Annotated in this window: 41 protein-coding genes, 3 rRNA genes and 1 pseudogene (2 of these 45 only partly in view); 24 read left to right on the top strand and 21 right to left on the bottom strand. The window is 68.9% G+C overall.

Annotated elements, in window-relative coordinates:
- Window positions 1-627, top strand: the final stretch of a protein-coding gene (ahcY, locus tag ACW4TU_RS17015) for an adenosylhomocysteinase (RefSeq protein ID WP_457428663.1). Its footprint begins 831 nt before the window's first position; 627 of the gene's 1,458 nt are visible here — the last part of the coding sequence; its start codon lies off the left edge, out of view; the stop codon is at window positions 625-627.
- Window positions 628-786: 159 nt separating this feature from the next.
- Entirely contained in the window at window positions 787-1,404 is a 618-nt protein-coding gene (locus tag ACW4TU_RS17010) for a hypothetical protein (RefSeq protein WP_457428662.1), read from the top strand.
- Here ACW4TU_RS17010 and ACW4TU_RS17005 read toward each other — a convergent pair.
- A complete protein-coding gene (locus tag ACW4TU_RS17005) occupies window positions 1,401-2,339 on the bottom strand; it encodes an RDD family protein (RefSeq protein ID WP_457428661.1) in 939 nt (312 codons plus the stop codon). The genes ACW4TU_RS17010 and ACW4TU_RS17005 overlap by 4 nt on opposite strands.
- A gap of 130 nt (window positions 2,340-2,469) precedes the next feature.
- Here ACW4TU_RS17005 and ACW4TU_RS17000 point away from each other — a divergent pair, with 130 nt between their 5' ends.
- From ACW4TU_RS17000 to rrf, 4 genes are all read left to right on the top strand, one after another.
- Window positions 2,470-3,477: a stage II sporulation protein M gene (locus ACW4TU_RS17000; RefSeq protein WP_457428660.1), complete on the top strand. Its 1,008-nt coding sequence runs from the start codon at window positions 2,470-2,472 to the stop codon at window positions 3,475-3,477.
- 581 nt (window positions 3,478-4,058) lie between these two features.
- Window positions 4,059-5,587 (top strand): 16S ribosomal RNA (locus tag ACW4TU_RS16995).
- 317 nt (window positions 5,588-5,904) lie between these two features.
- Window positions 5,905-9,028 (top strand): 23S ribosomal RNA (locus tag ACW4TU_RS16990).
- A gap of 98 nt (window positions 9,029-9,126) precedes the next feature.
- Window positions 9,127-9,243 (top strand): 5S ribosomal RNA (gene rrf / locus ACW4TU_RS16985).
- The 16S, 23S and 5S rRNA genes sit together here, the layout of an rRNA operon.
- Before the next feature lie 121 nt (window positions 9,244-9,364).
- Here the strand turns inward: rrf and ACW4TU_RS16980 are convergent.
- Genes ACW4TU_RS16980 through ACW4TU_RS16960 form a run of 5 tightly spaced genes read right to left on the bottom strand, consistent with a single transcriptional unit; the run spans window position 9,365 to window position 15,005 of the window.
- On the bottom strand, window positions 9,365-10,675 hold the full coding sequence (locus ACW4TU_RS16980) for a DUF58 domain-containing protein (protein WP_457428659.1): 1,311 nt from the start codon (window positions 10,673-10,675) through the stop codon (window positions 9,365-9,367).
- A complete protein-coding gene (locus ACW4TU_RS16975) occupies window positions 10,675-11,676 on the bottom strand; it encodes an AAA family ATPase (protein WP_457428658.1) in 1,002 nt (333 codons plus the stop codon). The genes ACW4TU_RS16980 and ACW4TU_RS16975 overlap by 1 nt, the downstream gene beginning before the upstream one ends.
- Window positions 11,673-12,878 (bottom strand): DUF4350 domain-containing protein, encoded by a 1,206-nt coding sequence (locus tag ACW4TU_RS16970; RefSeq protein ID WP_457428657.1) that lies wholly within the window; start codon window positions 12,876-12,878, stop codon window positions 11,673-11,675. Before ACW4TU_RS16970 ends, ACW4TU_RS16975 begins: the two co-directional genes overlap by 4 nt.
- Window positions 12,875-13,657 (bottom strand): DUF4129 domain-containing protein, encoded by a 783-nt coding sequence (locus tag ACW4TU_RS16965; protein WP_457428656.1) that lies wholly within the window; start codon window positions 13,655-13,657, stop codon window positions 12,875-12,877. Before ACW4TU_RS16965 ends, ACW4TU_RS16970 begins: the two co-directional genes overlap by 4 nt.
- A gap of 4 nt (window positions 13,658-13,661) precedes the next feature.
- Window positions 13,662-15,005, bottom strand: coding sequence for a DUF7847 domain-containing protein (locus tag ACW4TU_RS16960; protein WP_457428655.1), 1,344 nt, complete (start codon window positions 15,003-15,005; stop codon window positions 13,662-13,664).
- 137 nt (window positions 15,006-15,142) lie between these two features.
- On the opposite strand from ACW4TU_RS16960, the gene mtnA reads away from it, so the two are divergent.
- From mtnA to ACW4TU_RS16925, 7 genes are all read left to right on the top strand, one after another.
- Entirely contained in the window at window positions 15,143-16,288 is a 1,146-nt protein-coding gene (mtnA, locus tag ACW4TU_RS16955) for an S-methyl-5-thioribose-1-phosphate isomerase (protein WP_457428654.1), read from the top strand.
- Window positions 16,289-16,296: 8 nt separating this feature from the next.
- Window positions 16,297-16,986 (top strand): two-component system response regulator MtrA, encoded by a 690-nt coding sequence (gene mtrA, locus ACW4TU_RS16950; RefSeq protein WP_327697099.1) that lies wholly within the window; start codon window positions 16,297-16,299, stop codon window positions 16,984-16,986.
- Window position 16,987: 1 nt separating this feature from the next.
- Entirely contained in the window at window positions 16,988-19,060 is a 2,073-nt protein-coding gene (mtrB, locus tag ACW4TU_RS16945) for an MtrAB system histidine kinase MtrB (RefSeq protein ID WP_457428653.1), read from the top strand.
- On the top strand, window positions 19,050-20,954 hold the full coding sequence (locus ACW4TU_RS16940; protein WP_457428652.1) for an LpqB family beta-propeller domain-containing protein: 1,905 nt from the start codon (window positions 19,050-19,052) through the stop codon (window positions 20,952-20,954). The genes mtrB and ACW4TU_RS16940 overlap by 11 nt, the downstream gene beginning before the upstream one ends.
- Window positions 20,955-21,151: 197 nt before the next feature.
- Entirely contained in the window at window positions 21,152-22,051 is a 900-nt protein-coding gene (locus tag ACW4TU_RS16935; protein ID WP_457428651.1) for a ComF family protein, read from the top strand.
- Window positions 22,052-22,366: 315 nt separating this feature from the next.
- Complete coding sequence (hpf, locus tag ACW4TU_RS16930; RefSeq protein WP_457428650.1) at window positions 22,367-23,062, top strand: ribosome hibernation-promoting factor, HPF/YfiA family; 696 nt, start codon at window positions 22,367-22,369, stop codon at window positions 23,060-23,062.
- 206 nt (window positions 23,063-23,268) lie between these two features.
- Complete coding sequence (locus ACW4TU_RS16925; protein WP_457430165.1) at window positions 23,269-24,015, top strand: response regulator; 747 nt, start codon at window positions 23,269-23,271, stop codon at window positions 24,013-24,015.
- 52 nt (window positions 24,016-24,067) lie between these two features.
- Here ACW4TU_RS16925 and ACW4TU_RS16920 read toward each other — a convergent pair whose 3' ends face one another.
- On the bottom strand, window positions 24,068-25,306 hold the full coding sequence (locus tag ACW4TU_RS16920; protein WP_457428649.1) for a winged helix-turn-helix domain-containing protein: 1,239 nt from the start codon (window positions 25,304-25,306) through the stop codon (window positions 24,068-24,070).
- Between the two features lie 244 nt (window positions 25,307-25,550).
- The gene (locus ACW4TU_RS16915; RefSeq protein WP_457428648.1) at window positions 25,551-26,144 is read right to left on the bottom strand and encodes a GNAT family N-acetyltransferase; all 594 of its coding nucleotides are present in this window, start codon (window positions 26,142-26,144) and stop codon (window positions 25,551-25,553) included.
- Window positions 26,145-26,389: 245 nt separating this feature from the next.
- On the opposite strand from ACW4TU_RS16915, the gene secA reads away from it, so the two are divergent.
- Window positions 26,390-29,215 (top strand): preprotein translocase subunit SecA, encoded by a 2,826-nt coding sequence (gene secA / locus ACW4TU_RS16910; RefSeq protein ID WP_457428647.1) that lies wholly within the window; start codon window positions 26,390-26,392, stop codon window positions 29,213-29,215.
- A 133-nt stretch (window positions 29,216-29,348) separates the two neighbouring features.
- Here secA and ACW4TU_RS16905 read toward each other — a convergent pair whose 3' ends face one another.
- A complete protein-coding gene (locus ACW4TU_RS16905; RefSeq protein WP_457428646.1) occupies window positions 29,349-29,945 on the bottom strand; it encodes an Rv3235 family protein in 597 nt (198 codons plus the stop codon).
- A gap of 362 nt (window positions 29,946-30,307) precedes the next feature.
- On the opposite strand from ACW4TU_RS16905, the gene ACW4TU_RS16900 reads away from it, so the two are divergent.
- The 5 genes and pseudogenes from ACW4TU_RS16900 to ACW4TU_RS16880 all read left to right on the top strand — a co-directional run bounded on the left by ACW4TU_RS16900 (window position 30,308) and on the right by ACW4TU_RS16880 (window position 38,241).
- On the top strand, window positions 30,308-30,823 hold the full coding sequence (locus ACW4TU_RS16900; protein WP_457428645.1) for a DUF6912 family protein: 516 nt from the start codon (window positions 30,308-30,310) through the stop codon (window positions 30,821-30,823).
- 206 nt (window positions 30,824-31,029) lie between these two features.
- Window positions 31,030-31,695, top strand: a complete 666-nt coding sequence (locus ACW4TU_RS16895) for an HAD family hydrolase (RefSeq protein ID WP_457428644.1) — start codon at window positions 31,030-31,032, stop codon at window positions 31,693-31,695.
- A gap of 79 nt (window positions 31,696-31,774) precedes the next feature.
- Window positions 31,775-31,948, top strand: a pseudogene (locus ACW4TU_RS16890) (LuxR C-terminal-related transcriptional regulator); the annotation flags it as partial.
- A gap of 746 nt (window positions 31,949-32,694) precedes the next feature.
- Complete coding sequence (locus ACW4TU_RS16885; protein WP_457428643.1) at window positions 32,695-37,659, top strand: NAD-glutamate dehydrogenase; 4,965 nt, start codon at window positions 32,695-32,697, stop codon at window positions 37,657-37,659.
- Window positions 37,660-37,797: 138 nt separating this feature from the next.
- Window positions 37,798-38,241, top strand: a complete 444-nt coding sequence (locus tag ACW4TU_RS16880; protein ID WP_457428642.1) for a GtrA family protein — start codon at window positions 37,798-37,800, stop codon at window positions 38,239-38,241.
- 24 nt (window positions 38,242-38,265) lie between these two features.
- Here the strand turns inward: ACW4TU_RS16880 and ACW4TU_RS16875 are convergent, their stop codons facing one another.
- Together ACW4TU_RS16875 and ACW4TU_RS16870 are read right to left on the bottom strand one after the other, a co-directional pair.
- A complete protein-coding gene (locus ACW4TU_RS16875) occupies window positions 38,266-39,051 on the bottom strand; it encodes an ABC transporter ATP-binding protein (protein WP_457430164.1) in 786 nt (261 codons plus the stop codon).
- 61 nt (window positions 39,052-39,112) lie between these two features.
- Complete coding sequence (locus ACW4TU_RS16870; protein WP_457428641.1) at window positions 39,113-40,045, bottom strand: ABC transporter permease; 933 nt, start codon at window positions 40,043-40,045, stop codon at window positions 39,113-39,115.
- Between the two features lie 188 nt (window positions 40,046-40,233).
- Between ACW4TU_RS16870 and ACW4TU_RS16865 the strand changes: the two genes are divergently transcribed.
- Entirely contained in the window at window positions 40,234-40,881 is a 648-nt protein-coding gene (locus ACW4TU_RS16865; protein WP_457428640.1) for a TetR/AcrR family transcriptional regulator, read from the top strand.
- A gap of 82 nt (window positions 40,882-40,963) precedes the next feature.
- On the opposite strand, the gene ACW4TU_RS16860 is transcribed toward ACW4TU_RS16865, so the two are convergent.
- The gene (locus ACW4TU_RS16860; RefSeq protein ID WP_457428639.1) at window positions 40,964-41,152 is read right to left on the bottom strand and encodes a hypothetical protein; all 189 of its coding nucleotides are present in this window, start codon (window positions 41,150-41,152) and stop codon (window positions 40,964-40,966) included.
- Window positions 41,153-41,355: 203 nt separating this feature from the next.
- Between ACW4TU_RS16860 and ACW4TU_RS16855 the strand changes: the two genes are divergently transcribed.
- Window positions 41,356-42,507 (top strand): sensor histidine kinase, encoded by a 1,152-nt coding sequence (locus ACW4TU_RS16855; RefSeq protein WP_457428638.1) that lies wholly within the window; start codon window positions 41,356-41,358, stop codon window positions 42,505-42,507.
- A 52-nt stretch (window positions 42,508-42,559) separates the two neighbouring features.
- Complete coding sequence (locus tag ACW4TU_RS16850; protein ID WP_457430162.1) at window positions 42,560-43,222, top strand: response regulator; 663 nt, start codon at window positions 42,560-42,562, stop codon at window positions 43,220-43,222.
- On the opposite strand, the gene ACW4TU_RS16845 is transcribed toward ACW4TU_RS16850, so the two are convergent.
- The 3 genes from ACW4TU_RS16845 to ACW4TU_RS16835 form a co-directional block, all read right to left on the bottom strand.
- Entirely contained in the window at window positions 43,212-44,165 is a 954-nt protein-coding gene (locus ACW4TU_RS16845; RefSeq protein WP_457428637.1) for an ADP-ribosylglycohydrolase family protein, read from the bottom strand. The two genes, ACW4TU_RS16850 and ACW4TU_RS16845, sit on opposite strands and share 11 nt — an antisense overlap.
- 38 nt (window positions 44,166-44,203) lie before the next feature.
- Window positions 44,204-45,190 carry a UDP-glucose 4-epimerase GalE gene (gene galE / locus ACW4TU_RS16840; protein ID WP_457428636.1) on the bottom strand — a complete coding sequence of 329 codons (987 nt, stop codon included), beginning with the start codon at window positions 45,188-45,190 and terminating at the stop codon, window positions 44,204-44,206.
- A 74-nt stretch (window positions 45,191-45,264) separates the two neighbouring features.
- Window positions 45,265-46,530: a glycosyltransferase 87 family protein gene (locus ACW4TU_RS16835; RefSeq protein WP_457428635.1), complete on the bottom strand. Its 1,266-nt coding sequence runs from the start codon at window positions 46,528-46,530 to the stop codon at window positions 45,265-45,267.
- 90 nt (window positions 46,531-46,620) lie between these two features.
- Here ACW4TU_RS16835 and ACW4TU_RS16830 point away from each other — a divergent pair, with 90 nt between their 5' ends.
- Entirely contained in the window at window positions 46,621-48,249 is a 1,629-nt protein-coding gene (locus ACW4TU_RS16830; RefSeq protein ID WP_457428634.1) for a glycosyltransferase family 39 protein, read from the top strand.
- Here the strand turns inward: ACW4TU_RS16830 and ACW4TU_RS16825 are convergent.
- Entirely contained in the window at window positions 48,212-48,676 is a 465-nt protein-coding gene (locus ACW4TU_RS16825) for a MarR family winged helix-turn-helix transcriptional regulator (RefSeq protein WP_457428633.1), read from the bottom strand. The two genes, ACW4TU_RS16830 and ACW4TU_RS16825, sit on opposite strands and share 38 nt — an antisense overlap.
- 121 nt (window positions 48,677-48,797) lie before the next feature.
- Between ACW4TU_RS16825 and ACW4TU_RS16820 the strand changes: the two genes are divergently transcribed.
- Window positions 48,798-49,211, top strand: coding sequence for an organic hydroperoxide resistance protein (locus ACW4TU_RS16820; protein WP_457428632.1), 414 nt, complete (start codon window positions 48,798-48,800; stop codon window positions 49,209-49,211).
- Here ACW4TU_RS16820 and ACW4TU_RS16815 read toward each other — a convergent pair.
- From ACW4TU_RS16815 to ACW4TU_RS16795, 5 genes are all read right to left on the bottom strand, one after another.
- The gene (locus ACW4TU_RS16815) at window positions 49,201-51,480 is read right to left on the bottom strand and encodes a bifunctional glycosyltransferase/CDP-glycerol:glycerophosphate glycerophosphotransferase (protein ID WP_457428631.1); all 2,280 of its coding nucleotides are present in this window, start codon (window positions 51,478-51,480) and stop codon (window positions 49,201-49,203) included. The genes ACW4TU_RS16820 and ACW4TU_RS16815 overlap by 11 nt on opposite strands.
- A 165-nt stretch (window positions 51,481-51,645) precedes the next feature.
- Window positions 51,646-52,449 (bottom strand): carbohydrate ABC transporter permease, encoded by an 804-nt coding sequence (locus ACW4TU_RS16810; RefSeq protein WP_457430160.1) that lies wholly within the window; start codon window positions 52,447-52,449, stop codon window positions 51,646-51,648.
- 98 nt (window positions 52,450-52,547) lie between these two features.
- The gene (locus tag ACW4TU_RS16805; protein ID WP_457428630.1) at window positions 52,548-53,915 is read right to left on the bottom strand and encodes a carbohydrate ABC transporter permease; all 1,368 of its coding nucleotides are present in this window, start codon (window positions 53,913-53,915) and stop codon (window positions 52,548-52,550) included.
- Between the two features lie 10 nt (window positions 53,916-53,925).
- A complete protein-coding gene (locus ACW4TU_RS16800; RefSeq protein WP_457428629.1) occupies window positions 53,926-55,302 on the bottom strand; it encodes an ABC transporter substrate-binding protein in 1,377 nt (458 codons plus the stop codon).
- 337 nt (window positions 55,303-55,639) lie between these two features.
- Window positions 55,640-57,671: the 3' portion of an FHA domain-containing protein gene (locus ACW4TU_RS16795; RefSeq protein WP_457430159.1), read on the bottom strand. The gene runs 1,601 nt beyond the window's last position; 2,032 of the gene's 3,633 nt are visible here — the last part of the coding sequence; its start codon lies beyond the right edge, outside the window — the gene reads right to left on this strand; it ends in the stop codon at window positions 55,640-55,642.

The following is a 57,671-nucleotide window of genomic DNA, read 5'->3' as shown; positions in this document are numbered from 1 at the left end:
AAGGGCTGCGCGGAGTCCCTGCGCGGTCAGGGCGCCCGCGTGATCATCACCGAGATCGACCCGATCTGCGCGCTCCAGGCGGCGATGGACGGCTACCAGGTGGCGACCCTCGACGACGTCGTCGACAAGGCCGACATCTTCATCACCACGACCGGCAACAAGGACATCATCATGGCCGCCGACATGGCCAAGATGAAGCACCAGGCGATCGTCGGCAACATCGGCCACTTCGACAACGAGATCGACATGGCCGGCCTCGCGAAGATCCCGGGCATCGTCAAGGACGAGGTCAAGCCGCAGGTCCACACCTGGAAGTTCCCCGACGGCAAGGTGCTCATCGTGCTGTCGGAGGGCCGCCTGCTGAACCTGGGCAACGCCACCGGCCACCCGTCGTTCGTGATGTCCAACTCCTTCGCGGACCAGACCCTGGCCCAGATCGAGCTGTTCACCAAGCCCGACGAGTACCCGACCGACGTCTACGTGCTGCCCAAGCACCTCGACGAGAAGGTCGCCCGTCTCCACCTCGACGCGCTCGGCGTGAGGCTGACGACGCTCCGCCCCGAGCAGGCCGCGTACATCGGTGTCGAGGTCGAAGGCCCGTACAAGCCGGACCACTACCGCTACTGAGCCGGCACCCAGCCAGTGGTGAGCACGTCCGTGCACGGACGCGCTCACCACCAGCAGGTCCTCCGAGGCAGGCCCCCGCACCCCCGTGGCGGGGGCCTGCCCCTTTACCGAGGCTCGAAGGCCCAAGCGACAGCGACAGTCCGAAAACCCAGGACCCCCATGCCCCGCGGCCGATATTCGCTCCACGATCCGCACGATCACACCCCCCTCGCAGAAGAACACTTCCACTGCGCCCCCGGCCCTTCCGGCTGGCGTTACGTCTCCCAACTGACCACCCCCTCGGGCGACCACAGCGGCTCCGTCGACCTCACCCTCGACGACCTGGGCCGTCCTATCCGCCTCGAACTCCACGCGGCGAGCTGGCAGGTCCGAGGCGCCGCACTCGACGGCGTCACCTGGGTGCGCACCGACCCCACCGGCACTGACGCCACCGAAGGCAACGTCCGAGCCCACGCCTTCACCGGCACATCCCCCGCGTTCCTGGTCGCCACCGCCCGCCTCCTGCGCCTCACCCCCTCCGCCGCCGCAACCCGCGTACGCCTCGTCGCCCTCACGGACCCCGTCCTCGCCCCCCGCACCGTGGACCAGTCCTGGGCCTTGGTGAAAAGAGAAGCACACGCCACTGACAACGGCCCTCTGACAGTGGACGAATACCAGGTCACAGCCCTGGACACGGGCGAACAGCACGCCGTACACATCGCCGGAGACGTGGTCCTCGCCGCACCGGGCATCGAGCTGGAACACCTGGAGTCCCCGCCGTCGACGTTCGCCGATTAGGCGGGTGGCGCGAACCCACCGGAGGAGTGGAGACCACCGTCCCGGTCCTGCGGCGCGGCTTCGGCGACCGGGACGGGCACGGCGGCTTCGGCGACCGCAGGATAGGGAACCGCGGCAGGCGGTTGCGACGCCGGCGCCCCGAACGACTGAGGCACCCGGGCCACCCCGGGTCCGCTGGTCGCCGCCCCGCTCCCGAACGCCCGCCGAGCCTCCCGCACCTGCCGCTCCTGCACCACGGCCGCCAGATAGGCGGCCGGAGGAACATTCTGCGGCGCGGCAGTCCCCGTACGCGCCGCCACATCGGCGGCGAGCCGCTCGGCCATGGCCCAGCCCACCTGCGGATCCAGCTGTCCCATGCGCGTCAGATACTGACGTACGGCCAGCCACAACCAGTCGGGCACGCCCGACAGATCGAGTTCCGCGAACTGTCCGGACAACCAGGGCGGCGGCGGAGGAACGAACGCGGTCCGACCGACGGGCACCCGCTCCCGAACGACGAGCGTGCCCGCGACGACATCACCGATCCGCCGTCCCCGCGCCGAGACGAGCGAGGCGATACAGGCCACCACCCCGGCCGTCATCAGAATCTCGACCACGCCGACCGCACCCCGAACCAGCGCATGCCGGAAGCGGATCGGCCCGCCGTCGTCCCGCACCACCCGCAGACCGCACGCCATCTTGCCGAGCGAACGGCCATGGCTGAGCGTCTCAACCGCGATCGGCGCGCCCACCAGAACCAGAATGAACGCCGCGATGGAGAGAGCGACCTGCGCCGCCTCGTCCAGCGAGGCCGTCGATATGATCAGGACAATCGTGACGACGGTGTAGACCAACCCGACCACAACTAGGTCGAGCAACACGGCAAGCGCCCTACTGGGCAGTTTCGCGGGGCGCAGCTCCAGCGCCACCGCCTCGCCCGTAACCAGCTCACTCACGCCTGCCGTCCTTCCCCTGACCTGCCCCTGGAACCACCAGTCTGCCAAGCTGAAGGGGCATCGCGCCGCAGTACGACAAGCCGACACCCACGACGCGCAGTCGACGAACAGCCGAGGAGCAGGCAAAACGATGGACCTCGACGTCTTCGTCTCCGCCCACCGCGCCGAGTGGGACCGCCTGGACGCACTGCTGCGCCGCCGACGCCGCCTCACCGGCGCCGAGGTGGACGAACTCGTGGCCCTCTACCAACGCACCGCCACTCATCTCTCACTGATCCAGTCGAGCGCACCGGACCCGCAGCTGACCGGTCGGCTCAGCCAGCTCGTGGCACGCGCGCGTAGTGCCGTGACAGGAACACGCCGCGCCTCCTGGCGCGACGTCACGCGCTTCCTCACCCACGGTTTCCCCGCGGCGGTCTACCGAGCGCGCCGCTGGTGGGTCCCCACCGCGCTCATCTCCACGGCGGTGGCGGTCCTCCTGGGATGGTGGATAGGCACGCATCCCGAGGTGCAGTCCTCCATAGCGGCCCCCGACGAACTGCGCGCCCTCACCCGCCCCGGTGGTGAGTACGAGACCTACTACTCCAGCCACCCAGCCGCTTCCTTCGCCGCCCAGGTGTGGACGAACAACGCCCAGGCCGCCGCGATGTGCCTGGTCCTGGGAGTCTTCCTCTGCTTCCCGGTCATCTGGATCCTCTTCCAGAACATGCTCAACGTGGGCGTCGGCCTCGGCCTGATGTCCTCGGTAGGTCGGCTCGACACCTTCCTCGGCCTGATCCTGCCGCACGGCCTCCTGGAACTGACCGCCGTCTTCGTTGCTGCCGGTACGGGCCTGCGCCTCGGCTGGACAGTCATCGACCCGGGCCCGCGCACCCGCCGTACAGCACTGGCCGAGGAAGGACGAGCAGCCCTGGGAATGGCCATAGGCCTGGCCCTGGTCCTCTTCGTCTCGGGTGCGATAGAAGGCTTCGTCACCCCATCGGGCCTGCCCACCTGGGCGCGCATCACGATCGGGGTCGTTGCCGAACTGGCCTTCCTCGCCTACGTCTATGTCCTTGGCGGTCGCGCGGTCCGCGCCGGCGAGACGGGCGACCTCGAAGCGGCCGAGCGCAGCGCCGCCGTCCCCACGGCTGCCTGATGTGCGGGCACACCTGCCGGGCTGCTAGTCTCCTCTTCGCCCCACAAGAGCCGTTGACGCGGAGCTAGCGGGGAGGTAGGTTAGAGCAGTTGCCTGGAGCCGGACAGGCTCGGTGGCGACAGTGAAAATCTACTGGTCGCTCGAGAACTTGGATTCTTGAGGACCACATCCCGATGAATCTCAGGAATGAACAGCCGGTCAGTCCGGCTAAAAACTTCTGATAAAGTCGGAGTCGCCGGAAAGGGAAACGCGAAAGCGGAAACCTGGAAAGCGCCGAGGAAATCGGATACGGAAACGGTCTGGTAGAGTCGGAAACGCAAGACCGAAGGGAAACTGCCCGGAGGAAAGCCCGAGAGGGTGAGTACGAAGGAAGCGTCCGTTCCTTGAGAACTCAACAGCGTGCCAAAAATCAACGCCAAGTTTGTTGATACCCCGGCTCACAGGCGTCTGTCTGTGGGTTGAGGTTCCTTTGAAGTAGTAAACACAGCGAGGACGCTGTGAACGGTCGGGCTTATTCCGCCTGACTGTTCCGCTCTCGTGGTGTGGCCCGCAGTCTTTAATTAGACGCAGCCGGGTTGACATTCACGGAGAGTTTGATCCTGGCTCAGGACGAACGCTGGCGGCGTGCTTAACACATGCAAGTCGAACGATGAACCCGCTTCGGTGGGGGATTAGTGGCGAACGGGTGAGTAACACGTGGGCAATCTGCCCTTCACTCTGGGACAAGCCCTGGAAACGGGGTCTAATACCGGATAATACTCCTGCAGGCATCTGTGGGGGTTAAAAGCTCCGGCGGTGAAGGATGAGCCCGCGGCCTATCAGCTTGTTGGTGAGGTAGTGGCTCACCAAGGCGACGACGGGTAGCCGGCCTGAGAGGGCGACCGGCCACACTGGGACTGAGACACGGCCCAGACTCCTACGGGAGGCAGCAGTGGGGAATATTGCACAATGGGCGAAAGCCTGATGCAGCGACGCCGCGTGAGGGATGACGGCCTTCGGGTTGTAAACCTCTTTCAGCAGGGAAGAAGCGAAAGTGACGGTACCTGCAGAAGAAGCGCCGGCTAACTACGTGCCAGCAGCCGCGGTAATACGTAGGGCGCAAGCGTTGTCCGGAATTATTGGGCGTAAAGAGCTCGTAGGCGGTCTGTCGCGTCGGATGTGAAAGCCCGGGGCTTAACCCCGGGTCTGCATTCGATACGGGCAGACTAGAGTGTGGTAGGGGAGATCGGAATTCCTGGTGTAGCGGTGAAATGCGCAGATATCAGGAGGAACACCGGTGGCGAAGGCGGATCTCTGGGCCATTACTGACGCTGAGGAGCGAAAGCGTGGGGAGCGAACAGGATTAGATACCCTGGTAGTCCACGCCGTAAACGGTGGGAACTAGGTGTTGGCGACATTCCACGTCGTCGGTGCCGCAGCTAACGCATTAAGTTCCCCGCCTGGGGAGTACGGCCGCAAGGCTAAAACTCAAAGGAATTGACGGGGGCCCGCACAAGCAGCGGAGCATGTGGCTTAATTCGACGCAACGCGAAGAACCTTACCAAGGCTTGACATACGCCGGAAAGCATCAGAGATGGTGCCCCCCTTGTGGTCGGTGTACAGGTGGTGCATGGCTGTCGTCAGCTCGTGTCGTGAGATGTTGGGTTAAGTCCCGCAACGAGCGCAACCCTTGTTCTGTGTTGCCAGCATGCCCTTCGGGGTGATGGGGACTCACAGGAGACTGCCGGGGTCAACTCGGAGGAAGGTGGGGACGACGTCAAGTCATCATGCCCCTTATGTCTTGGGCTGCACACGTGCTACAATGGCCGGTACAATGAGCTGCGATGCCGTGAGGCGGAGCGAATCTCAAAAAGCCGGTCTCAGTTCGGATTGGGGTCTGCAACTCGACCCCATGAAGTCGGAGTTGCTAGTAATCGCAGATCAGCATTGCTGCGGTGAATACGTTCCCGGGCCTTGTACACACCGCCCGTCACGTCACGAAAGTCGGTAACACCCGAAGCCGGTGGCCCAACCCCTCACGGGGAGGGAGCTGTCGAAGGTGGGACTGGCGATTGGGACGAAGTCGTAACAAGGTAGCCGTACCGGAAGGTGCGGCTGGATCACCTCCTTTCTAAGGAGCATCTAGGCCGCCAGACATTGTCTGGTGGTCCAGGGCCATTACGTCGGCATCTGTCCGACGGTGGTTGCTCATGGGTGGAACGTTGATTATTCGGCATTCTTGACTGTCTTCTCCTTCCAGTACTGTCCTTCGGGGCGTGGAACGTTGAGGGAAGCGGTAAGGGTGCCGGGCACGCTGTTGGGTGTCTGAGGGTACGGCCGGCTTGTCTGGTCGCCTTCAGTGCCGGCCCCAGTGAACTCGCCCTTCGGGGTGGGGTGGTGGGTGGTTGGTCGTTGTTTGAGAACTGCACAGTGGACGCGAGCATCTGTGGCCAAGTTTTTAAGGGCGCACGGTGGATGCCTTGGCACCAGGAACCGATGAAGGACGTGGGAGGCCACGATAGTCCCCGGGGAGTCGTCAACCAGGCTTTGATCCGGGGGTTTCCGAATGGGGAAACCCGGCAGTCGTCATGGGCTGTCACCCACATCTGAACACATAGGGTGTGTGGAGGGAACGCGGGGAAGTGAAACATCTCAGTACCCGCAGGAAGAGAAAACAACCGTGATTCCGGGAGTAGTGGCGAGCGAAACCGGATGAGGCCAAACCGTATGCGTGTGAGACCCGGCAGGGGTTGCGTATACGGGGTTGTGGGATCTCTCTTTCATGGTCTGCCGGCCGTGAGACGAGTCAGAAACCGTTGATGTAGGCGAAGGACATGCGAAAGGTCCGGCGTAGAGGGTAAGACCCCCGTAGTCGAAACATCAACGGCTCGTTTGAGAGACACCCAAGTAGCACGGGGCCCGAGAAATCCCGTGTGAATCTGGCGGGACCACCCGTTAAGCCTAAATATTCCCTGGTGACCGATAGCGGATAGTACCGTGAGGGAATGGTGAAAAGTACCGCGGGAGCGGAGTGAAATAGTACCTGAAACCGTGTGCCTACAAGCCGTGGGAGCGTCGCTCATCAAGTTTACTTGGTGGGTCGTGACTGCGTGCCTTTTGAAGAATGAGCCTGCGAGTTTGCGGTGTGTTGCGAGGTTAACCCGTGTGGGGAAGCCGTAGCGAAAGCGAGTCCGAATAGGGCGTTTTAGTAGCGCGCTCAAGACCCGAAGCGGAGTGATCTAGCCATGGGCAGGTTGAAGCGGAGGTAAGACTTCGTGGAGGACCGAACCCACCAGGGTTGAAAACCTGGGGGATGACCTGTGGTTAGGGGTGAAAGGCCAATCAAACTCCGTGATAGCTGGTTCTCCCCGAAATGCATTTAGGTGCAGCGTCGTGTGTTTCTTGCCGGAGGTAGAGCACTGGATAGGCGATGGGCCCTACCGGGTTACTGACCTTAGCCAAACTCCGAATGCCGGTAAGTGAGAGCACGGCAGTGAGACTGTGGGGGATAAGCTCCATGGTCGAGAGGGAAACAGCCCAGAGCATCGACTAAGGCCCCTAAGCGTACGCTAAGTGGGAAAGGATGTGGAGTCGCACAGACAACCAGGAGGTTGGCTTAGAAGCAGCCACCCTTGAAAGAGTGCGTAATAGCTCACTGGTCTAGTGATTCCGCGCCGACAATGTAGCGGGGCTCAAGCGTACCGCCGAAGTCGTGTCATTTCAGCATATACGCCCAACGGCGGCTGGGATGGGTAGGGGAGCGTCGTGTGCCGGGTGAAGCCGCAGCGGAAGCTAGTGGTGGACGGTTCACGAGTGAGAATGCAGGCATGAGTAGCGATACACACGTGGGAAACGTGTGCGCCGATTGACTAAGGGTTCCTGGGTCAAGCTGATCTGCCCAGGGTAAGTCGGGACCTAAGGCGAGGCCGACAGGCGTAGTCGATGGATAACCGGTTGATATTCCGGTACCCGCTGTGAAGCGTCAAACATTGAACCAGGCGATGCTAAGTCCGTGAAGCCGCCCCGGAGCCTTCGGGCAAGGGGGAGTGGTGGAGCCGACGGACCAGATCTGCAGTAGGTGAGTGATGGGGTGACGCAGGAAGGTAGTCCATCCCGGGCGGTGGTAGTCCCGGGGTAAGGGTGTAGGGCGTTGTCCAGGTAAATCCGGACAGCACATAGCCTGAGACCTGATGCCGAGCCGATTGTGGTGAAGTGGATGATCCTATGCTGTCGAGAAAAGCCTCTAGCGAGTTTCATGGCGGCCCGTACCCTAAACCGACTCAGGTGGTCAGGTAGAGAATACCGAGGCGTTCGGGTGAACTATGGTTAAGGAACTCGGCAAAATGCCCCCGTAACTTCGGGAGAAGGGGGGCCATCACTGGTGAGAGGATTTACTCCTCGAGCTGGGGGTGGCCGCAGAGACCAGCGAGAAGCGACTGTTTACTAAAAACACAGGTCCGTGCGAAGCCGTAAGGCGATGTATACGGACTGACGCCTGCCCGGTGCTGGAACGTTAAGGGGACCGGTTAGTGCACCTTCGGGTGTGCGAGGCTGAGAACTTAAGCGCCAGTAAACGGCGGTGGTAACTATAACCATCCTAAGGTAGCGAAATTCCTTGTCGGGTAAGTTCCGACCTGCACGAATGGCGTAACGACTTCTCGACTGTCTCAACCATAGGCCCGGTGAAATTGCACTACGAGTAAAGATGCTCGTTTCGCGCAGCAGGACGGAAAGACCCCGGGACCTTTACTATAGTTTGATATTGGTGTTCGGTTCGGCTTGTGTAGGATAGCTGGGAGACTTTGAAGCGGGCACGCCAGTGTTTGTGGAGTCGTCGTTGAAATACCAGTCTGGTCGTGCTGGATGTCTAACCTGGGTCCGTGATCCGGATCAGGGACAGTGTCTGATGGGTAGTTTAACTGGGGCGGTTGCCTCCTAAAGAGTAACGGAGGCGCCCAAAGGTTCCCTCAGCCTGGTTGGCAATCAGGTGTTGAGTGTAAGTGCACAAGGGAGCTTGACTGTGAGACCGACGGGTCGAGCAGGGACGAAAGTCGGGACTAGTGATCCGGCGGTGGCTTGTGGAAGCGCCGTCGCTCAACGGATAAAAGGTACCCCGGGGATAACAGGCTGATCTTCCCCAAGAGTCCATATCGACGGGATGGTTTGGCACCTCGATGTCGGCTCGTCGCATCCTGGGGCTGGAGTCGGTCCCAAGGGTTGGGCTGTTCGCCCATTAAAGCGGTACGCGAGCTGGGTTTAGAACGTCGTGAGACAGTTCGGTCCCTATCCGCTGCGCGCGCAGGAACATTGAGAAGGGCTGTCCCTAGTACGAGAGGACCGGGACGGACGAACCTCTGGTGTGCCAGTTGTCCTGCCAAGGGCATGGCTGGTTGGCTACGTTCGGGAGGGATAACCGCTGAAAGCATCTAAGCGGGAAGCCTGCTTCGAGATGAGTGTTCCCACCCACTAGATGGGGTAAGGCTCCCAGTAGACGACTGGGTTGATAGGCCAGATCTGGAAGCCCGGTAACGGGTGGAGGTGACTGGTACTAATAGGCCGAGGGCTTGTCCTCAGTTGCTCGCGTCCACTGTGTTGGTTCTGAAACCACGAACAACCCCACCCCTTTGTCTGGTCACGGGGGTGGTGCGGTTGATATGTGTTTCACCGTGTTTCGGTGGTCATAGCGTGAGGGAAACGCCCGGTTACATTCCGAACCCGGAAGCTAAGCCTCACAGCGCCGATGGTACTGCAGGGGGGACCCTGTGGGAGAGTAGGACACCGCCGAACAAATATTACGAAAAGCCCTGTACCGGGTTCACCGGTACAGGGCTTTTCTGCGTTTCCGGTTAGTTGAAATGGTGTCTTTCCTCTTCTCTCTTCTCCTCTTTCGTCGGAGAAGAGAGACCATTCAGAGGCGTCCTGCGGCTTTCAGGGCCAGATATGCGTCCGCCAGTGCCGGCGCAAGGTCGTCCGGAGTCGCGTCTACGACGGTGACGCCGTGGCGGCGGAGTTGTTCGGCGGTGCGATGACGTTCTGTCTGTGCCTGGGCGGCGGCTGCGGCCTCGTACACCCCTTCTGTGTTTCCTCGGGCTGCTGCCATGGTTGCGATGTGCGGGTCCGCCACCGAGGCCACGAGGACCGTGTGGCGCTGGGTCAGTTGACCGAGGACGGGAAGCAGGCCCTCTTCGATGGGCGCCGTGTCCAGGCTGGTGAGCAGGACGATCAGGGAGCGTCTGGGAGCCGTACGGAGTGCGGTGGCCGTGAGGCCGCGGGCGTCCGTTTCGATGAGTTCGGGTTCCACGCCGGCCATCGCGTTGACCAGGGACGGGAGGACGTCGGCCGCGGCACGGCCCTGGACCAGGGCGCGTACCCGACGGTCGTACGCGAGGAGGTCCACACGGTCGCCTGCGCGGGAGGCCAGGGCCGCGAGGAGGAGGGCTGCGTCCATGGAGGCGTCCAGCCGGGGGACGTCGCCGACGCGGCCCGCCGACGTACGGCCGGTGTCCAGGACCAGGAGGATGTGGCGGTCACGTTCGGGGCGCCAGGTGCGGACGGCGACCGTGGTCTGGCGGGCTGTGGCGCGCCAGTCGATGGAACGGGTGTCATCGCCGGGGACGTACTCGCGCAGGCTGTCGAATTCCGTGCCTTCGCCGCGGGTCAGGACGCTGGTGCGGCCGTCGAGTTCGCGTAGGCGTGCCAGCTTCGAGGGGAGGTGCTTGCGGCTGGTGAACGGGGGGAGGACGCGTACCGTCCAGGGAACGCGATGGCTGCCCTGTCGGGCGAAGAGGCCCAGGGGACCGTACGAGCGGATCGTCACGCGGTCGGCATGGCGGTCGCCTCGGCGGGTGGGGCGTAGACGGGTGGTGACGCGGCGGCGTTCGCCGGAGGGGACCGTCAGGCGGTGACGGGAAGCCTCCACTTCGGTGCCGGACTGCCAGCTGCTGGGGGGCCAGGCATCGCGTAGGCCGGCGCGGAGCAGACGGCCGGAGGGGTTGGTGACCGTGAGTGTGACGTCCGCTGATTCGCTCAGGCGTACGGAGACGTCGCCGGAGCGGGCGAGGCCGAGGCGGCGTACGGGTGCGGCCAGGGCGAAGTCGCAGGCGCAGGCGACTGCCAGGGAACCGTTGACCGCGAGGAAGCCCGTCCAGCCGGCGTCCCAGAGGCCGAGGGGGATCGAACCCAGGGCCGCCAGGAGGGCGGCGCGGCCGGTGAGTGCCATCAGCGGGGAACGGGGACGTGGGCGAGGATCGCGTTGATGACCGAGTCGGCCGTCACGCCCTCCATCTCGGCCTCCGGGCGGAGTTGCACGCGGTGGCGGAGAGTGGGCAGGGCGAGCGCCTTGACGTCGTCGGGGATGACGTAGTCGCGGCCGGTCAGCCAGGCCCACGCGCGGGCCGTCGCGAGGAGGGCTGTGGCGCCTCGGGGGGAGACGCCGAGGGTGAAGGACGGGGATTCGCGGGTGGCGCGGCAGATGTCCACCACATAGGCGGTGATCTCGGGGGAGATCGTTGTCTTGGCGACCGCCGCGCGTGCCGCTTCCAGGTCCGCCGGGCCTGCCACGGGGCGTACGCCGGCGGCGCGCAGGTCGCGCGGGTTGAAGCCCTCGGCGTGGCGGGTGAGGACGTCTATCTCGTTCTCGCGGGAGGGGAGGGGGATCGTGAGCTTGAGGAGAAAACGGTCCAGCTGGGCCTCGGGGAGGGGGTACGTGCCCTCGTACTCGACCGGGTTCTGGGTCGCCGCGACCATGAACGGGTCGGGGAGGGGACGGGGGGTGCCGTCGACGGTGACCTGGCGTTCCTCCATGGCTTCCAGGAGGGACGACTGGGTCTTCGGGGGTGTGCGGTTGATCTCGTCCGCGAGGAGGAGGTTGGTGAAGACCGGGCCCGGCTGGAAGGAGAACTCCGCGGTGCGCGTGTCGTAGACGAGGGAGCCGGTGATGTCGCTCGGCATGAGGTCCGGAGTGAACTGGACGCGCTTGGTGTCGAGGTCGAGTGCGGATGCGAGTGCCCGGACGAGCAACGTTTTGGCTACTCCAGGGACTCCTTCGAGGAGAACGTGTCCGCGGCAGAGAAGGGCGACGACGAGGCCGGTCACGGCGGGGTCCTGGCCGACCACGGCTTTGGCGATCTCGGCGCGCAGGGCTTCCAGGGAGGCCCGGGCGGTGTCCGGGTTCCCGGTGATCCTGGTGATCCCGGCGTTGTCAGTGGTCGGGTCCATCATGGACGGCGTACCTCTCTTTCGAGGGCGTCGAGTTGGTCGGCGAGGGAGATGAGGGCGGCGTCGTCGCCGGGCGGCGGGCCGAAGAGGAGGGAATGCAGGGACTGTCCGTCTCCGTGGTCGTGGAGGTGGGCGGACAGAGCGGGGAGCAGGGCCTCGGGCGAGTGCGCCTGGGGTACGGGGACGCCTACGAGGGGGGCGAGGCGAGTGCGGGTGGTGGAGCGAAGAGCGCCTGCCGCGCGGTCGCGGGCGTTGGTCTTGCGGTAGAGGCGGGCGCGGCCTTCGACGGTTTCGGAGGCGCGGATCGCCACCGGAAGACGTTCGGGTACGAGGGGGCCGAATCGGCGTGCCCGCCAGAAGGCGGCCAGAACCGCGGCGAAGAAGAGTTGCAGGGTCCCCCACAGCCAGCCCGAAGGGAGCAGGTCGAACAAGCCGCGCTCGCCGGAGTCGGTGCGCGAGCCGTCGGAGAGCGAGGGGAGGTACCAGACCAAGTGGGGGCGGGAACCGAGCAGTTGCAGGGCGAGCGAGGCGTTGCCGTGCTCGTCGAGACGGTCGTTGTAGAGGATGTCGGGTGCGCCGAGCACGACGGTGTCGCCGTTCCCTGTGACCGCGGGGACGCGTACGAGGGTGGGGAGGCCGTCGCTGGGGTAGCACGCGTCGGCATTGCTGGCGGTGGTGTCGTAGCGGAAGCCACCCGTGTCGGCGCTGCCCGCGCGTTGGGCTGCGGGCAGGTCACAGTCGGGGGAGAGCTTCGAGTGGAAGCTGATCGCGGCATCGGCGGTGACACCGGGCGCGAGTGTCCCGACGGACGGACTGCCGGGGGCGACCAGGACCGTACGTCCGCCGGAGCTCTTCGTCGCTGTGTGCAGTTGGTCCTGTTGACGGTCGGTCAGCAGGTCGGGGGCCGCGATCAGGAGCGTCGTGTCGGCGTCGGCGGCGGCGCTCGCCTGGGCGAGGGTGGTGACCACGCGCGTGGAGACGCCCCGTTCGGCGAGGAGCGTGGCGACGGCGCGGCTGCCGCGGGGGTCGGCGGAACGTGGGTCGAGGCCGCCGCGGCGGGTGCCGGAGTTGATCACGGCGATCGCGACGGCACCCACGAGGAGGAGGACGACGCCGAGTACGACACCTCGCGCGCGGGTCCACACCTGGCGGGCGGTGGGCGAGGCCGAGGTGGGAGCGGGGAGCAGCGTGGCCTCGGTGATCATTCGGCGGCTCCCTGGCGGGCGTTGGGGGCCGTGCTGAGGGCACTGCTGTGGTTCGCGAGGACCGGTTTCGTGCGCTCCAGGTCGTTGTCGAGGTCGGTGAGCCGGCGGTACATCTGCGGGGTCGCGCCGCGTCCGCCGTATGTCACGTCGTCGAAGTCGCGGGCCGCGGTGCGCAGGCGGTCGGTGTGTGCGGGCAGGGTGCGGCCCGCTTCCGCGGCTGCCTCGTCGGCGGTGCGACCGGGGCGGGTGTCGAGGAGCGCGCGTTCCTCCAGGGAGCGGACGATGGCACGCATGCGCTCCTGGACGGCCTGGTTCCAGTGGCCCTGGACGGCGTGCGCCTCGGCGGCGGCGCGGTGTTCGGCGGCGCTGCGGGGGCGGTCGTCGAAGAGCACGGCGGACGAGGTGGGGCCGGTGCGTGGAGTGCCGAGGCGCCACCACAGGGCGCCGATCACGGCGGCGACGGCCAGGAGGACGACCACCAGTCCGACGAAGCCTCCGGGGGTCGCGGTCGAGGTCGCGTTGAACACCTTGCCGAGCCAGTCCCAGAGGGCGTCCATGCCTCGTTGGAGGAGGCTCGGGTCGTTCTGGTGGTACATGCGCTTGGACAGCTCGCGCCGGGCTGCCTCCCGCGCGGGATCACGCGGGATCGTCACCGGCGGGTCGTCGGCCGCCAGCGACAGTACGGCCGTGTCGCCGACGCGCAGCAGGGCTCGTACGGCCGCTTCGGCGGTGGACGGCAGCGTCGGCACCGTGGTGAGGAATCCCCCCGTCAGGCTCACCGCATCAGCTCCCCGGGGTGGCGCCCGGGGCGCCGGAGCCCTGGATGCCGGCGGCGCGGGCCAGGTCGAGGTCGAGGGCCTCGCGGCGGATGCGCTGGTCGATGTAGAGGAGCACGGTCACGCCCGCGGTGATCGGGAAGGTGATCATGGAGCCGATCACCGAACCGATGCCGCTGACGATCAGGAACGTCCAGCCGAAGCCGCCCGTGCCGTCGAGGAGGCCGCTGATGCCGTCTCCGGTCAGGGCTGCGGCGACGAAGGAGAACGGGAGGACCACGATGGACGAGACGACCATGGCGATGATCGAGGCGAGCAGCTGGATGCCGAGGACCCGCCACCAGGAGCCACTGACGAGCTTCACGGAGCGGCTGATCGACTTCACGATGCCCTGTTTCTCCAGCATCAGCGCCGGCGAGGCCAGGGAGAAGCGGATCATCAGCCACAGCGCGACGATGCTCGCGCCGAGGCCGCCCAGGATGGCCAGCGCCGCGCCTGCGCCCTCCGAACCCGCGAGGGCCACGAGGAGGCCCGGTGCGACGGCGACGGCGAAGATCGTGACGACGGTGAGCAGCAGCAGGAAGATGAGGCCGAACAGCTTCGGGATCTGCGGGCGGGCGTCCCGCCAGGCTTCGCCGATGGTCACCGGCTTGCCGAGCACGGCGCGGCTGGTCACGGTGGTGAGCAGGGCGGTCGCGATGACGGTGCCGATCATGGAGATCACGAAGAGGACGCCGGAGCTGAGCGCGGCGTCACCCATGGCGCGGCTCACTTCCTCGAAGCTGGCGTTCGCGTCGTTGAGACCGTCGACGCTCGTGCTGTCCTCCAGGAACAGTCCCTGGAGGAGGATGGCGACGATCTCCGTGACGATCGCGACGGTGAGCGAGATACCCAGCACGGTGCGCCAGTGGGCGCGCATGGTGGAGACGGCGCCGTCGAGGATCTCGCCGACGCCGAGGGGGCGCAGCGGGATCACGCCGGGCTTGGCGGCGGGCGGGGGACCGCCCCAGTTGCCGCCCCAGCCGGGGTGGCCGCCGGGCGGGCCGTATCCGCCGTACCCTCCGGGGCCGCCGTAGCCGCCCGGGGTGCCGGGGTGGTTGCCGCCCCAGCCCGGGCCGGGAGGCGGTGGTGGGGGCGGGGCCTGACCGGGGCCCCGGGGGCCGGTGGGGGCGGACCACTGGGCGGGCGGTGGCTGTTCCGGGGACCACTTCGGGCCCGAGCCGGTCGTGTCCGGGCGCGGCTGGTCCGCGGGTTCCGCGGGACCGGGGCGGTCGGCGGGGGCGGACGTGCCGGGCTGCTGCCCTTCGGAGGGGGCAGATCCGGGCGAGGCCCAGCCCGGAGTGTCGTTCATCGTCGCTCCTTCACGGTGCCCGTCCGCGTTCGCGGCAGGTTGGCAGCCATCGTGTCATGGGGAGTGCGCGGGGGGATCAGCCCCCGTATGGGCTGGACACCTTCAATTGTCCGACGGATAAGGGGCAGACTGGGTGGATGGCTGATCAGTACGCGCAATCCCGCGAGGACAACCGGCCCACCGAGATACCGGCGCTCCGCTGGGAGGAACCTCCCGAGGGTCCGGTGCTGGTCCTCCTCGATCAGACGAGACTGCCGGCCGAGGAGGTCGAGCTGGTCTGTACGGACGCGCCCGCGCTGGTGGCGGCGATCCGTTCGCTGGCCGTGCGCGGGGCGCCGTTGCTCGGTATCGCGGGGGCGTACGGTGTCGCGCTCGCCGCCGCTCGCGGCTTCGACGTGGACGAGGCCGCCGTCGCCCTGGCGCAGGCCCGGCCCACCGCCGTGAACCTCGCTGTCGGGGTGCGCAGGGCGCGGGAGGCGTTCGAGGAGGAGCTTGCCAGGAGCGGTGACCGGGAGCAGGCGGCCGGGGCGGCGCTGGTCGCGGCGCGGGTGCTGCACCGGGAGGATGCCGAGGCCAGCGCGCGGATGGCCGTGCTCGGGCTGGCGCTGCTGGACGAGTTGCTGCCCGGCGGCGGGCACCGGGTACTCACGCACTGCAACACAGGGTCACTGGTGTCGGGTGGTGAGGGAACGGCGTTCGCGGTGGCGCTGGCGGCACACCGGACGGGGCGGCTGCGCAGGCTCTGGGTGGACGAAACGCGCCCGTTGCTGCAAGGTGCTCGCCTGACGGCCTATGAGGCGGCGCGCAGCGGAATGGCGTACACCTTGCTCACGGACAACGCGGCGGGCTCTCTGTTCGCCGCCGGGGAGGTGGACGCGGTACTGATCGGCGCGGATCGGATCGCGGCCGACGGTTCGGTGGCGAACAAGGTGGGGAGCTATCCGCTCGCCGTGCTGGCCAGGTACCACCACGTGCCGTTCATCGTGGTGGCGCCGTTGACGACGGTGGATCCGGACACCCCCGACGGGGCGTCCATAGAGGTGGAACAGCGTGCCGGACACGAGGTGACGGAGATCGCCGCGCCTCAGGTGCCGGTGGCGGGAGCGGAAGCGGGAGGCGGAATTCCGGTGGCACCCCTGGGAACCCAGGCGTACAACCCGGCGTTCGATGTGACGCCTCCCGAGTTGGTGACGGCGATCGTCACCGAAGCGGGCGTTGTGTCGCCCGTGACGGCTGCGGCGCTGGTAGAGCTGTGTGACAGGTCACGACAGGTAACGATTTAGTTAATGGGATGATGTCGTTTATGAAGGGACGAGTCCTTGTCGTCGATGACGACACCGCACTGGCCGAGATGCTCGGCATTGTGTTGCGTGGTGAAGGTTTTGAGCCGTCTTTCGTAGCTGACGGCGACAAGGCGCTGGCCGCTTTCCGTGAGTCCAAGCCCGATCTGGTGCTCCTGGACCTGATGCTTCCCGGCCGGGACGGTATCGAGGTGTGCCGCCTGATCAGGGCGGAGTCCGGGGTGCCGATCGTGATGCTCACGGCCAAGAGCGACACCGTCGATGTCGTCGTGGGCCTGGAGTCGGGTGCCGATGACTACATCGTGAAGCCGTTCAAGCCGAAGGAGCTGGTCGCCCGGATCCGGGCGCGGCTGCGGAGGTCGGAGGAGCCGGCGCCCGAGCAGTTGGCCATAGGTGACCTCCTCATCGACGTCGCCGGTCACTCTGTGAAGCGGGAGGGGCAGTCGATCGCGCTGACGCCTCTGGAGTTCGATCTGCTGGTGGCGCTCGCGCGCAAGCCGTGGCAGGTGTTCACGCGTGAGGTGCTTCTGGAGCAGGTCTGGGGGTACCGCCACGCGGCGGACACCCGGCTGGTCAACGTTCATGTGCAGCGGCTGCGCTCCAAGGTCGAGAAGGACCCGGAGCGGCCGGAGATCGTGGTGACCGTCCGTGGCGTCGGTTACAAGGCAGGACCGAGCTGACATGTCCGGGGACAGTGCCGCTTCGCCCCCCGGGCGTTCCGGGGGGCGTGCGGAGCGGCCTGTCGGGCGGCAGAAGGTGAGCAGGGCCGGCTCCGGCTGGCGGCAGTTCTTCGAGGGCGGGCTGCTCCAGGGCGGTGTCCAGGGCAGCCCGGTCCTTCGTCTGTTCATGCGCTGGGTGCGTCGGCCGCTGCTGCCCGTCATGCGGTTGTGGCGGCGCAACATCCAGCTCAAGGTCGTCGCCACGACGTTGCTGATGTCGCTCGGTGTCGTCCTGCTGCTCGGTTTCGTCGTTATCGGGCAGGTGCGCAACGGCCTGCTGGACGCCAAGGTGAAGGCCTCGCAGAGCCAGGCCGCGGGCGGCTTCGCGGTGGCCAAGCAGAAGGCGGACACGGCGGCCAGCGCCAGTGGTGACGACGGCTCCGGCGCCGACGGCCGGCCCGCGCAGAACGTCATCCAGTACATGAGCGACCTGGTGGAGTCCCTCTCCAGTGGCGGCCAGGGAGCCTTCGACGTCGTGACGCTCCCGATCGGTCCGGCCGGCGACGACAGCGGCGGCGGGCGCGGGCCGCGTGCCTCCGGCGGGGTGGACCCGACGGCGAGCGTGCCCGAGGCGCTGCGCGCGCGGGCCGACGGCAGCATGCTGATGGCCCAGAGCTACACCCGTATCACCTACACCAACGGCAGCGAGTCGCAGCCCGCGCTGATCATCGGCAAGCAGGTCGACGACCCGAACGGCGACCCGTACCAGCTGTACTACCTCTTCCCGCTCACCCAGGAGGAGAAGTCGCTGAGCCTGGTCAAGGGGACGCTGGCGACGGCCGGGCTGTTCGTCGTCGTACTCCTGGGGGCCATCGCCTGGCTTGTGGTGCGGCAGGTCGTGACGCCGGTGCGGATGGCGGCCGGGATCGCCGAGCGGCTGTCCGCCGGGCGGCTGCAGGAGCGGATGAAGGTCACCGGCGAGGACGACATCGCGCGGCTCGGCGAGGCCTTCAACAAGATGGCGCTGACTCTCCAGCTGAAGATTCAGCAGCTGGAGGAGCTGTCGCGGATGCAGCGGCGGTTCGTGTCCGACGTGTCGCACGAGCTGCGGACGCCGCTGACGACCGTACGGATGGCCGCCGATGTCATCCATGACGCGCGCGTGGACTTCGATCCGGTGACCGCGCGGTCGGCCGAACTGCTCGCCGATCAGCTGGACCGGTTCGAGACGCTGCTCGCGGATCTGCTGGAGATCAGCCGGTTCGACGCGGGCGCGGCTGCGCTGGAGGCCGAGCCGATAGACCTCAGGCAGGTCGTCCGGCGGGTGGTGAGCGGTGCCGAGCCGCTGGCCGAGCGCAAGGGGACGACGGTACGGGTCGTCGGCGACCAGCAGCCCGTCGTGGCCGAGGCCGACGCGCGGCGCGTGGAACGGGTGCTGCGCAACCTCGTCGTCAACGCCGTGGAGCACGGCGAGGGCAAGGACGTCATCGTGAAGCTGGCCGCCGCGGGGGGTGCGGTCGCGGTGGCCGTGCGCGACTACGGGGTCGGGCTCAAGCCCGGTGAGGCGACCCGGGTCTTCAGCCGCTTCTGGCGGGCCGACCCGGCACGCGCGCGTACCACCGGCGGTAACGGCCTCGGTCTGTCCATCGCGCTGGAGGACGCGCGGCTGCACGGCGGCTGGCTGCAGGCGTGGGGCGAGCCGGGCGGCGGTTCGCAGTTCCGGCTGACGCTGCCGCGCACCGCCGACGAGCATCTGCGGGGTTCACCCATACCGCTGGAGCCCAAGGACTCACGGCGCCATCGTGGACTCAACGACGCGGGTCTGCCGTACGCGGGCGGCGACAAGCTGGCCACGGTGCCGGTGCAGACGGTGGTCACGGAACAGCGGCCGATAGCGCCGAGGCTGGTCGGCCCGACCCCGACCGCGGACCCCACGGCGCTGCCCGGCAACGGATCGCGCGTGGTGCCGCGCCCGGCCGGTGGTGCACGGCGGGACGGTACGTCCGGTACGGAGCCGCAGTCCTCGGACACGGTGTCCTCCAGTGCCGGGCCAGAGCGTGTGGACGAACAAGGGGAGGCATTTCGTGGGCCCTGACCGCGAGCGGGACGGTCGGCGGCGGGAAACGGTTCGCGCGGTCGTGTACGCCGCCTGTGGCGCCGTACTGCTGGCCGGATGCGCCTCGATGCCCGACAGCGGGGATCTGCGCGGAGTCGAGTCCACGCCCCGGCAGGACGCCCAGGTACGGGTCTTCGCCCTGCCGCCCCACGAGAACGCCCCGCCGGGGCAGATCGTCCAGGGCTTTCTGGAGGCTCTGACCAGCGACGATCCGCACTATGAGACCGCACTCAAGTACCTGACGGCGCGTGCCGCGAAGCAGTGGCGGCCCGATGCGTCGACCACGGTGCTGGACGGGGGGCCCACCGCCGATCCCGTGCGTGTGGGCAGCCGGGACGAGACCGACGACGACTACACGTCCACGCTGACCGGTGACCGGTTCGCCACGCTGGACTCCCAGCAGTCGTACGAACCCGCCGACGGGAAGTACAGACAGACACTGCACCTCACGCGCGAGAAGAAGAGCGGGCAGTGGCGCATCGACGACCTGCCGCAGGGCATCGTCATGGGCAAGTCGGACTTCCTGCGCAACTACACGTCCGTCAACAAGTACTACTTCGCGTCGAACACGCCGACGGAGTCGGACGGGCAGCCCGTGTCCGTCGCCGATCCGGTCTACGTCCGCAAGAAGGTCGACCCGATGACGCAGACGGTGAGTTCGCTGCTGCAGGGCCCCTCGCGCTGGCTGGGACCGGTGGTCAGGTCGAGTTTCCCCACCGGTACGGCGCTCAAGAAGGGCGTCACCTCACTGACCCCCGACGACCAGAACCGGTTGACGGTGCCGCTCAACGACAAGGCGAGCCGGGTCGGGTCCGCCAAGTGCACCGAGATGGCGGCCCAACTCCTCTACACGCTCCAGGACCTGACCCCCACGGGGGTCGACGAGGTCGCACTGCAGCGCGCCAACGGCACCCAGCTGTGCGTCCTCGACAAGGACCGGGCCGAGATCGTCGCCGCGCGCGGTGTGGTGCAGCACCCCGAGTTCCAGTACTTCATCGACGGCAAGCACCGCCTCGTACGCGTGGCCGGCGACAGCCTCGAAGCCGCCGCAGACGTCACCCCGGTGCCGGGCGCGCTCGGCGAGGGCGAGAAGCAGCTGCGGTCCGCGGCGGTCTCGCGGGACGAGGACAGCGCGGCGGGGGTCTCGTCGGACGGGGCCATGCTCTACGTCGGGTCCCTGGTGTCCGGCGGATCGCTCGGTGAGCCCGTGCTGACCAGCCAGGGCGCCACCAAGGCCGACCGGCTGACCACGCCCAGCTGGGACGGCGACGGTGACCTGTGGGTGGCCGACCGCAACCCCGCGAAGCCCCGGCTGCTGCTCCTGGAGAAGGGTGCGGGCGAGCCGCTTGAGGTGCGGACTCCGGCGCTCGACGGGCGTATCGAGGCGGTACGGGTGGCCGCCGACGGGGTGCGGATCGCGCTCATCGTGGAGAAGGACGGCCTGCGGTCCCTGTACGTCGGGCGGATCGAGCGCGACGAGCGGTCGGCGGCCTCGGGCGGGACGCTTCAGGAGAAGACGGCGGCGGGGCAGAAGTCCGGGGAGCGGCCGGTCGTGTCGGTCCTCGAACTGCACTCCGTGACACCGCAGTTGGAGGAGGTCACCGCCATGTCGTGGGCCGGGGACAGCCGGCTCGTGGTGGTCGGACGTGAGCAGGGCGGCGTACAGCAGATGGGATACGTACAGGTCGACGGCTCGACGCCGGTGGGGTCGGCGCCGGCCGCGCTGACCGGTGTGAAGGCCATCGCCGCCTCCGAGGACGAGAGGCTGCCGCTGGTGGCGTACTCGGAGGAGGACGGGATCGTGCGGCTGCTGTCCGGGTCCAAGTGGCAGAAGCTCGTCAAGGCGGGGTCGGCTCCGGTGTATCCGGGGTGAGTGGCCTTTCCGGTTCTGTGGTTCCGCGGTTCTGTGGTTCGGCCCGTGGGCCAGGGTGGGAGTGAGGTGTGACGGCCCGTCGGATGTCCGGCGGGCCGTCGGCGTTCCCGGGTGCTGCTCGTGGGGCGTGCGGAGTTGTCCACAGGGGTTTTCCACAGGGGTGGCCGGGTGGCGTCGGTGTTGGCACAGTGGTGGGCATGCGGGGGTGGTGGCAGGATCTCGGCGACCTGGTGCTGCCGGCCGAGTGCGGAGGCTGCGGAAGGCCTCGCACGGTGCTCTGCCCGGAGTGCCGTGCCGTTCTGAACGGGGCCGCACCGAGCCGGGTGCGGCCGGTGCCGGAGCCGCCGGGGCTGCCGGCCGTGCATGCGGCGGCACGGTACGAGGACGAGGTGCGCGCGGTACTCCTCGCGCACAAGGAAAGGGGTGCGCTGGCCCTCGCGGGGCCACTCGGGACGGCGCTGGCGGGAGCTGTACGGGCGGGGCTCGACGGGGCCCTGTGCGGTGGTACGGGCGTGCTGCTCGTGCCTGTGCCGTCCGCGCGTCGGGCTGTGCGGGCCCGGGGGCATGATCCGGCTCGGCGGATCGCGCTCGCCGCGGCGAGCGAGCTGCGTCGGTCCGGTACGCCGGCCCGGGTGCTGGCGGTGCTGCGGCAGCGGCGTGCTGTGGCCGATCAGGCGGGCCTTGGCTCCCGGCAGCGGCTGGACAACCTCGCGGGCGCGCTGAGCGTGGTCGCCGGGGGCGGCCGGCTGCTGGCCGGGGCCGGTGCGGTCGTCCTGGTCGACGACCTGATGACGACCGGGGCCTCACTGGCCGAGGCCGCGCGTGCCGTGCGTGAAGCGGTCGGGTGTGGCAGGACGGGAGGGGCGAAGGGGGCGGAACGGTCGGGAGAGGTGGGGAACGTGAGAGGAGTGAGAAAAGCCGTGTACTCGGAAGCGGGGCGGGAAGGCAGAGGACAGGAGTGCGCGGAAGCCACGTCGGTGAGTGTGGAGCGGAGGCCAGGACGGTCGGGAATGGTGGCGCCGGGCACCTTCAGAGGGATGTTCTGCGCGGCTGTGGTCGCGGCGACGCCTGATTCCTTCGAAATAAACCGGAACTGAGCGCGAACTTGCATCGTTGCAGGTAGTGAGAGGGTCAATTCATTTGAACGGAGGTACGCGCCAGTAGAGGGTGACGACATCCGTCCGGGCGAGATATGTTCGGTTGTGAGGGAAAGCCGCAGGCCACACCTCGCAAATCCGAATGCCGTGCTGCGGGTTTTGCCTAATCACCCCAGTCGGCCGCGTGGGGATCTTGTCCATGGGGGAGGAGGAGGTGGAAGTCACCGAGTCCGCGGTTCCGGAGCACACCGGAGCCTGGTGCAAAAGGGAGACGCTTCGCCACTGAAGCGGAGCGATCCGGGAACGGAGTTCTGCGTGGACATCGTCGTCAAGGGACGCAAGACCGAGGTGCCCGAGCGGTTCCGGAAACACGTTGCCGAGAAGTTGAGGCTGGACAGGATCCAGAAGCTCGACGGCAAGGTGATCAGCCTCGATGTAGAGGTGTCCAAGGAGCCCAACCCCCGGCAGGCCGACCGCTCCGACCGAGTGGAGATCACACTCCACTCCCGCGGTCCGGTGATCCGGGCGGAAGCAGCGGCAAGCGACCCGTACGCGGCACTCGACCTCGCGGCGGACAAGCTCGAGGCCCGGCTGCGCAAGCAGCACGACAAGCGTTACACCCGCCGGGGCGCCGGCCGGCTGACAGCCGCCGAGGTCGCCGACCACGTCCCGGACGCGGCAACGCTGAACGGCAATGGTCACCCCGTCCATGAGGAAGACACGGACGGCGTGCCCGTCAAGAGGATCGGCTCGCTGGAAGTGAAGGGCGAAGGCCCCCTCATCGTCCGAGAGAAGAGCCACGTCGCCTCCCCGATGACGCTCGACCAGGCTCTCTACGAGATGGAGCTGGTCGGGCACGACTTCTACCTGTTCGTCGACTCCGAGACCAAGGAACCGAGTGTCGTCTACCGGCGGCACGCCTACGACTACGGCGTGATCCACCTCAACACGGATCCGATGGTCGCCCACCAGGCGCACGCCCCGGAGGCGGGTGGCACGCTGGGCGGCTGAACCGCCCCCGGTGACAGCTGGGCGGGTGCCCCTGGAGCGCGTGTGCGCCCCCAGGGGCACCCGTGTGCGACTCCTCCGGGACCCGCTCTGTCACCTCACCGACGCCCGGGCATGGAATCATGGCCGCAACGGCTCAACCGGTGGGTCGTTGCCTTGGGTTGGCGATGGCACAGGACCACAGGCCACAGCCTTCAGGGGGAGGAACGATGGCGGACAGCTTCGGACCGATGCAGGTCGAGGATGCCGGCGACGGCGTCACCGGCATGGGCCCGGACGGGGGCAACTCGCGCAAGGAGCCGATCAGAGTCCTTGTCGTGGACGATCATGCGCTCTTCCGCCGTGGACTGGAGATCGTGCTCGCGGCCGAGGAGGACATCCAGGTCGTCGGCGAGGCGGGGGACGGCGCGGAGGCTGTCGACAAGGCCGCCGATCTGCTGCCCGACATCATCCTGATGGACGTACGGATGCCGAAGCGCGGCGGGATCGAGGCCTGCACCTCCATCAAGGAGGTCGCGCCCAGCGCCAAGATCATCATGCTGACGATCAGCGATGAGGAAGCCGATCTGTACGAGGCGATCAAGGCGGGTGCGACCGGCTATCTCCTCAAGGAGATCTCCACGGACGAGGTGGCCACGGCCATTCGTGCGGTGGCCGACGGGCAGTCGCAGATCAGCCCCTCGATGGCGTCGAAACTGCTCACCGAATTCAAGTCGATGATCCAGCGGACGGACGAGCGGCGGCTGGTGCCCGCGCCGCGGCTCACGGAGCGCGAGCTGGAAGTGCTCAAGCTGGTCGCCACCGGGATGAACAACCGCGATATCGCGAAGGAGTTGTTCATCTCCGAGAACACCGTGAAGAACCATGTGCGCAACATCCTGGAGAAGCTGCAGCTGCACTCCAGGATGGAAGCGGTGGTTTACGCGATGCGGGAGAAGATCCTCGAGATTCGGTAGGGCGGTCGTGCGTCGGGGGCGTGAGGCCGGGGGTGGCGCGGTCGGCGGTGGGTCAGGTGAGGGACCGGGCCAGTTCCCTTGTCAGAGGGGCGCGTAGGTCCGGGGCGTCCATCCGTTCCACTCGTACGTTTGTGCAGTTCACCCAGCTTGCCGCCTCCAGCAGGGCCTGGGCCACCGCCGGGACCGCCTTCGGGCCGTTCAGGGTGACCTGCCTGGCCACCAGGGTGTTGCCCTCCCGGGCGGGGTCCACCCTGCCGACGAGGTGGCCGCCGGCGAGGACCGGCATCGCGAAGTAGCCGTACACGCGCTTCGGCTTGGGGACGTAGGCCTCCAGGCGGTGGGTGAAGCCAAAGATCCGTTCTGTGCGTGCCCGTTCCCAGATCAGGGAGTCGAAGGGGGAGAGCAGGGTCGTGCGGTGGCGGCCTCGTACGGGTGTCTCCAGGGCCGCCGGGTCGGCCCAGGCCGGTTTGCCCCAGCCCTCGACCGTGACGGGGACCAGGCCCGAGTCCGCGATCACCGCGTCGACCTGTTCAGCCTTGAGACGGTGGTAGTCGGCGATGTCCGCGCGGGTGCCGACGCCCAGGGACTGGCCCGCCAGACGGACCAGACGGCGCAGGCATTCGGCGTCGTCCAGTTCGTCGTGCAGCAGTGTGTCCGGGATGGCGCGCTCCGCCAGGTCGTACACCCGCTTCCAGCCTCGGCGCTCCACGCACACCACCTCGCCGTACATCAGGGCGCGTTCGACGGCGACCTTGGTGCCGGACCAGTCCCACCAGTCACTGGTGCGTTTCGCGCCGCCCAACTCTGTCGCGGTGAGGGGGCCCTGGGCGCGGAGTTGTTTGATGACCTGCTCGTAGGTGCCGGGTGGAAGGTCGTGGTTCCAGTGCGGGCGGGAACGGTAGGCGCGGCGGCGGAAGGCGAAGTGGGGCCATTCCTCCACGGGGAGGATGCAGGCGGCGTGCGACCAGTACTCGAAGGCGTGGGGGTGGGGTTTCTGGTCGGGGTCGAGAGTGGGGGTGGTTCGGGAGGTCGGCGGCGCCGGGTTCCAGTAGGCGTCTTCGATTTTCTTGCGGGGTATGGCGCCCAGGCGGGCGTACGGGATGAGTTCATGGGAGCGGGCGAGTACGGAGATCGTGTCGAGCTGGACCGCGCCGAGGTGGCGGAGGATGCCGCGGACGCCTGCCTTGCGGTTGGGAGTGCCGAGGAAGCCCTGGGCGCGTAGGGCGATACGGCGGGCTTCGTCGGCGGAGAGATCGGTGTGGAGGGTGGGGTGGGGCGGGCTGCTCGTCATGCCTCCGCACGATAGGGGGTGGGACTGACAGTGCGGGTGAGCTGGGGTTTTTGGGGGTGGTTGTTCTCGCCCCCGCCGCCCCTACCCGTCCCGTTCCTGGGGGCTGCGCCCCCAGACCCCCCTTCGGCCCTGAAGGGGCCTCGTCCTCAAGCTCCCCCAGAGGAGGGACCCCCAGACGGCTGGAGGGGCCTGGGCTGGAGTGACGGGGGTGGGAAACACGGCCCGCGCTGAACGGGCCTCCTCCTCAGTCGCCGGACGGGCTGGAAATGCTGGGGGGCGGGAGATACGGGGCCGTGGAGGGGAGGCCGACGTCCGAGGGGAGGAGGGAAGCGACCCAGCAGTCGCGGCGTACTCCCTTGTTGTTGATTGCTGAGCGCAGGGTGCCCTCCATGGTGAAGCCGGCTTTTTCTGCTGTTGCCCGGGATGCCGTGTTGCCCACCTCCGCCCGCCATTCCACGCGGTCCACCGACATGTCGGTGAAGGCCCAGCGGGAGGCGGTGATGGTGGCCTCGGTGATAAAGCCGTTGCCACGGTGGGCCTTGGCGGCCCAGAAGCCGACTTCGCTCACTCCGAGGGAGCGCATGGTGAGGGCGAGCATGCCCACCAACTCCTCCCTTTCGGGAAGGAAGACGCCGAACGTGAACATCGATCCGTCCGCCCAGCCGTCGGGTACCAGCTGGGAGGTGAAGCCGTGTGCGTGCTCGGGAAGGTAGGGGGACGGGATCGTCGTCCAGCGCTGGATGTCTGCGTCCTGCACCGCCGCGTACACGGCGTCCGTGTCGTGGGGGCCGACCGTGCGCAGAAGGAGACGGGCCGTGGTGAGGGTGACGGGGTCCATCGGCTGATTCTGGTCGGGAGAGGATGAGGGCGCCATCCCTTTTGCCAGGCGTGAGTTCGTGATCACAATTCGTGCAATTCATGGGTGGGGCACGGCACCATCCGTGGCTCCCGGCCGTTCTCCTTATGGCTGTCCTACCGGCAGGCCTCCCGGCTGGGCGGGGTCCTCGCATACGATGGCCGTCGCTCAGTCAAGACAATGAAAACCGACCGTCCTAGGCCCGACCGGCAAGGAGACCAACCCCCGTGTCCGTCCTCTCAAAGATCATGCGTGCAGGCGAAGGCAAAATCCTGCGCAAGCTGCACCGCATCGCGGACCAGGTCAACTCCATCGAAGAGGACTTTGTCGACCTCTCCGACGCCGAGCTGCGGGCCCTCACCGATGAGTACAAGCAGCGGTACGCCGACGGTGAGAGTCTGGACGACCTGTTGCCCGAGGCCTTCGCCACCGTGCGCGAGGCGGCCAAGCGTGCCCTCGGCCAGCGTCACTACGACGTGCAGATCATGGGCGGCGCGGCGCTCCACCTCGGCTATGTCGCCGAGATGAAGACCGGTGAGGGCAAGACCCTGGTCGGCACCCTGCCCACCTATCTGAACGCCCTCTCCGGAGACGGTGTTCACCTCATCACGGTCAACGACTACCTGGCCGAGCGTGACTCCGAGATGATGGGCCGCGTCCACAAGTTCCTGGGACTGAGCGTCGGCTGCATCCTCGCCAACATGACGCCGGCCCAGCGGCGCGAGCAGTACGCCTGCGACATCACGTACGGCACGAACAACGAGTTCGGCTTCGACTACCTGCGCGACAACATGGCGTGGTCGAAGGACGAACTCGTCCAGCGCGGCCACAACTTCGCCGTGGTCGACGAGGTCGACTCGATCCTCATCGACGAGGCCCGTACGCCGCTGATCATCTCCGGCCCGGCCGACCAGGCCACCAAGTGGTACGGCGACTTCGCGAAGCTGGTCACCCGTCTCAAGCGCGGCGAGACCGGCAACCCCCTCAAGGGCCTTGAGGAGACCGGCGACTACGACGTCGACGAGAAGAAGCGCACGGTCGCCATCCACGAGTCGGGTGTCGCCAAGGTCGAGGACTGGCTGGGCATCGACAACCTGTACGAGTCGGTGAACACGCCGCTGGTGGGCTACCTGAACAACGCCATCAAGGCCAAGGAACTCTTCAAGAACGACAAGGACTACGTCGTCATCGACGGCGAAGTCATGATCGTCGACGAGCACACCGGCCGTATCCTCGCCGGCCGCCGTTACAACGAGGGCATGCACCAGGCGATCGAGGCCAAGGAAGGGGTGGACATCAAGGACGAGAACCAGACCCTGGCGACCATCACCCTCCAGAACTTCTTCCGCCTGTACGAAAAGCTCTCCGGCATGACCGGTACGGCCATGACCGAGGCCGCGGAGTTCCACCAGATCTACAAGCTCGGTGTCGTCCCGATCCCGACCAACCGTGACATGGTCCGCAAGGACCAGTCCGACCTCATCTACCGCACCGAGGTCGCGAAGTTCGAGGCGGTCGTCGACGACATCGCCGAGAAGCACGAGAAGGGTCAGCCGATCCTCGTCGGCACGACCTCGGTGGAGAAGTCCGAGTACCTGTCGCAGCAGCTCTCCAAGCGCGGCATCCAGCACGAGGTGCTCAACGCCAAGCAGCACGACCGGGAGGCGACCATCGTCGCCCAGGCCGGCCGCAAGGGAGCCGTCACGGTCGCCACCAACATGGCCGGTCGTGGTACGGACATCAAGCTCGGCGGCAACCCCGACGACCTCGCCGAGGCGGAGCTGCGGCAGCGCGGCCTCGACCCCGAGGAGCACATCGAGGAGTGGGCCGCGGCCCTGCCGAGCGCCATGGAGCGGGCCGAGAAGGCCGTCAAGGCGGAGTTCGAGGAGGTCAAGGACCTCGGTGGGCTCTACGTCCTCGGCACCGAGCGGCACGAGTCCCGGCGGATCGACAACCAGCTGCGCGGTCGTTCCGGCCGTCAGGGCGACCCCGGCGAGTCGCGGTTCTACCTCTCCCTCGGCGACGACCTCATGCGGCTGTTCAAGGCCCAGATGGTCGAGCGCGTCATGTCGATGGCGAACGTTCCGGACGACGTGCCGATCGAGAACAAGATGGTGACCCGTGCCATCGCCTCCGCCCAGTCGCAGGTCGAGACGCAGAACTTCGAGACCCGCAAGAACGTCCTCAAGTACGACGAGGTCCTCAACCGGCAGCGCGAGGTCATCTACGGCGAGCGGCGCCGCGTCCTGGAGGGCGAGGACCTGCACGAGCAGATCCAGCACTTCATGGACGACACCATCGACGCGTACATCGCCGCGGAGACCGCCGATGGCTTTGCCGAGGAATGGGACCTGGACCGGCTGTGGGGCGCCTTCAAGCAGCTCTACCCGGTGAAGGTCACCGTCGACGAGCTGGAGGAGGCGGCCGGCGACCGTGCCGGGCTGACCGCCGAGTTCATCTCCGAGTCGATCAAGGACGACATCCACGACCAGTACGCGTCGCGTGAGGAGCAGCTCGGCTCCGAGATCATGCGTGAGCTGGAGCGCCGGGTCGTGCTGTCGGTCCTCGACCGTAAGTGGCGCGAGCACCTCTACGAGATGGACTACCTCCAGGAGGGCATCGGTCTGCGCGCCATGGCGCAGAAGGACCCGCTGGTCGAGTACCAGCGCGAGGGCTTCGACATGTTCACCGCCATGATGGAGGGCATCAAGGAGGAGTCCGTCGGCTACCTGTTCAACCTGGAGGTCCAGGTCGAGCAGCAGGTCGAGGAGCTCCCGGTCGCCGACACCGCGCCGTCCCTGGACAAGGGTGCCGAGGACTCGGTGCCGGCCCAGGCGAGCGCCGGTTCCCGGCCCGAGATCCGGGCCAAGGGGCTCGACGCTCCGCAGCGGCCGGACCGGCTGCACTTCTCCGCCCCGACCGTGGACGGAGAGGGCGGCATCGTCGAGGGCGACTTCGTCGGGGACGACGACGAGGTGCGGTCCGAGGCGGACGGCCTCACGCGCGCGGAGCGGCGCAAGCAGCAGCGGAGCGGGCGGCGGCGTAAGAAGTGAGCAGTCAGCACTCAGTCGGCAGTCGGCAGTCAGCAGTGAGTGCGTGGTAGTCGCTGTGTGACGTGTTGTGTGAAGGGCCGGGCATCCATGGAGGGTGGCCGGCCCTTCGGAGTGTCGCGGAGGACTGCCGGCCCTACTCCGCCGTGTGGGGCCTTCGGGGGCCGCCCAGTTCCACCGCCGTGCAGCGCCAGCGGAAGTCCTGGCCCAGCTCCAGGCGGAAGGCCATCGCGCGGAGCTGGTCGCCCGCGCCGATGCGTGCGAAAGCCTCCAGAGCGCCTTGGCTGGGCTCGTAGTAGCCGACGTCACGGACGACGGGGCGGGTGCCGCGGGTGCGCAGGGGGCCGCGTTCCGCGAGCCAGGCCAGTTCGTCGTAGGCGCGGCCCACGGTGTGGCGGAGCATGCTGTGGACGGGGCGTTCGCCGCTCAGGACGGCCAGCAGGCGGTCGGCGAAGAGGTCGGTGGGGCGGGGCTGCGGGGGCGTTCGGCGCGGCTGCGGGGGCTTCTGGAGGGCGTGCGGGGGTGTCCTGCGTGGGTCCGGGTGCTGTCCCTGGGCGGGGACCCGGGGTTCGGGACGGGTTTCGGTGGGCGTGGTGGCTTGGGGGAAGGGCGTGCGGGGGGTGCCTCCGCCCGGGGTGGTGCGGTGCGGGGTGCTGCCGGGGCGGCGGGTGTCCCGGCGTACCGGCGGGCGGGACGGGGTGCGGTGGACCGTCCTCGTCATCACCTTGTTCATGGAATGTCCCCGTTCTTGGGGCCCGGATGGGTACCGGGCGGTAACTTTCTGGTGGGGATCTTGTACGGGGAGTGATCAGCCGGGTGCAAGGAGGGATGGGGTGCGGTTCGGGTGGTCCGGAGATTCACTTATCCGGGTGGTTCGTGGAGAGGAAATGCCTGGTGGCGGCGGTGGTGGGGGTGAATTTCGAGGCGTCGGGTGGACGCCCTAAGAGGCCTGGGCGGGGACTCGAAAGGGGACGCCGCGACGTATCCTGAGGGTCTTCCCGGGGCATCCCTGGTCGTGCGGGAGGGCTCGCTGGTTCCGGTTGGGGAGCCTGCTGGTTCCGGTTGTGGAAACGCCTACTACGAAAGCGGTCAGCCATGCGCGTCTACGTCCCTCTGACCCTCCCGGGCCTTGCCGAGGCGTACAAGACGGGTGAGTTGGGGGCGGGGCCGTTCGTCGCGTACGCCGTCACGCCCGCGTTGCGTGAGTGGTATCTGTCCGACGACATCGAGGAACTGGAGTACGCGGCGCTGAACCGGGCCGCGCTCGCTTCCCTGCGGCTGCTGGCGATGGAGCCGGGGGTGGTGCGTCGGCGGGTGGTCGTCGCCGTCGAGGTCGCGGACGGGGTGGCGGTCGCCGACCCCGACCGGGGGCTTGATCCGGGTGCGCTGGGTGAGGTGCGGGTGGGTGGGGCCCTGTCGTTGAAGAAGGTTGCGGCTGTGCACGTCGACTCCGGGGATGCGGAGGGGGATGTCGCGGCGGCTGCGGGGGCCTTGGGGGCGGCGGATCGGGGGGATGACGATGCGCAGTTCACGGTGGACGGGGCGGAGGATCATGAGCTGCTCTGGTATGCCACGCAGGAGATTCCGACCCTGGTGAGTCTGTTGGGGTGAGTGGGGGTGCGCGGTGGGTTGTTCTCACCCCCGCCGCCCCTACCCGTCCCGTCCCGTTCCTGGGGGCTGCGCCCCCAGACCCCCCTTCGCGCTGAACGCGCTCGTCCTCAAACTCCCCCAGAGGGGGGACCCCCAACGGGCTGGAGGATGCCGGCCGGTGTCGAAGGGGTGCCGCTTGCGCTGGGGGTGGGGGGTATTTTCTTGGTATGGGGAAGTACGGAGTGGCGCACATCGTGTGGGACTGGAACGGGACGCTGTTCCATGACACCGATGCCGTCATAGGGGCGACGAACGCCGCGTTCGCCGAGCTGGGGCTGGAGCCCGTCACGCTGGAGCAGTACAGGGCGCTGTACTGCGTGCCGGTGCCGCGGTTCTACGAGCGGCTGCTCGGGCGGTTGCCCACGGACGCCGAGTGGGCTGTCATGGACGACATCTTCCACCGGTACTACGCGGAGCACCGGGTGGCGTGTGAGCTGGCCGCGGGTGCGCGGGAGCTGTTGGCCGGTTGGCAGTCGGCGGGGCGCAGCCAGTCCATCCTGAGCATGTACGGGCACGCCGATCTCGTCCCGCTGGTCCGGGGATTCGGGATCGAGCCCCACTTCGTCCGTGTCGACGGGCGCACCGGGCCCTCCGGGGGGAGCAAGGCCGAGCACATGGTGCGCCATCTCGGTGCGCTCACCGGCGTCGAGGCGGCGCGCACGGTGGTCATCGGGGACGCGGCCGACGACGCGATCGCCGCCCTGCACGTCGGTGCGCGGGCCGTGCTCTACACCGGTGGCTCCCATGGCCGGGCCAGCCTCGAAGAGGTGGGCGTGCCCGTGGTGGACAGCCTGGAGGAGGCCGTCGCCGAGGCCGAGCGGCTGGCCGCGTAGCCGTAGCGGTGCTCCGCCTCACCGCCCGGTTCACGCTCCGCGTTCGTCCACGTACCCTGTGCCATGGGTGGTGGGCGGGAGCCGGGGCCTGTCCCACCTGGAGATCGCCGAACGGCTGGTCATCTCGAAGAGGACCGCCGACGCCCACGTCGAACACATCCTCGCCAAGCTGGGCGGCACCTCCCGCGGCGAGATCCCGGCCCCGCCGGTTGTGCCGGCCGTTCCGGTCGTGCCGGCGACGCCGGAAACGTGACGTGAACGACATGGTGTGTACGTAAGGCTGTCGTACGTATACCCACAGGCGCGTCCTCGCGTGCCGTGCCGCCGAATCCGTATGCCGATCTCCGTCGGATTCGAGCCCCCGGGCAGCTGTCGTGCCCGATGCTCGTAGTGCGTCGCCCGGGGATCCCGCTGAGCGGCCGGGTGTCGGCACTGCTGGTCAGAATCCCCACGGCCCGTGGCTGTCATGGCAGGCACCCCGCCGTTCGCCCCGGGCGACGCGGAGGCCCGGCGGCTGTCTTCGTCGGTGGGGTGGCCGTCGCCGTTCGGGGCGTTCCGGGCCTCCTTTTTTCTCCACTGTGCAGAACGGCAAACTTCACCACCCGCCTTTGTACACAAATGGCGCATGACGTGGCCCCCGTGATGAGCGATAGCCTGGTGGCGTGATCAGCGCGATACGTCGCGGGGGCGTCATGGCCCCTGCCCTGCGCCCGGAACGCACGGACCACATCCGTGCCCGGGTGGCGATCGCTGGTCGGCGCGGGCGGGACGGAACCCCGAGGGTTCCCAGGACGCCGTACGCATCCCACGGACCGGCGCCTGCGAGAGCAGCGTCACACTCCGCCGGGGTGCCGAGAATGGCTGATAACCCCCCGCTCTTCCCACCCTGCGGCATAGCGTCGGAGCAGACCGGAGACCCCGCGTCGAGGCGTTGTGCCGGAAGAGGGACCGTACTTCCTTCTACGTCACGCAACGGCGCGCGACAGGAGCCAGAGGACAATGCAGACCAAGCTGGACGAAGCCAAGACCGAGCTGCTCGAGAGGGCCGCCCGGGTAGCTGAGAACAGCCCGGTCGGGGGGCACCTACCGACTGGGACGACACGTGCAACCGCGCCCGGCGGAGATCCCGGAACCCCGGACCACGAGACCGTGCTCGCGTTCCTCCAGCGCTACTACCTGCACACCGCCCCGGAGGACCTCGTCGGCCGCGACCCGGTGGACGTGTTCGGCGCGGCCTTCTCGCACTACCGGCTGGGCGAGACGCGCCCGCAGGGCACGGCGAGCGTGCGGGTGCACACCCCGACCGTCGAGGAGAACGGCTGGACGTCCAGCCACTCCGTCGTCGAGGTCGTGACCGACGACATGCCCTTCCTCGTCGACTCGGTCACCAACGAACTGTCCCGGCAGAGCCGGGGCATCCACCTCGTCATCCATCCGCAGTTCGTCGTACGACGGGACCTGACGGGCCGGCTCATCGAGGTACTGCCCGACCGGGCCACCGGGAGCGCGGCCGTCGACCTGCCGCACGACGCGCACGTCGAGTCGTGGATCCACGTCGAGATCGACCGCGAGACCGACCGTGCCGACCTGAAGCAGATCACCAACGACCTGCTGCGCGTGCTGTCCGACACCCGTGAGGCCGTCGAGGACTGGGAGAAGATGCGCGACGCCGCGCTGCGCATCGCCGAGGAACTGCCCAAGGAGCCGACCGCCGACGATCTGGTCGACCAGGACGTCGAGGAGGCGCGCGAGCTGCTGCGCTGGCTCGCGCAGGACCACTTCACCTTCCTCGGCTTCCGCGAGTACGAACTGCGCGGCGACGACTCGCTGGCCGCCGTGCCCGGGACCGGCCTGGGCATCCTGCGGGCCGATCCGCACCACTCCGAGGACGAGGGCCACCCGGTCAGCCCGTCCTTCGAGCGGCTGCCCGCCGACGCCCGGGCCAAGGCCCGCGAGCACAAGCTCCTCGTCCTGACGAAGGCCAACAGCCGCGCCACCGTGCACCGGCCGTCGTATCTCGACTACGTCGGGGTCAAGAAGTTCGACGCGAACGGTGAGGTCGTCGGTGAGCGGCGGTTCCTGGGGCTGTTCTCCTCCGCCGCCTACACCGAGTCCGTGCGCCGGGTGCCCGTCGTCCGCCGCAAGGTCGACGAGGTGCTGCGGGCCGCCGGGTTCTCGCCCGACAGCCACGACGGCCGCGACCTGCTCCAGATCATGGAGACCTACCCGCGCGACGAGATCTTCCAGACGCCGCCCGACGAACTCCGGGCGATCGTCACCTCGGTGCTCTACCTCCAGGAGCGGCGCCGGCTGCGGCTCTACCTCCGCCAGGACGAGTACGGGCGCTACTACTCCGCGCTCGTCTATCTGCCCCGCGACCGGTACACCACCGGCGTACGGCTGCGGATCATCGACATCCTCAAGGAGGAACTCGGCGGTATCAGCGTCGACTTCACCGCCTGGAACACCGAATCCATCCTGTCGCGGCTGCACTTCGTCGTCCGGGTCCCGCAGGGCACCGAACTGCCGCAGCTGTCCGACCAGGACAAGGAGCGCATCGAGGCGCGGCTCGTCGAGGCCGCCCGGTCCTGGGCCGACGGCTTCGGCGAAGCCCTGGGCGCCGAGTGCGGCGAGGAGCGCGCCGCCGAACTGCTGCGCCGGTACGGGAACGCCTTCCCCGAGGGCTACAAGGCCGACCACACCCCGCGTGCCGCCGTCGCCGACCTCGTCCACCTCGAAAAGCTGGCCGGCGGCACGAACTTCGCGCTGAGCCTGTACGAGCCGGTGGGCGCCGCGCCAGGTGAGCGCCGCTTCAAGATCTACCGCACCGGCGAGTCCGTCTCGCTGTCCTCCGTGCTCCCCGTCCTCAACCGGCTCGGCGTCGAGGTGATCGACGAGCGGCCGTACGAGCTGCGCTGCTCGGACCGGACCACCGCGTGGATCTACGACTTCGGGCTCCGGCTGCCCAAGTCGCTGAGCAGCGGCGGGGATTATCTCGGGGACGACGGCCGGGAGCGTTTCCAGGAGGCTTTCTCGGCCACCTGGACCGGGCAGGCCGAGAACGACGGTTTCAACGCGCTGGTGCTGAGCGCGGGCCTCGACTGGCGTCAGGCGCTGGTGCTGCGGGCGTACGCCAAGTACCTGCGGCAGGCGGGTTCCACGTTCAGCCAGGACTACATGGAGGACACCCTCCGCAACAACGTCCACACCACCCGGCTGCTGGTGTCGCTGTTCGAGGCGCGGATGTCGCCGGAGCGGCAGCGGGCGGGCGTCGAGCTGACCGACGCCCTGCTGGAGGAGCTGGACGCGGCCCTCGACCAGGTGGCCTCCCTCGACGAGGACCGCATCCTGCGGTCGTTCCTCACCGTCATCAAGGCGACCCTCCGGACGAACTTCTACCAGGAGAGCGCGGGCGGCAAGCCGCACGACTACGTCTCCATGAAGTTCGACCCGCAGGCCATCCCGGACCTGCCCGCGCCGCGTCCGGCGTTCGAGATCTGGGTCTACTCGCCGAAGGTGGAAGGCGTCCACCTGCGGTTCGGGAAGGTCGCGCGTGGCGGACTGCGCTGGTCGGACCGGCGCGAGGACTTCCGTACCGAGATCCTCGGGCTGGTCAAGGCGCAGATGGTGAAGAACACCGTCATCGTGCCGGTCGGCGCCAAGGGCGGGTTCGTCGCCAAGCAGCTGCCGGACCCGGGCGTGGACCGGGACGCGTGGCTCGCCGAGGGGGTCAGGAGCTACAAGACCTTCATCTCGGCGCTCCTCGACATCACCGACAACCTGGTGGCCGGCGAGGTCGTGCCGCCCGCCGACGTCGTACGGCACGACGAGGACGACACCTATCTCGTCGTCGCCGCCGACAAGGGCACGGCGACCTTCTCGGACATCGCCAACGAGGTCGCCCAGGCGTACAACTTCTGGCTCGGCGACGCCTTCGCGTCGGGCGGCTCGGCCGGGTACGACCACAAGGGCATGGGCATCACCGCGCGCGGCGCCTGGGAGTCCGTCAAGCGGCACTTCCGCGAGCTGGGCGTCGACACCCAGAGCGAGGACTTCACCGTCGTCGGTGTCGGCGACATGAGCGGTGACGTGTTCGGCAACGGCATGCTGCTGAGCGAGCACATCCGCCTTGTCGCCGCCTTCGACCACCGGCACATCTTCATCGACCCCAAGCCCGACGCGGCCACCTCGTACGCCGAGCGGCGGCGCCTGTTCGAGCTGCCGAGGTCCAGCTGGGCCGACTACGACAGCCAGTTGATCTCCGCCGGGGGCGGCATCTTCCCCCGCTCCGCCAAGGCCATCGCGGTCAACTCGCACATCCGCGAGGCGCTCGGCATCGAGGCCAAGGTCGCCAAGATGACACCGGCCGACCTGATGAAGGCGATCCTCCAGGCACCGGTCGACCTGCTGTGGAACGGCGGCATCGGCACGTACGTCAAGGCGAGTACGGAGTCGCACGCCGACGTCGGTGACAAGGCCAACGACGCCATCCGTGTCGACGGCGCCGACCTGCGCGTCCAGGTCGTCGGCGAGGGCGGCAACCTCGGGCTCACCCAGCTCGGGCGGATCGAGTTCGCGCAGGTCGGCGGGAAGATCAACACCGACGCCATCGACAACAGCGCGGGCGTGGACACCTCCGACCACGAGGTGAACATCAAGATCCTGCTCAACTCCCTTGTCGTGGAAGGCGACATGACGGTCAAGCAGCGCAACAAGCTGCTGGCCCAGATGACCGACGAGGTCGGCAAGCTCGTCCTGCGCAACAACTACGCGCAGAACACGGCCATCGCCAACGCCCTCGCCCAGTCCAAGGACATGCTCCACGCCCAGCAGCGCTTCATGCGCCATCTGGTCCGGGAAGGGCACCTGGACCGGGCGCTGGAGTTCCTCCCGACCGACCGGCAGATCCGTGAACGCCTCAGCGGCGGCCAGGGGTTGACCGGTCCGGAGACGGCCGTGCTCCTCGCGTACACGAAGATCACGGTCGCCGACGAGCTGTTGAAGACCTCGCTGCCCGAAGACCCGTATCTGCGGCGCCTGTTGGAGGCCTACTTCCCGAGCGCGCTGCGCAAGAAGTTCCCCGAGCAGATCGACGGGCACGCGCTGCGCCGCGAGATCATCACGACGGTCCTCGTCAACGACACGGTCAACGCGGGCGGTACGAGCTTCCTGCACCGGCTGCGCGAGGAGACCGGAGCCTCGCTGGAGGAGGTGGTGCGGGCGCAGACCGCGGCTCGCGCGATCTTCAACTCCGGCGCGGTGTGGGACGGGGTCGAGGCGCTCGACAACACGGTCGAGGCCGCCGTCCAGACCCGGATCCGTCTCCACTCGCGGCGACTTGTCGAGCGTGGCACGCGCTGGCTGCTCAACAACCGGCCGCAGCCGGTGCAACTCACGGAGACCATCGAGTTCTTCGGTGAGCGGGTCGGCCAGGTCTGGTCCCAGCTGGCCAGGTTGCTGAGCGGCGCGGATCTGGAGTGGTACCAGAAGATCTACGACGAGCTGACGGGCGCCGGCGTCCCCGACGAACTCGCCACCCGGGTCGCGGGCTTCTCGTCCGCCTTCCCGACGCTGGACATCGTCTCGGTCGCCGACAGGATGGGCCGTGACCCGATGGACGTCGCCGAGGTCTACTACGACCTCGCCGACCGCCTCCACATCACCCAGCTCATGGACCGCATCATCGAGCTGCCGCGCGCCGACCGCTGGCAGTCCATGGCCCGCGCCTCCATCCGCGAGGACCTGTACGCGGCCCACGCGTCCCTCACGGCGGACGTCCTCGCGGTCGGCAACGGCTCGTCGACGCCCGAGCAGCGCTTCAAGGCGTGGGAGGAGAAGAACACCGCGCTCCTGGGCCGGGCGCGCACGACCCTGGACGAGATCCAGAGCTCGGACGCCTTCGACCTGGCGAACCTGTCGGTCGCGATGCGGACGATGCGGACGCTGCTGCGGAGTCACTCGTAGGCGGTACGCGCGTACAGGGGGCGCCCCGAGCCGGCATGGCTCGGGGCGCCCCTCGTTTTCTTGACAACTGTTAGAGAAAAGCAGACAGGGAATTTACCCTTTTCTGCTAGGCGGGACGCCTCGGATAAAGTCGCGGGCGTGAGTGTGAATGTCTCCGAGGACCGACTGTCCGTTCCTGCCCGACCGGTGCGGCGCGTAATCCTTGAAGCGGTGAAATTCGGAGCCGTCGGCGGCAGCGGCGTCCTGGTGAACTTCCTGTTCTTCAACCTGCTGCTGCACGGCCTCGGTTGGCGGGCGATGACGGCCACCGTCCTCGCCAGCCTCATCGCCATGGGCACGAACTTCCTGGGCTTCCGCTATTTCACGTACCGGGACAGGGCCTCACGTACCAGGCAGCAGATCGCGCTGTTTTTCGTGTTCAGCGCGATCGGCATCGCGATGGAAAGCGGCCTGTTCTACATCGGTTATCACGGTCTGGGATTGCATGGGCCCGTCGAGTCGAATGAGGTGAAGGGCGTCTCGATCGTGCTCGCGTCGGCGTTCCGCTTCCTCGTCTACCGGACGTGGGTGTTCCGGCACTAGTGGTGCCGAACAGGCCAACAGGTCCTATGCGGCCCGGGCGGGCTTGGCCGGGCGGTTGGTGAAGGCCTCGTACTCCTTCAGTACGTCGTCCGTCGGGCCGTCCATCCGGAGTTCGCCGCGTTCCAGCCACAGGACGCGGTCACAGGTGTCGCGGATCGACTTGTTGTTGTGGCTGACCAGGAACACCGTGCCCGCGTGCTGGCGCAGCTCGCGGATGCGTTCCTCGGAGCGCTGCTGGAACGAGCGGTCGCCGGTCGCCAGCGCCTCGTCGATCAGCAGTACGTCGTGGTCCTTGGCGGCGGCGATGGAGAAGCGCAGGCGGGCGCCCATGCCGGAGGAGTACGTCCGCATGGGGAGGGTGATGAAGTCGCCCTTCTCGTTGATCCCCGAGAAGTCGACGATGCCCTGGTAGCGCTCCTTGATCTGCTCCCGGGACATGCCCATCGCGAGACCGCCGAGATAGACGTTCCGCTCGCCCGTCAGGTCGCCCATCAGGGCCGCGTTGACGCCGAGGAGGGAGGGCTGGCCATCTGTGTAGATGCTGCCGTTCTCCACCGGCAGCAGTCCGGCGACCGCCTTGAGCAGCGTGGACTTGCCGGAGCCGTTGGTGCCGATCAGGCCGACGGCCTCGCCGCGGTAGGCGACGAAGGAGACGTTCTTGACGGCGTGCACCTTGCGCACACCGGCCGCCTTCTCGCTCTGCTTGCGCCGCATCATGCGGTTGAGGGCGGCGGTCGCGGTGCCACGTCCGGCGCCCGTGCCGTTGACCCGGTAGACGATGTCGACGCCGTTGGCGACGACGGTGGGGATCTGCTCGTTCGGGTTGCTCGGGTTGCTCGGGTTGCTCGGGTTGCTCGGGTTGCTCGGGTTCTCAGCCACGGCCGTACGTCTCCTCAGCCTTCCAGAAGTAGATGAAACCGCCGACGCCCACGAGCAGCGCCCAGCCGGTCGCGATCGGCCAGACGTGCGCCGGCAGCTGGCTGGAGTGGTAGCTGTCGATCAGCGCGAAACGCATCAGGTCGATGTAGATCGCCGCCGGGTTGTTCTCCAGGAGCACCGACACCACGTGCGGCAGATTGTCCTTCTTGGCCAGCTTGTCGATGCTCCACATGACCCCGGACACGTACATCCAGGTCCGCAGCACGAACGGCATCAGCTGGGCGATGTCCGGGGTCGACGCGCCCATCCGCGCCATGATCATCGACACGCCCGCGTTGAACACGAACTGGAGTGTCAGGGCGGGGATGACCAGCAGCCAGGAGGCAGTGACGGGGATGCCGAAGCAGAGCAGGATCACGATCAGCGCGGCCATCGAGAACAGCAGTTGCTGGAGCTGCTGGATGCAGAAGGAGATCGGCAGGGCCGCGCGCGGGAAGTGCAGGGCCCGGACGAGGCCGAGGTTGCCGGCGATCGCGCGGGTGCCCGCCATGATCGAGCTCTGGGTGAACGTCCAGATGAACACGCCCGTGACCAGGAACGGGATGTAGTCCGGCACCCCGTGCTTGGTGCCCAGCAGGACGCCGAAGATGAAGTAGTAGACCGCCGCGTTGAGCAGCGGGGTCATCACCTGCCAGATCTGGCCGAGCTTCGCCTGGCTGTACTGGGCGGTGAGCTTGGCGGTGGCGAACGCGGTGATGAAGTGGCGCCGTGCCCACAGCTGGCTGACATATGTGCGCAGGGTGGGACGGGCGCCGCTGACCGAGAGGCCGTACCGGACGGCGAGCGCCGTGAGGTCGTCGCCGGCCTGCGTGACCTGCGAGGGGGGTGGTGTGGACTGGGGCGGTGTGTCGAGGGCCTGGCTCACATCCGCTGCTTTCGCTCGGGGGAAAAGGGGGTGCGCGACCGGTTCCCGTGTCAGGCGTCCCCCGCCGGTTCCTTGGGTTCCTTACGCGATTCTTGCCATACTCTTACGTCGGGACGGGACCGTATCGTCGTGACGGGAGCGTATTCCGATTCGGCGTCGGAACGCAACCGTTTCGTCGTCACGCCCCTATGCTGGTCCGTATGACGACGAACACCGACGAGCCCGGGACCGCGCCGGCACGGACCCGCCGCCGGGCCCCCGCCGGAGCCGCCGTACTGCGGGAGGACGTGACGGAGGCCATCCGGGCGGCCGTGTTCGAGGAGCTGGCGTCCGCCGGGTACGCCCGGATGTCCATCGAGGGCATCGCGCGCCGGGCGGGCGTCGGCAAGACGGCGGTCTACCGGCGCTGGCGTTCGAAACTGCACCTGGTGCTCGACCTGGTCTCGGCGATAGCGGTGCAGGGGCTGCCGGCGCCGGACACGGGCACGCTGGAGGGCGACCTGCGGCTGCTGTACGAGCTGACGTCCCGCGCGCTGCGCCACCCGGTGGCCTCGCAGGTCATCCCCGACCTCCAGGCCGAGGCCGCCCGCAACCCCGAGATCGCCGACGCCCTGCAGAAGGCGCTGCGGGAGGGGCAGGAAGGCGTCGCGAGCGGGATCGTCGCGGCGGCGGAGGAACGGGGGGAGGTCCGTTCGGGCATCGACCCCGACCTGGCCCTCGACCTGATCTCGGGGCCGCTCTACTGGCGCTCGGTCGTGATCCGGAACCCGAAGCTGCCCAAGGGGTATCTGGCGGCGCTGGCCCGGGCGACCACGGCGGCGCTGAAGGCGCTGTAGCGGGCTGTGGCGGGCTGTCCGTACGACGGAACGGGGGCGGGCGATGACCGTGGTCACCGCCCGCCCCCGTCAAGGTCTGCTGTCAGGCTTGCTGTCCCTGACGCCGGCCCTTCAGCAGGCCCATCCCGGCGCCCAGTGACACGACTCCCATGCCCGCGCTGGTCGCGAGGCCCTGTGCGCCGTCCACCGCGAAGGGCGCCACCGCCGCGACGGTGAGGTTGAAGAGGAACAGGAACCAGAGGACCGGGCGGGACGAGAGGAGCGCCTTCATGGGATTTTCCTTCCGAGGTGGGTAGCTCCTTCCGACCGGGGGAGCCGAGTGGGGGAGCCGTGAACTTCCGAGATCAACGATCCCGGCATCCGCCCGCCGCCACGAGGGAGTGCTCTCCCGAACCGATGGTGTAGCGAGCTACACCATCGCCCGGGAGCTGGGTCTCCCGCGCTCCCGCCGACCCGTCGCCTAGCCTGATGACCATGTGGAAGACACTGCGGCAAGCAGCGCGGGCCACGGTCCAGCTGGTCGCGGTCGCGATCCTGGCCTTCGGCTCGTACATATTCATCACCGTCCTGCTGATCACGGCCACCGTCTCGCTCGCGGTCGTCGGCATCGGGATGCTCCCCGAGACGGTCCTGCTCATCCGCCGGATCGCCGGCACCAAGCGGCGGATGGCGACCGAGTGGTCGGGCGCGGAGATCCCCGAGGCGTATCTGCCCATCGAGGGCAGGCTGAAGGAGAAGCTGCGCATCGTCGTCCGCGACCCCGGTACGCGCACCGACCTGCGCTGGATGCTCGCCCACTACGTGTACGGCGCCCTGCCGCTGCTGATGATCCCGCTCTGGCCGGTGGGCCTCGTCGTCGACGGTGTCTGGTGCGGACTGCTGGGCCGCGAGGCCGTCGTCCTCCCCCTCATCAGCAGGCTCGCCGACCTCGACGCCTCCTGGTCGGCCGGCCTGCTCAAGCCCTCGCCCAAGGCGCAGCTCGCCCTGCGCGTCGAGCAGCTGAAGGCGACCCGGGCCGACGCGGTCGCCGCGCACGGGGCCGAACTGCGGCGCATCGAACGGGACCTGCACGACGGCGCCCAGGCCCGCCTGGTCTCCCTGTCCATGCGGATCGGCCTCGCGAAACGGGCGTACGACCGTGACCCGGACGCCGCCCGCAAGCTGCTGGAGGACGCCCAGGACCAGGCCGAGGAGGCGTTGACCGAGCTGCGCAACGTGGTGCGCGGCATCCATCCGCCGATCCTCACCGACCGGGGGCTGGTGGGTGCCGTACGGGCGTTGGCGTCGAGCAGCGGACTGGAGGTCGGCGTGGTCGACGACGGGGTCGAGGACGGCGTACGGGCGCCCGCGGCGGTGGAGGCCGCCGCGTACTTCGTGATCACCGAGGCGCTGACGAACGCGGCGAAGTACAGCGGTTCGCCGACCGCCTGGGTGGAACTCGCCCGTGTACCAAGGGGGTTGAAGGTCCGGGTGGGCGACCACGGCAAGGGCGGCGCCGACGAGAAGGGCGGTACCGGACTGCTCGGGATGCGCCGCCGGGTGGCCGCGCTGGACGGAAGCGTGGACGTGTCGAGCCCGGTTGGGGGGCCGACCGTGATCGAGGTGGAACTGCCCTGCGTATGGTGAGCGCGACCGCCGCTTGATCGGCGAGCTGGACCGGATCGAGAACAGGACCGTCATGCGCGTAGTGATCGCCGAGGACAACGCCCTGCTGAGACAGGGCCTCGTCCTGCTGCTGACGTCGGCCGGCCACGAGGTCCTGGCCGAAGTGGGCAGCGGCCCCGAGGTACTGCCGGCCCTCCTCGAACACCGCCCGGACGCCGCCGTACTGGACGTCCGGATGCCTCCAGGCTTCCGCGACGAGGGTCTGCGCGCGGCGTTGGAGGCGCGGGAACAGATCCCCGGCCTTCCGGTGCTGGTCCTCTCCCAGTACGTGGAGGAGTCGTACGCGGCGGAGCTGCTGGGCGGCGGCGCGAGCGGCGTCGGCTATCTCCTCAAGGACCGCGTGGGCAGGGTCGACGAGTTCCTCGACGCCCTGGAACGCGTCGCCGCCGGCGGCACGGCCCTCGACCCCGAGGTCGTCGCCGAACTCCTCACCCGCCGCCGCGACTCCCCCCTCGACTCCCTCACCCCGCGCGAGCGCGAGGTCCTGGAGCTGATGGCGGAGGGCCACGACAACACGATGATCGCCAAGACCCTGGTGGTCACGGACCGCTCGGTCAGCAAACACATCGGCAACGTGTTCCTGAAGCTGGGCCTGCCCCCGACCGACAGCGGACACCGCCGGGTGCTGGCGGTACTGGCGTATCTGAACAACCGGAAGGGTCCGGCTACCGGCTGACCAGCCCGCGCGCCAGTGACTCCAACTCCGTTGTGCGCAGCACCCGTTCACCGAAACCCGGCAGGGGCACGTGCAACGGCCCGGTCCAGCGCGCGGGGATGCCGGTGACGCCGTACACCGCCCCGGCGAGGGTGCCGGTGACGGCCGCGACGGTGTCGGTGTCGCCGCCGAGGTCGATCGCCGCGCGGACGGCCGCCTCGTACGAGGACGTGGTCCGCAGCGCCCATACGGCGGAGCCGAGGCAGGGCCAGACGGCGCCGTTGAACTCCGTGGCCAGGTCGGGGTGCCAGTCGGGGGCGAGGACGGTGGCGTAGCGGGCCCGGTGTTCGGGGTGGACCGCTGCGAGGGCCTCCGGTACGGCGGTGAGCGGGTCGTCGCCGGCCAGCGCGACCCGCACCAGCTCGTGGCAGAGGGCCGTCCCCTCCCAGGCGGCGCGGTCCCCGTGGGTGAGCGCGGCGATGCGCCGGCCGGCGTCCATCGTGGCCTGCCGGCCCTGGCCCGCGAAGTACACGGCTGAGGTGGCTGCTCGCATCAACGCGCCGTTGCCCGCGCCGCGTTGACTGGTCTGAAAGTGCAGGGCGGCGGCCATGTCCCAGTCGTCGGGGCCGCACAGCACCGCCTCCGTCTGCAGCCCGATGTCCTTGGGTTCGCTCATCGCCCATCTTCGGAACCGCCGGAAGACGTCCGGGAGTTCGAGCCCGCCGCACTCCAGCAGTGACTCCCCGACCAGCACCGCCATCTGCGTGTCGTCGGTCGCCTCACCCGGGTCCCAGCCGCCGCCCCCGCACATCTCACCGCCCTGGCCGGCCCGGGGGAAACGCGCGGAGAAGGCACCCTCGGGGCCGAACTCGAAGGGCGCGCCCAGCGCGTCCCCGACGGCCGAACCGACGACGGCGCCCGCCGCCAGTCGCGCACGTTCCCGCTGAGCACTCCGGTCGTCCACAGCCGCAGGATACGGAGGCCGCCGCACCCGGGATGCGACTAGGGTGCGCCCGTCCCCGCCTCCGGATGCAGGCGGAGCCAGCCCTCCCATGCCGAGGTGATCATGTCCTGGACGTCGTGCTTCGCCTTCCAGCCCAGCTCTGTGGCGATGCGGTCGGCCGAGGCCACGACCCTCGCCGGGTCGCCCGGGCGGCGCGGGGCCACGACCGGGGGCAGGGTGCGGCCCGTCACGCCGTTCACGCGGTCGATCATCTCGCGGACCGAAACCCCCTCGCCCCGGCCGATGTTGAGGGTGAGTTCGCGGCCCGGTGTCGTCTCCAGCGCCCGGGCCGTCGCCACATGGGCCTCCGCCAGGTCCATCACATGGATGTAGTCCCGTACGCAGGTGCCGTCCGGGGTCGGGTAGTCGTCGCCGAAGACGCGCGGGGGTTCGTGGGCCGTCAGGCGTTCGAAGATCATGGGGACGATGTTGAAGACGCCCACGTCCGCCAGCTCCGGGGCCGCCGCGCCCGCCACGTTGAAGTAGCGGAGGCAGGCGGTGGAAAGACCCGTCGCCCGGCCCGTCGCGCGGACCAGCCACTCACCCGCCAGCTTCGTCTCGCCGTACGGGCTCATCGGTGCGCACGGCGTGTCCTCCGTCACCAGCTCCACCTCGGGCATGCCGTACACCGCCGCCGAGGACGAGAACACGAACGACGGGACGCGGGCCGCCGTGACCGCGTCCAGCAGGACGCGCAGCCCCTCCAGGTTCTCCCGGTAGTAGTGCAGGGGGCGGTCCACCGACTCGCCCACCTGCTTCTTCGCCGCCAGATGGACCACACCCGTCACCTCGTGGTCCCGCAGGGCACGCGCCACCCGCTCGCCGTCCAGGGTCGAGCCGACCACCAGCGGTACGCCGTCCGGCACGCGCTCGGCGATTCCGGTGGACAGGTCGTCGTACACCACAGCTCGTTCGCCCGCTTCGGTCATCGCGCGCACGACGTGCGCCCCGATGTAGCCGGCGCCGCCGGTGATCAGCCAGGTCATGTGCGGCCGTCCCCTCGTGTGGTCGGGTGGTCGGGTGGTCGGATGGGCGGTTGAACTTTGTCAGCTAACTCCCGTTACGGCGCACTGAGTTCCCGCTCGGAGAGTGAACGGACGAAGGAACGCGCCGGAAGCGGAACCCGAACAGCGGCCGGGCGGGCCGAGCGCCACAACCGTACGAAGGACAGGAGGGCCGCCGCGGCCAGCAGGCCGTTGCGTACGACCATCACCGCCACCCCCGTCCAGGTGCAGTGAATGACCTCGGCGTACAGGACCGGATAGTCGAGAGCGCTGACCGCCGCTGCCGCCAGCAGGAGCCACGCCACCGGGCGCTGGCTGGTGTGCCGTGAGGTCAGGCACACGGCGGCCAGTCCGAGCAGCCAGACGAGGTACTGCGGGCTGATGACCCGGCTGGTGACCGTGAAGAGGAGTACGGCGGTCAGTGCCGCGTCGAACGGTGTCGCCTCCGTCCAGTGCCGGGCCCGCACCCGCCACAGCAGCAGAAGCCCGAACGCCACGCCCGTCAGGGCGAGGGAGAGCGCTGCCACGGCCGAGACGTACGGGCCCACGAACTCCATCGCGCCGTACTGGTAGCGCACGCGCCCCTCCCACCCGGCGCGCGTGGCGAGGGAGAGCGCGGTCCCGCCGAACGACTCGATCTGCACGCCCCGCCCGCCCTGCTGGCGCAGGAAGGAGAACGGGTTGCTGAAGACCACTGCCAGGAGTGCCAGCGCGGCCGTCGCCGTGACCGTCGCGGACGTCCAGGCCGACCGGGTCGTACGGCCCTTCGGCATGCCCAGCAGTACCAGCGCGGGCCAGACCTTCACCAGGGCGCCCAGTGCCGCGAACGCGCCGCACGCGCGCGGGGAGCGCGACAACGTCAACAGGGAGATGACGGCGAACGCCGTGACCTGCACGTCGTAGCGGGCCAGCGGCACCTGGAGGAGGAGGGGCAGGCCGGCCGTCCAGTACGCGGCACCGCGCAGGGAGCGGCCCGGACGGCTCCCCGCGCGCGTGAGGGCCAGCAGGATCAGGACGTCGGCGGCCAGTGTGAGCGCCACGAACGCCTCGAAATACGTGAGCGTCGGGAGCAGCGCGGGCGACAGCAGCACCGGACCCGCGCCCGGCGGGTACTGCCACAGCCTGTCGTCCGCCGGGAACGTGCCCTGGGTGAGGACGCCGTACCAGCGGAAGTACAGCCGCTGAACCTCACGCGCCACCCCGCCGCCGCCGAGCAGCGGGATGTCGTCGTGGACCAGCAGCCACAGCATCAGGGCCCGGGAGGCGGCCCAGCCGAGGGTGAGGGTGAGGAGGCGGGCGGTGGGGGTGGGGGGTCTCGTCACGGCGGGATCGTAAGCCGCAGAAATGCCACATTCACGTCAATTCGCCATCAATCCCCAACAAAGATTGTCTAATCGCACAAAATCAGGCCCGTGATCAACAGACCGATGAACAAGGAGATGAACGAGAAGACAGCCGCCGTCGCGGTTCCCGTGATCCCCATGGCCGTCATGCTGGTGATCGGCTGCTGGGGGCTCGACCGGGGCGGCATATGGCGTGACGAGGCGGCCACCTTCCAGGTCGCGCGGCGCACGGTGCCGCAGATCTGGCGGCTGCTGCGCCAGGTCGACGCCGTGCACGGCCTGTACTACCTGTTCATGCGGCCCGTCCTCGCCGTCCACCCCGGCGAGGTCCTCCTGCGGATGCCGTCCGTCCTCGCCGCGGTCGCGACCGCCGGCCTCGTCGCGGCCCTCGGTGCCCGCCTGGCCCGCCCGCGCGTCGGCCTCTGGGCCGGTCTGCTGTACGCGGTCAATCCGATGGTCGGCCACTACGCCCAGGAGGGCCGCTCGTACGCCATGGTCGCTGCCGGTGCGGCCGGCGCGACGCTGCTGCTCGTGCGGGCGGTCGGGGGCCGCTCCTGGATGCCGTACGGAGTGGTCGTGGCCGTCACCTGTCTCCTCCACGAGTTCGCCGTCCTGCTGCTCCTCGCGCACGCCGTGACCCTCGCGCTCGCCCGCGTCCCCCGGCGGGTGTGGGCGGGCTGGCTCTGCGCGGCGGTCACCGTGGCGCTGGCGCTGCTCCCACTGGTGCTGCTCTCGCACGCCCAGTCGGCGCAGGTGGCGTGGTTGCGGCCACCCGGCCAGGACAGCGTGGACCAACTCGTACGCCAGTTCGCCGGCCCGACGGACGAGGTCCTCGCCCCCTGCCTGATCCTCATGTACGTGGGGCTGCGCCGCCCCTGGGCCGAGCGCCCCGGCCGCCATGGCCTCCCCCTCCCGGCCGTCGCCCTTCCCCTGCTCGTCGTACCGCCCGCGATCCTCATGACCGTGTCCCAGTGGTCACCGCTCTACGACGCCCGTTACGTCCTGTACGCCCTCGCCGGCGCCCCCCTTCTCGCCGCCGCCGGGGCCGACCGGATCGCGCGGGCCGTGCCGCGGCTGCCCCGTGTGACCGTCACCGCGGCCGGGGCGCTCGCGGTGGCCCTCGTCTGCGCGCACCAGTTGCCGCTGCTCCGGCAGGACCGTTCCATGGCCCAGCGTGGCGGTGACAATCTCGCCGTCGCCTCCGCGCTCGCGGCTCGTGAACTGCGCCCCGGTGACCCGGTGCTGTTCCTGCCGGCCATCGGGCGGCGCTCGGCGCTGGCGTACCCGAAGGGGTTCCGCGGCACCCGGGACGTGGCCCTCGCCAGATCCGCGCGCACGTCCGGCACGCTGTACGGCGTCGAGACGGACCCCACCACGCTACGGCGGCAACTGGCGGGACTGGATCATGTGTGGCTGGTCGCGGAACCGTACGCCCTGCGCGCGTCCTGGTCTCCTGGCAGCCCGACCGAGCGGGCCAAACTGGCGGTGGTGGAGAAGGAGTTCGAGCCGAGGAGGGAGGTCAGGGGTGGCGGGGTGACGCTGCGCCTGTATGAGCGCAGCTCGGCAGGGCGACCCAGAGAGGCGCGGGGCGGTATCGATATGCCGCTCCGCCGCGTGGGCGCGACCGGCCACGACGGCGCCGCGGCCGCCCGGAAAAGCGCTACCCCTCCAGGGTCGCCGCGTCCAAGGCGACAGTGAGCTCGTCGAGACGGGCCCGCAACGCCCGGATCTCGTCCACGTCGAAGCCGGTCGCCGCGCCGATCCGGCGCGGCACCTGAATCGCCCGCTCGCGCAGCGCGAGGCCCTCCTCGGTCGCCCGTACCTCCACCGACCGCTCGTCCCGGGCGCTGCGCTCGCGCCGGACGAGACCGGCCGTCTCCAGCCGCTTGAGCAGCGGTGACAGTGTGCCGGAGTCGAGGCGAAGGTGTTCGCCGACCTTCTTCACGGGCAGCTGGCCGTGCTCCCACAGCACGAGCATCACCAGGTATTGGGGGTAGGTGAGTCCGAGGTCCTTGAGGACCACGCGATAGACGCCGTTGAAGGCGCGGGACGCCGCGTTCAGGGAGAAGCAGATCTGCTGGTCCAGACGGAGGTAGTCCTCGGCGGAGGCGGAGGTTGCTGACATGTCTCTACGATACCTCTTTGCCCGTCATTTAGTTGTGCACAATTGAATTGTGTGCTTAAGTTGTCTCCATAAGGGACCCCGCGAGGGGCTCCAGGGAAGCTTGATGAGAGGGACGGGTTCCATGGACGCCATCTACACCGCAGTCGCCACCGCCACGCACGGCCGCGAGGGCCGCGCCGTCAGCTCCGACGGCAAGGTGGACCTTGCGCTCGCCATGCCGGTGGAGCTGGGCGGCAACGGTGCCGGTACCAACCCGGAGCAGCTCTTCGCCGCCGGTTACGCCGCCTGTTTCGGCAGCGCGCTGGGCCTGGTCGGCCGCAACGCGAAGGTCGACGTCAGTGACGCCGCCGTGACCGCCGAGGTCGGCATAGGCAAGCAGGGCGAGGGCTTCGGCCTCAAGGTCACCCTCCGCGTCGAGCTGCCCGACACCGTCGACGCGGAGACCGGCCGCAAGCTGGTCGAGCAGGCCCACCAGGTCTGCCCGTACTCCAACGCGACGCGCGGCAACATCGAGGTCGACCTCGTCATCGAGTAGTACTGCGTGCGCCTTCGGGGCTGGGCTGCGGACGGGGCACGCTCGCGAGGGCTGCGGCGGCGAACGTGGCCGCCGCCGACGGCACCGGGTGGCGCTCGGTGAGCGGAGTGACCGGCGTCTGCCGGGCCGTTTCGCCCAGCACCAGTCGCCGGACGACCCGTTCGGCGGTGCGCCCGTCGTCGTACGGACAGAACCGCTCGCGGAACGCCCCCCGCAGCTGCGCGGAGCGTGAACCGCGCCAGTGCCCGGTCGCGAAGATGTCGATCAGCTCGTCCTCGCTGCGCGCGACCGCGCCCGGCGGGAAGGCGCGCAGGTCGAAGTAGGTGCCACGGGCCGCCTCGTACGCCTCCCAGTCGTCCGAGTGGATCACGATCGGCCGGTCCAGGTTGGCGTAGTCGAACATCAGCGACGAGTAGTCGGTGACCAGCGCGTCCGAGGCCAGACACAGTGACTCGATGCTCGGATGGCCGGTCACGTCGATGAGCCGGCCGCCGGAAGCGGGCGCCAGCGGGGCGTCGTAGAGATGGTGCGCGCGGGCCAGCAGCACGTAGCGCGGGCCGAGTTGGCGCAGGACGCGTTCCAGGTCGAGGGTGTGGCGGGGGCCGCGCAGATAGTCGCGGTGGGTGGGCGCGTACAGGATCGCGACCGATCCCTCCGGAATGCCCAGCGACTCGCGCAGCCGGGTCACGTCCGCCGAAGTGGCCTGCTGGAACACGTCGTTGCGGGGCTGCCCGGTTTCGAGGGTGGTGTAGCCGCCGGGGAAGACCCGCTCCCAAACGAGGGTCGAGTGACGGTTGGCCGACAGGCAGTGGTCCCAGGTGTCGACGTCCGCGAGGAGCGCGGTGAAGTCGGTGTCACGGGCGGCGGCCGGCCGGTCCTGGAGGTCGAGGCCCATGCGCTTCAGCGGGGTTCCGGCTTGCGTCTGGATCACCGTCTGCCCGGCCCGCTTCACAAAGCGGTCGTCCCAACTGGCGTTGCTCACCAGGTACTTGGAGCGGGCCAACGCCGTCCAGTAGGCGGCGGTGCCCGGTCGCACCCGGGCGGTCGCCGTCGGAAGCGTGTGATGGTGCTCGGGGCGGGCGACCCACGCCGTCCGGATGCCCGGCACGAAGGAACGGAACGCGGCTTCCAGGGCGCCCGGGTTGCAGCCGTACCCGCGCCCGGAGTGACTGGTGAAGACGGCCCGGTCGGCGCGCAGCGGCAGCCGCCGCTGGACCCGGTAGTGCAGCCGCAGGGCGGACGAACGGACGCTCCGCGCAAGGGACTTGACGAACCGGGTGGTATGCCTGCGCAGAGCGGACGCGAGACGCACCACCCGATACGTGCGGTAGCTGCCCGTCCGGACGAGGAGGTGCCGCAGCCGCGCGTGCAGTGGAACGGCGGCACCCGGGGTGCGGTAACGGCGGTAGTGGGCCCGCGACCTGCGCAGGAACTCGGCGCGGGCGGTGCGCGGCAGCCGGTCCGCGCGGGCCAGCACCGCCATCAGCTGGTCGACCATCCGACGGAACAACACCGGCCGCCAGTGCGCGAGTTCGGGGCGCGCGTCGACGAACGCGAAGACCCGGTCGTACTGCTCGTGGATGTCGAAGTGCCCATGACCGCCATGATCGGTGGGGGTGCTGGTGATCTGCCGCTGCCGGCGGTGGTGGACGCAGACCCGGTCCAGGGTCGCGACCGACTCGGCGGCGAGCAGCGCCGGGACCGTCCAGGAGGTGTCCGTGTGGGCGCCGGGCGCGAAGGCGAGACCCTCGCGCTCGACGAACTCGCGCCGGTACGCCTTGTTCCAGGCCACCAGCGGCAGCTTGAGCAGCAAGGGCCTGTCGTCGAGCCGGAAGGGGACGGGACCCTGCTCGGTGAGCTGGTGGAGGAACGGGCTGCGGACGGTTTCGCCGGTCCAGAGGGCGTGCGCGTGGTCGTAGACGACGACGTCCGGGTCGCCCGCCTCCTTGATCCGGTCGGCGATCGCCCGCAGCGCGTCCGGGGCGAGGGTGTCGTCGCCGTCGACGAAGACGAGATAGTCCCCGGTGGCGCGCTCGATGCCCGCGTTGCGCGCCCCGCCCACCCCGCCGTTCTCCGGGAGGTGGACGGGGCGCACACGGGCGTCGCGTGCCGCGAACTCGTCGACGAGCGCACCGCAGGCGTCGGGGGAGCCGTCGTCGACGGCGATCACTTCGAGATCCGGATACGACTGGTCGAGCACCGATTCCAGGCAGTCCTGCAGATACGCCTGAACCTTGTACGCGGGGACGATGACACTGAACCTGGGCAAGGCACATCCATGGGTCGGCGGGTCGGCGCGGGCCTACTGCCCGGGAACGGCCGATGGAGTGACTTGGTTACGCCGATTGCGGCATGTGGGGGACATGGGCGTTTGAACCCGTAACCTCACAAGTGGGATGCTTATCCGTTTACTTGATCGCGTCACTTGATCGCGTCACTTCACCGCGCCCGCCATCACCCCCGACACGAACTGCCGCTGGAACGCGAAGAACACGGCCAGCGGAATCACCATCGAGATGAACGCGCCCGGCGCCAGTACCTCGATGTTGCTGCCGAACTGCCGTACCTGCTGCTGGAGCGCGACCGTCAGCGGCTGCGACTGCGAGTCGGAGAACACCAGCGCGACCAGCATGTCGTTCCACACCCACAGGAACTGGAAGATGCCCAGGGACGCGATGGCGGGCGCGGCGAGCGGCATGACGACGGTCGCGAACAGCCTCATCTCGCCCGCGCCGTCCAGCCGGGCCGCCTCCAGCAGCTCGCGCGGGATCTCCGCGAAGAAGTTCCGCAGCAGGAAGATCGCGAACGGCAGCCCGAACCCCACGTGGAACAGCACCACCCCGATGATGTCGCCGAAGATCCCGATCTTCCCGAAGAGATCGGAGAGCGGGATCAGCGCCACCTGCACGGGTACGACGAGCAGCGCGACGACGACCAGGAACCACCAGTCGCGCCCCTTGAAGTCCATCCACGCGAAGGCGTATCCGGCCATCGCGCCGATCATGACGACCAGGAGCGTCGCCGGAACCGTGATCCAGATGGTGTTGAGGAGGGAGCTGGTGATCGCGTCGTTCTCCAGCAGCGTCCGGTAGCTCTTGGCGGTCAGCTGCCCGGGCGCCGTGAACACCTTCCACCACCCGGAGGTGGAGATGTCCGTCGGGTCGCGGAACGACGACACGAGCAGCCCGAACGTCGGCACCATCCAGATGAGCGCGACGAGGATGAGGAAGAACCGCATCACGCCGCCTGCCGCACCACTGGCGACGCGGGCGGCGAAGGAGCGCTCGGCGCGCACGGGCGGGGCGGGAGCTGGGTCGAGGGCCGGGTCCACGGTCGTCACCGCTGACGCTCCTTCCTGAGTCGACGGAGATTGACGAACATCACCGGCAGGACGAGCAGCAGCAGAATGACGCCGATCGCGCTGCCGACGCCGTAGTTGCCGCCACCGCCGAACGACGACAGGAACAACTGGAGCGCGAGGACGTTGGCGTCGTCCTGACTCGGCTGCGGGGCGATGATGTAGACGAGGTCGAACACCTTCATCACGTTGATCATCAGCGTGACGAGAACGACGACCAGCACGGGTGCGAGGAGCGGCACGGTGATCCGCCGGAACACCTGCCACTCGTTCGCGCCGTCGACCCGCGCCGCCTCCAGCAGGTTCCGGTCCACACCCGCGAGCCCCGCCGCGATGAGCACCATCGCGAACCCGGCCCACATCCAGGTGTAGCTGCCGATGATGGCCGGGGTGACCAGGGTGGGCCCGAGCCAGTCGATCCCGTTGTAGGCGGCGGCGAAGTTCGAGCCGGGCAGGCGCAGTTGGGCGCCGTCGGCGTCGGCGGGCAGGCTGAAGGTCCCGTCGGCGCCGCTGGTCGCCGAGGCGACGACCTGCCCGTCCTTCACGGCCTGGACCTTGACCCCCGCCAGCGCCTTCTCACCCGGGTCGACCTGACCCTTCGTGCCGCCACCGCCGAGCTTGAAGTCCAGCCAGACGGTGCCGCTGATCCCGGAACCGGAGGCGCCGGCCGCCTTCGCGTTCTCGGGCGTGCCGGGGAGCTTGTTGGGCGCGATGCCTACGAGGGGCAGCAGCGCCGGGGTGCCCGGGCTGACGGTTCCGGTGGAGGTGAACGAGCCGCCGCCGGACGCCTTGAGGTCGCTGGCCTGGGCGTTCGGGCGGGCCTTCGGATAGACGGAGGAGTCCACGAAGGCGTCGTGCACGGACGTCACCATCGCGTTGGCGACGCCCTGGTCCGGGTCCGCCTCGTAGACGAGGCGGAAGATGATGCCCGCCGCGAGCATCGAGATCGCCATAGGCATGAAGACGATCAGCTTGAACGCCGTACCCCAGCGCACCCGTTCGGTCAGCACCGCGAAGATCAGACCGAGCGCGGTGACGAGGGCGGGCGCGACCGCCACCCAGATCGCCGTGTTGCGTACGGCGGTCAGCGTGGCGTCGTTCGTGAAGATGTCGCCGTAGTTCTCCAGGCCGACGAAGCCCGAGCCGTCGGCGTCGTACAGGCTGCGCCAGATCGAGTAGCCGATCGGGTAGACGACGAGCGAGCCCAGCAGGACCAGGGCGGGCAGCAGGAACAGGCCTGCCACCCACCAGCGGGTGCCCGTGACGCTCTTGGTCTTTTCTCTCTTGGCCTTGTCTCTCTTCGGGTCGGGTGTCGTCGTGTCGTCTGTGTCTGTCCTCGACTCCATGCGGGGGCCGTCAGCCGTTCTTGTACGCCTTGGCGGCGTCGGCCTCTAGATTCCGCTGGGTGCCGGCGATGTCCTTCGGGTTCTTCAGGAAGTCCTGGAGGTCCTTCCACTCGCCGACGCCCTGGGTACCGCCGAAGGCGGCCGGGGCCTGGTCGGACATGTCGAAGCGGAAGTCGTCGCCGGCCTTGATGAGGGCCTTGGCGATGTCCCGGGTGACGTCGTCCTTGTACGCCTTCTGGTCCATCGCCTTGCTCGGCGAGAGGAAGCCGCCCTGGGCCGCCCAGATCTCGGCGGCGTCGGTCGAGCCGAGGAACGTCAGCAGGGCCTGGGCGCCCGCGCCGTCCTTCAGCGCCACGGCGACGTCGCCGCCGCTGACGACGGGCGCCTGGTCGCCGACCGCCGGGAACGGGAAGACCTTCGCGTCCGTGCCGATCTTGGCCTTCGTGTCCGCGTTGATGTTGGCGGCCACGAAGTCGCCCTCGAAGACCATCGCCGCCGGGGTGTCACCGGAGAAGGTCTGTGTGACCGACTTCGGGAACTCGGTCCCCAGCGCGCCGGAACGACCGCCCGCGAGGAGGTCGTCCTTGCCCCAGAGCTCGGCGAGGGTGGTCAGGGCGTCCTTGACGGAGGGGTCGGTCCACTTGATCTTGTGCTGGGCGAGCTGGTCGTACTTCTCCGGGCCTGCCTGCGAGAGATAGACGTTCTCGAACCAGTCGGTGAGGGTCCAGCCGTCGGCGCCGCCCACGGACACGGCGGGGGAGCCGGCGTCGGACAGGGTCTGGGCTGCCGCGACGAAGTCCTTCCAGGTGGTGGGGGCGTCGGTGAGGCCCGCGGCCTCGAACGCGGCGGTGTTGTACCAGACCAGGGACTTGTTGGCGGCCTTGACATAGATGCCGTACTGCTTGCCCTCGAAGGCGCCGAGATCCTTCCAGCCGGCGTCGAAGTTCTTGTCGAGCTGGGCCTGGGCGTCCGCGCCGAGGGGCTTGAGCCAGCCCTTCTCGGCGAACTGGTGCAGTACGCCGACCTGCGGCAGGAACGCGACGTCCGGGGGCTTGCCGCCCTGGATCTTCGTACCGAGGAACGTGGAGGTGTTGTTGCCGGTCGGTACGAAGTTGACCTTCGCGCCGGTGCGCTTCTCGAACTCCTTCAGGACCTTGGTGAAGTTCTCCTGCTCGGGTCCTGTCCAGACGGCGGCGACTTCCAGTGTCTGGCCGTCGAGCTTGGGGAGCTTGACGGAGGCGGAGGTGTCACCGCCGGTGCCGGTGCCCGTGCTGGTGTCGGTCCCTTTGTCGCCCGGGTCGTCGTCGGAGCCGCAGGAGGTGAGGGTGAGGGCGAGGGCTGTGGCGGAGAGGGCGGTCAGAGTGCGTGTACGTAGCGTGCTGCGCATGTGTGCCCCGTTCGTCGTTCGGCGTTGAACGTGTTCGGCGCTTGTCCCGTGGGCTCTGGTCTACGCCGGGTCGTGGGGGTCGGCAAGTGCGCCTGGGGTGTCAAACGGGTGATCGTGACCCCGTCGTGTCCTTCGTTTCCGACCCACCTACCCGTCTCGGTCTGTAAACCGGGTGCCCCGGAACTGCTTTCCCACCCACACGCCTGTTCGCCGCCTGTCCAGCCCAGGCACCCCCAGCCCGTCCGGCGTTTGAGGACGAGGCCCCTTCAGGGCCGACAGCGGGCGTCTGGGGGGGGCGCAGCCCCCAGGTACGGGATGGGCCGGGCAACGCCCCCCATCACAACAGCGACGGCACCTCTGTCGCCGACACCGACCGTGCCGCCCGCTCCAACGCGCTTGCCAACAGCGCCAAGTCCGTCGGCCCGTTGCCCAGTTCACGCACGGGCCGACGAGCCGGTGGATCTCCCATCCGCTGCCAGTCCAGCGCGACCACCGTCGGCCGCAACGTCGCCGTACGCGGGATACGCCCCGTCACCCGCCCGCCCTGGAAGGGGATCCCCCTCCCGTCCGCCCCGCTCAACCGCCCCCGCCCGGCCGCGGGCTCGTCCGGCCCCGGTGCCGGCGCGTCCAGCAGGACCCGCAGCGCGGCCCCCCGGGCCAGTTCCGTCTCCGCCGTACGCCCGCCGACGCCCGCCGCGGCCACCAGATGCACTCCGAGCCGCTCGCCCTCCCGGGCCACCGCCTCCAACGCCCGCACCACGGACCCCGCCGACGGCCGCCCCGGCGACCCCAGCGCCGGCGACACCAACGCGTCGAGGTCGTCCACGACCACCACGAGACGGGCCAGGGGCGGTGTCTCCGTACGCCGCCGACTCGCCGCCGGCCGCAACCGCATCGTCGAACTGGGCGGCGAGTCGAGATCGCCGGCGCCTTCCCCCGCCCCCGCGCCCACCGAACCGTGAGTGGCCGACTTGGCCCCCGACCCCGACCGCTGCGGTCCGATCCGGCCGGACAGTTCGCGCCCGGTGTGCCACTCGCCGAACCCGACCCGCCCGAGCAACTCGGCCCGCCGCTTCAGCTCGGCGCTGAGCGACTGGGCGAACTCCCGCATACGGACCGGGTCGTTGGCCGTGAGGTGAGTGGTGACATGCGGAAGGTCGGTGCACACCCGCAGCCCTTCTCCGTGCTGCGCGCCACCACCGCTCCCACCGGTGCCGTCCCGGCCGTCCATCAGGACCATGCCCAGCCGGTCGGGCCGCTCTGCGGCGGCCAGCGACGCGACGACCGCGCGCAGCAACTCCGTACGCCCGCTGCCGGGAGGTCCCTCGATCAGCAGGTGGGGTCCCTCGGCCGCGAGGTCCACGCCGACGGGCCCGCGCGGACCGGCGCCGAGGACAGCCCAGGCCCGGCCGCCGAGCGTCTCCTTGTCGTCGGCCGCGTCCGCCCAACGGGCCATCAGGGACGCCGGGGTGGCCCGGGCGAGCCCCAACTCGTCGAGCAGTCGCGCCGCTTGTGGCAAGGGCGCGGAGACGCGCTGCTGCCGGCCGCCGGTGGCACCGTCGGTGCGCAGGGGAGCCAGTGCCCGCGCGAACCGTTCGGCCCAGGCCAGGGACACCGCGTCCACGGCGGCGACGGAGCCCTGCCCGACCGGCCCGGCGCTCCCGGCGGGGGGCCGGGCCCCCGCGTCGGCGAAGTCGGTGTCGGTTGCGGTGTCGGGGGAGCCGGTCCGCCCAGGTGCGGTCACCCCGGCTCGCGCCACCCGCATCACATGCAGCGCCGTGGCCACGTCTCCGCCGAGCAGTGCCACCGCCCCGCACTCACGGAACGGCGGCGAGGCCGCGCACGCCGCCTCGTAGGTCTCCGTCACCGGGGACGCGGGCGACGCCGCCTCCGTCTCCGCGAGGCACACGACGTGGATCCCGGCCCGCGGCCCCTCCTGCGCCAGCCGTGCGACGGCCTCCCGGACCGCGGCACCGCCCGGGTCCCCGTCCACGACGACCACGGTGTACGGGCCCGCGAAAGCGTCCGCCGACCCGTCGGGGTCGTCGTCCCGGGCCCAGGAGGGCCGGCGGTCCGCGCCCCGGTCGTCCTGGGCGTTCCGGTCCGGTGCTGCGCCACCCGAGGCGAGGCTCTTCGCCGCCGCCTCCGTGTCGTGGTCCTCCAGGCGCCGCAGGAGTTCGTCGGCGCGGGCCGTGGCCTGTTCGCGGTCGTAGGCGAGGAGGAGACGGCAGTCCTGGCCGTGCCCGGGGCGCAGATGGGGGAGCCAGCCGAGCCAGGACCACTCGGCGGTGCGCTCCTCGGGGGTGCGCGAGCGGTCCGTGCTGATCAGGACGATTTCCAGGGTCTCGGGGGAGTGCAGCGCGGTCAGC

Source organism: Streptomyces kryoterrae, from assembly GCF_054072135.1.
Note: the sequence above shows the minus strand (reverse complement) of the source record. Positions and strands in the feature narration are given on the sequence as shown.

What these genes read in the sequence shown, in the direction of transcription:
- ACW4TU_RS16970 (WP_457428657.1), bottom strand. Translation starts at nt 12,878, where the DNA reads ATGATCACCGAGGCCACGCTGCTCCCCGCTCCCACCTCGGCCTCGCCC.
- mtrB (WP_457428653.1), top strand. Translation starts at nt 16,988, where the DNA reads ATGTCCGGGGACAGTGCCGCTTCGCCCCCCGGGCGTTCCGGGGGGCGT.
- ACW4TU_RS16975 (WP_457428658.1), bottom strand. Translation starts at nt 11,676, where the DNA reads ATGATGGACCCGACCACTGACAACGCCGGGATCACCAGGATCACCGGG.
- ACW4TU_RS16980 (WP_457428659.1), bottom strand. Translation starts at nt 10,675, where the DNA reads ATGGCACTCACCGGCCGCGCCGCCCTCCTGGCGGCCCTGGGTTCGATC.
- ACW4TU_RS17010 (WP_457428662.1), top strand. Translation starts at nt 787, where the DNA reads ATGCCCCGCGGCCGATATTCGCTCCACGATCCGCACGATCACACCCCC.
- ACW4TU_RS16925 (WP_457430165.1), top strand. Translation starts at nt 23,269, where the DNA reads ATGGCGGACAGCTTCGGACCGATGCAGGTCGAGGATGCCGGCGACGGC.
- ACW4TU_RS16865 (WP_457428640.1), top strand. Translation starts at nt 40,234, where the DNA reads ATGCTGGTCCGTATGACGACGAACACCGACGAGCCCGGGACCGCGCCG.
- ACW4TU_RS16825 (WP_457428633.1), bottom strand. Translation starts at nt 48,676, where the DNA reads ATGTCAGCAACCTCCGCCTCCGCCGAGGACTACCTCCGTCTGGACCAG.
- ACW4TU_RS16885 (WP_457428643.1), top strand. Translation starts at nt 32,695, where the DNA reads ATGCAGACCAAGCTGGACGAAGCCAAGACCGAGCTGCTCGAGAGGGCC.
- ACW4TU_RS16900 (WP_457428645.1), top strand. Translation starts at nt 30,308, where the DNA reads ATGCGCGTCTACGTCCCTCTGACCCTCCCGGGCCTTGCCGAGGCGTAC.
- ACW4TU_RS16820 (WP_457428632.1), top strand. Translation starts at nt 48,798, where the DNA reads ATGGACGCCATCTACACCGCAGTCGCCACCGCCACGCACGGCCGCGAG.
- ACW4TU_RS16895 (WP_457428644.1), top strand. Translation starts at nt 31,030, where the DNA reads ATGGGGAAGTACGGAGTGGCGCACATCGTGTGGGACTGGAACGGGACG.
- ACW4TU_RS16920 (WP_457428649.1), bottom strand. Translation starts at nt 25,306, where the DNA reads ATGACGAGCAGCCCGCCCCACCCCACCCTCCACACCGATCTCTCCGCC.
- ACW4TU_RS17000 (WP_457428660.1), top strand. Translation starts at nt 2,470, where the DNA reads ATGGACCTCGACGTCTTCGTCTCCGCCCACCGCGCCGAGTGGGACCGC.
- mtnA (WP_457428654.1), top strand. Translation starts at nt 15,143, where the DNA reads ATGGCTGATCAGTACGCGCAATCCCGCGAGGACAACCGGCCCACCGAG.
- mtrA (WP_327697099.1), top strand. Translation starts at nt 16,297, where the DNA reads ATGATGTCGTTTATGAAGGGACGAGTCCTTGTCGTCGATGACGACACC.
- ACW4TU_RS16960 (WP_457428655.1), bottom strand. Translation starts at nt 15,005, where the DNA reads ATGAACGACACTCCGGGCTGGGCCTCGCCCGGATCTGCCCCCTCCGAA.
- ACW4TU_RS16810 (WP_457430160.1), bottom strand. Translation starts at nt 52,449, where the DNA reads ATGCGGTTCTTCCTCATCCTCGTCGCGCTCATCTGGATGGTGCCGACG.
- ACW4TU_RS16860 (WP_457428639.1), bottom strand. Translation starts at nt 41,152, where the DNA reads ATGAAGGCGCTCCTCTCGTCCCGCCCGGTCCTCTGGTTCCTGTTCCTC.
- ACW4TU_RS16805 (WP_457428630.1), bottom strand. Translation starts at nt 53,915, where the DNA reads ATGGAGTCGAGGACAGACACAGACGACACGACGACACCCGACCCGAAG.
- ACW4TU_RS16935 (WP_457428651.1), top strand. Translation starts at nt 21,152, where the DNA reads ATGCGGGGGTGGTGGCAGGATCTCGGCGACCTGGTGCTGCCGGCCGAG.
- ACW4TU_RS16800 (WP_457428629.1), bottom strand. Translation starts at nt 55,302, where the DNA reads ATGCGCAGCACGCTACGTACACGCACTCTGACCGCCCTCTCCGCCACA.
- ACW4TU_RS16905 (WP_457428646.1), bottom strand. Translation starts at nt 29,945, where the DNA reads ATGAACAAGGTGATGACGAGGACGGTCCACCGCACCCCGTCCCGCCCG.
- ACW4TU_RS16855 (WP_457428638.1), top strand. Translation starts at nt 41,356, where the DNA reads ATGTGGAAGACACTGCGGCAAGCAGCGCGGGCCACGGTCCAGCTGGTC.
- ACW4TU_RS16915 (WP_457428648.1), bottom strand. Translation starts at nt 26,144, where the DNA reads ATGGACCCCGTCACCCTCACCACGGCCCGTCTCCTTCTGCGCACGGTC.
- galE (WP_457428636.1), bottom strand. Translation starts at nt 45,190, where the DNA reads ATGACCTGGCTGATCACCGGCGGCGCCGGCTACATCGGGGCGCACGTC.
- ACW4TU_RS16850 (WP_457430162.1), top strand. Translation starts at nt 42,560, where the DNA reads ATGCGCGTAGTGATCGCCGAGGACAACGCCCTGCTGAGACAGGGCCTC.